Here is a 57138-nt window from a genome sequence, read left to right as displayed (position 1 = left end):
TTCGACGCTGCCTTGTTGCGTCATTTCGCGCAGTTCGCGCCTCGCTAGACATACGGAGATTTGATGGAAATTACTGGCAAGCAAACGATCGCAGCGCCCCGGACCGCGGTCTGGGACGCACTCAACGATCCTGCAATACTGAAGAACTGCCTGCCCGGCTGCGAGTCGGTCGAGCGGGTCACCCCGGATGAATTCAAGGTGGTGCTGGCCGCTGCCATCGGTCCGCTGCGGGCGAAGTTCAGCGGCAAGCTGCGCATCGCCGACGCCAACCCGCCCAGCACCTGCACCATGGTGTTCGAGGGCCAGGGCGGCGCCGTCGGATTCGGCAAGGGCAGCTCGACCGTGACCCTGGAAGAAGTCGCGGACGGCACCGAGCTGTCCTATTCGGCCAAGGCGCAGGTGGGCGGCAAGCTGGCGCAAGTCGGCTCGCGCCTGATCGACAGCGTCGCCAAGAAGATGTCGGACGATTTTTTCAATGCGTTCAAGAAGCAACTGCAAGCTGTTGCCCCGGCCGAGGCTGCCGCCGGTGATGTCCCGGCTCCCGCCGCTGTTCCGGTTTCTGGTTCTGCTACGGCTGCGATCGTGGCACCGGCACAAGCCGTCGCAGTGCCGGCGACGAGCGTGGCAGGCGCTTCTGTTCCTGTTGTGACGCCAGCATCAACGCCGTCTGCAATCCCCAACCAAGCCATGACTGTTCCTGCATGGTGGCTGCTGGTGGCTGCCTTTGTCGGGGCAGCTTCTGCAATTGCGGGCGCCGTACTGGTCCGCTGATTTCCCTGCTGTTCCAACCGAGACCATAAAGAGACCATAAATGAATAAAATTGATCAACGTCGCCGCTCCCTCATGGTGGCAGGCATGGCCGGTGCGGCCAGTGCCGCAATCGGCTTCCCCGGCATCGCGTCGGCCCAGGGCAAGACCATCAAGATCATCGTCGGCTTCCCGGCCGGCCAGGCGACCGACAGCGTCGCACGCCTGCTGGCCGAGAAGCTGCGCCCCGCAACCGGCGACAACTACATCGTCGAGAACAGGCCGGGCCAGGGCGGCAGCATTGCGCTCGGCGCGCTGGCAAAAGCGCCCAACGATGGCACCACCTGGATGCTGGCCCACATGTCGGCCGTGGCCGCCACGCCGCATTTGTACAAGAGCGTCCCCTACGACACGCTGAAGGATTTCGAAGGTGCCGGGCTGGTCGGCGACCTGCCTTTCATGCTGGTCTGCAATCCTTCGCTGCCGATCAACAACGTGCAAGAACTGGTGCAGTACGCCAAGGCCAATCCGGACAAGCTGACCAATGCCTCGTCGGGCAACGGCACCGTGTCGCACCTGGCGATGGAAGAGCTGAAGCGTCGCGCCGGCATCAAGATCGTCCATGTGCCCTACAAGGGCAGCTCGCAGGGCCTGACCGACGTCGTCTCCGGCAACGTGTCATGCGCGCTTGAAACGGCTGCTGCGGTACGGCCTTTCGTCCAGTCCGGCAAGCTGCGCCTGCTGGCTGCCGGCACGCGCAAGCGCCTGGCTGCCCCGCTCAACGCACCGACGCTGGCTGAACAGGGTTTCACCGACTTCAATGCGGCGACCTGGTTGATGGCGCTCTATCCCGCCGGCACCCCCAAGCCTGTCCTCAAGTCGACCTTCGACGCCATCGGCAAGATCGTGCGCGATCCTGAGACCGAGCAGCGCCTGGTCCAGATGGGCCTGCTGCCGCGCCTGTCGGCCAGCCCGGAAGAATCCCAGGCTTACGTCAAGTCTGAGTTCAAGTTCTGGGGCGATGTCGTCAAGCGCAGCGGTGCCTCGCTCGACTGAGTCCGCGATGCATAAGCATGGCCGCCCTCCCCGGGCGGCTTTCTCGCACCACCCCGCGGCGGCCTGTATTTTGCCCCGCGGGCAATGCGAATGGCATAATGAGGCGCCGCGTTTGCCGGCTTCTCGTCATGCCGCAGGCATTCGATGAAGGCCGGGCGCCCCGACCGGGCAGCACGACGGCATTCCGAAGCCAAGATGATCCGAAAACTTCCTCCACTCAACGCCGTTCGCGCCTTCGAAGTCGCTGCCCGCCATGTGAGCTTCACGCGGGCCGCCGAGGAATTGAGCGTCACCCATGGCGCAGTGAGCCGGCAGGTGGCATTGCTGGAAGAATGGCTGGGCAAGGAATTGTTCCGCCGCTCCGCCTCCCAACTTTCCCTGACCGAAGCCGGCAGGACCTATCTGGCCGAGGTGAGCGCGGTGCTGGACCGGCTGGCGGTTGCCTCCATGTATGTGAAGGAACAGGCCGGGCCGACCGCATTCCACATCAATGCGCCGCCGACCTTCACCATGCGCTGGCTGATTGCGCGCATGGCCAGCTTCCAGCGCCGCCATCCCGAAGTCGAAATCAGGCTGACCACATCGCTGGCTCCCGTCAATTTCCAGGAGCACGGCTACGACGTCGCGATCCGCGGCGCCCACGCGCCGCTGGAGGGCTGCAGTTCGCTGCCTTTCATGACCGAGATCACCGCCGCCGTCTGTCACCCGGACCTGCTGGGCGGGGTCAAGCTGATGCGTCCCGCGGACCTGGAACGACAGGCGCTGATCAGCTACGCTACCGAGCCCTTTTCCTGGCGCGACTGGCTGACCGAAGTCGGGCAGCCCGATCTGCGCCCGGCCAGCACGCTGAAGTTCGAGCAGATGTACTTCGCGCTGCAGGCGGCACAGGAAGGCCTCGGTTTCGTGCTGGTGCCGCTGTTCCTCGCGATCGATGACATCCTGGCCGGACGCCTGTGCGCGCCGTTTGGCATGCTGGGCGCCAGCCGCCGCAACTATTACGCGAACTTCTCCACCAGTTCGGCCAATTATCCCGTGGTGCGCGGATTCTACGAGTGGCTGGTGCGTGAAGGTCACGACACCGAGGAATCGATCCTCGCGTGGGCCCAGTCCATGGGCTGGCGGGTGTAAATAATTTCCGGAAATCCAGCGCACGAGGCTGCGCAAAAAAAGAATATAGACTATATTCTTTCCTGATATTGTCCGGTGAGCGCTTGCGGCTGCGCGTGAACCGCCCTCGTGTCGTCCAACTTTCGAGCCTGCCAAACATGTCCGAACCTATCCCTGCCGCCACCGTCACCTGGCCGACCAAAGACTCGTCCCGCGTCCCTTTCCAGGTCTTCGTCGACCAGGACCTGTACGAGCGCGAGCAGACCACGCTGTTTCGCGGGCCGGTATGGAATTTCGTCGGCGTCGACATCGAGATCCCGAACGCCGGCGACTACAAGACCACCTTCGTCGGCGATACGCCGGTGGTGGTGGTGCGCGACCATGATGGCAAGATAAATTGCGTGGTCAACCGCTGCGCGCACCGCGGTGCGACACTGTGCTTCGATTCCGGCGGCAACAAGGAAGACTTCACCTGCGCGTATCACAACTGGCGCTACGACCTGTCCGGCACCCTGAAAAGCGTGGCCTTCCAGCAGGGGGTGCGCCGGGTCGGCGGCATGCCACCGGACTTCGACATGTGCAAGCACAACCTGACGAAGCTTCGGGTTGAAACCATCTGCGGCATCGTTTTCGCGACTTTCTCCGACGACACGCCGCCACTCGAAACCTACCTCGGGCCGCGCATGGTGCACCACATACGCCGCACCTTCTCGCGCCCGATCGAGATCCTCGGCACCAGTTCGCAGGTCCTGCACAGCAACTGGAAGCTGTACATCGAGAACGTCAAGGATTCGTACCACGCCAGCCTGCTGCACACATTCTTCACCACCTTCAAGCTGAACCGGCTGACGATGGAAGGCGGCGTGCTCACCGAGAGCAACGGCGGCAACCACATCAGCTGGTCCAAGCGCGACACCGACAAGGCCGAAGGCACGTCCTACGAAAAGTCCGGCGAACTGCGCGCGATGATGGACGACTTCAGCCTGGCCGACCCGAGCCTGCTGAAGGTATGGGGCGAGTTCGACGATGGCATCACCCATGCGATCCAGGCGATCTTCCCCACTTTCGTGGTGCAGCAGGTGCAGAACTCGCTGGCCCTGCGGCTGCTGGTGCCGCGCGGCGTCGACAAGTCGGAACTGTTCTGGATCATGATCGGCTACGCGGACGACACGCCGGAGCAGCGCGACATGCGCCTGCGGCAAAGCAACCTGGTGGGGCCGGCCGGGCTGGTGTCGATGGAAGACGGCATCATTGGCGAATTCGTGCAGCGCGCGATCAAGCGCGACACCGACAAGAACGCGGTGCTGGAAATGGGCGGCCGCGATGTGGAAGACCAGCAGTCGCGCGTGAGCGAGGCAGCGGTGCGCGGCTTCTGGCAAGCCTATCGCGGCGTGATGGGCCTGTGAGCGGAAAGGGACAACAATGAATGACGTGAACAATTCCGAACTGCTGCAGCGCGTGGAACGGCTGCAGACCGACTATGTCAACACGATCGACGAGGAACGCTACCGCGACCTGCCCGACTTCTTCACCGAGCGCGGCCGCTATCGCATCATCTCGAAGGAAAACCACCAGCGCGGCCGGCCTTTCGGGCTGGTGTTCTGCGACAGCCGCGCCATGTTTCGCGACCGCATCGTGTCGATGTTCAAGGCCAACATCTTCGAGCCGCATACCTACCGCCACCTGACCGGCCGTACCACGCTCGGCCGCGGCGCCGACGGTGTGCTGGAAGCCCGCACCAGTTACATGGTCGCCCGCATCATGCATGACGGCGCCCAGGAATTGTTCAGCACCGGCGTCTATCTTGACCGCATGGTCGAAGAAGATGGCAAACTGCTGTTTTGTGAAAAAATTGTCGTCACTGACTCCAGTCGCGTCGATGCGCTGCTGGTAATACCCCTCTAGGAGTTTGAATGGCCTGGCAAAAAGTCGCCCGCGAAGATGCAATCGATGCGGATATTCCCACTGCCGTTTCGGTCGGCGAGCAGCTGATCGCACTGTACAAGGTGGACGGACAGGTATACGGCACCAGCAATGTGTGCACCCACCAGTTTGCATTGCTGTCGGATGGTTATATCGACGGCGACTGCATCGAATGCCCCTTGCACCAGGCCTTGTTCCATATTCCGACCGGGAAGCTGCGCTCGGGACCGACTTGCGATGATCTGAAGACCTTTCCGATCAAGATCGAGGACGGCGAGGTTTTTGTTGATTGCTAGTGAAGCGGAGACGGGTCCCGGCCCGGATGGCATTCCCGCCGGACGCTGCCCGGCCTGAGCCGGCCTGCATGTCCCGAACTGACCAATGACTACGAAGTCACAGGCACCGCTGTCGATCGTGCGCGTGAAAATCGCGCCGCAGATCGTCGAACGGCTGCGTGAAGAGATCGTGACCGGCGTCTGGACGCCAGGCGCGACCTTGCCCGCCAATGTGCTGTCGGCCCGCTTCGGGGTGTCGCACATTCCGATCCGCGAAGCCTTGCTGGTGCTGGAATCCGAAGGCTTCCTGAGCCTGGCGCCGAACCGGGTGGCGATCGTCACCGAACCCACCATTGCGGCTACCAGCGACAAGCTGATCGTGCTGCGCAATCTCGAAGGCCTGGCTGCCGAACTGGCGTGCGCGCAGGCGACCGACGCTGACATGGAGGACCTGCTGCGCCTGCAGCGCGATCTGGAACACTGTTTCGAGTCGCATGACCTGGCCGGCTATCACCAGGCCAACCAGGCCTTCCACCGGCGGCTGGTGGACGCTGCCGACAACCAGACCCTGTCCGATTTCCACCAGGCGTTGACGCGGCATCTGGAATGGGCACGGGTGCGCTCGAAGATCCGGGCTGAATTCCTGGCCGATGCGCCGCAGCAGCACAGGCAGATCATCGATTGCCTGCGCAAGCGGGACGGGGTGTCAGCGCGGCGGATGGCGGAGGAGCATTTTGCGCTGGTGAGCGAGGTGATATTGAGGGGTTTGCGGGAACAGGGGTGACAGCGTTGACCTGCCCGCGCCAGGAACACTCCCTGGCTTTCAGGGCTGTTCATTACCGATATCCGTGCGTGAGTGGTTTGGTGATTTGGTGGCTCGGCGGCTTTTGGCTTGCGGGTCGTGTGGCTGGATTTGATGGCTGTGGCTGTGAAGCCGCACCAACCGCAAGCCACAAACCGAAAAGCCTAAAGCACATCGCGGTAATAAGGCTGCTGGACCCCATCCCCACCCCAACCCTCCCCTTGAAAGGGAGGGAGCATTCATGGCGCGCGCCGGCCTACGCCATGAACACAGGCCAGTGGCAATGACCAGCCCTTGAAAAGCAGGGAACTACCGCGGGATCGACCTTCTGCGCCATTCCCGCAGCGCTATGCACTACTCCGCCGTAGCACCCGACGAAGCAATCACCTTCGCCCACTGCTCCAGATCCTTCTTCACGAACGACCCCAGCTGCGCCGAACTGCTGCCGATCGGCGTGGCACCCAGCGACATCAGGCTCTCGCGGAACTGTGGAAAGTTGACCGCGACGTTGACCTCTTTTGCCAGCTTGTCGACGATCGCTTGCGGCGTCTTGGCCGGGGCGAACAGCGCGTACCACGCGGTCACTTCAAACCCGTTCATGCCCTGCTCCGCATAAGTCGGCACATCCAGCCCCGGGATGCGCTTGTCGGACGCAATCGCGATCGCCTTCAGCTTGCCGGCCTTGATGTTGGTCGCTGCAGCCGTGTACTCGATCGACATGAAGCCAATCTGTCCGCCCATCAGGTCGGTCATGGCGGCGCCCGATCCCTTGTACGGCGCATGGATGACGTCAATGCCAACCCGCGATTTCAGCATTTCGCCGGCAAGGTGGTGCGGCGAGCCAATCCCGGCCGAACCGAATGCCAGGCCCGGCTTGGACTTCGCATAGCGGATGAATTCCTGCAGGTTGTTGGCCGGCGTGGACGGATGCACGATCAGTACGTGCGGAATGGTAGCGATCAGCGAGACCGGTTCGAAATCCTTGACCGCGTCATACGGCTTGGTCTTGTACAGCGTCGGGTTGATGCCGTGGGTGGTGGTGGCCCCGAGCAGCAGCGTGTAGCCGTCTGCCGGCGAACGCATCACCGCCTGGGTGCCGATGATGCCAGCGGCGCCGGGCCGGTTTTCGACCACGAACGACTGGTTCAACTGGGCGTTCAGACGGGTGGCCACGCTACGGGCAATGAAATCAAGCGCGCCGCCCGGCGTGAACGGGGCAACGATCTTGACCGGCTTGTCGGGGTAGGCCGACACAGCCTGGGATTGCGCTACCGCATGGCCGGCAGTAGCGGCAAGGGCGAGTAGCGCGATGCTGCGGGTAAACGCTTTGAGTCCTTTGAAGCAGTAATGCATTGCAGTCTCCGATCACAAGGGGGTGTGTATTATTTTTATGGAGCAAGACCTGTTCCATCCGGTCCGTAGCCAGTTTATCCACTTTTGGTGCAAATTGCTTTCTGGTAAGTAGTACCATTACCATTACGGTAAGGCACCCGATCCATACCTGTGCGTTTCTCTCACACTGTCACGTAAGGACACCATCAGCATGACCGCTTTCAGCACCCGGGCCGGAGTCTCCCTCGCCCTCGCCCTCGCCTTCGCCGCATCGGCCGCCCATGCCGTCGACTCGGCTGCCATCGAATACGGCACCGGCAACAGGACCGACATCACGCGCGTGAGCGCCCAGTGGAACTGGAAAAAGCCGCTATGGACATCGAGCCAGACCGAGCTCACGGGGCACTGGGACGCGAACGCCACCTACTGGCACGGCTCGCGTTTCAACAACGTCCCGGGCAGCGAGCAGAATTTCTACTCGCTCGGGATCACGCCGGTACTGCGCCTGCAGGGACTGAACTCGAAGACTGGCCCTTATGGCGAGGCCGGACTGGGCGTGCATTACTTCTCCGATCTCTACAATAACAACGGCAGCCAGCTGTCGACCCATTACCAGTTCGGCACCTTGTTGGGGGCCGGCTACCGGTTCTCGAACAAGCTCGACCTTGGCCTGCGCATCCAGCATTTCTCCAACGGCGGATTCAAGCAGCCCAATACCGGCGTCAACCTCGCCATCGTGCGCGCCGCTTACCGCTTCTGATCCGGGGCACCAGACCCCGCTCCAGACCCGGCTCCGGCGCCGGGCAGTGAACCTTCGGCCCTGCGCTGGCTCAAATCCAGCGCCCGGGCCAACGCCGCCGGGCGCGCGGACGGCGTATAAGTTCATCATGAATGGCCGTGATCCAGCCAAGGACCATGCAGGTCGTCGCGTCCAGCACCGACTGGACGCGATGGAGGCTTTGCACGACCTCGGCACCGGCCTTCTGTTCAGGAAAGACCTGCAGGGCGCGCTGGAAAAGGTGCTGGAGTCATCGATCGAACTGCTGGATGCCGAAAGTGGCAGGATCGAGTTGCTCGCCCCGGATCTCGACCGCCTGTGCGTGGTCGCGCAATACGGCTCGCCAGATGGCCTGCCGATGTCCAGGCAGCAATTGAAAGATGCATTTGCACCGGGCCCCGCGCCTGCCGGCAATGCAGCCTTGCCTGCCTCCACCATGCACGCGGTTCCGCTGCGCAGCAGGCGCGACGAGTTGCTCGGCGCCATCACCACCTGTTTCGCCCGTCCGCGGCAGCTTTCGCGCCATGAAGTGCGCATGCTGGACCTGTATGCCCAGCAGGCAAGTGCCTACATCGAGCACATGCGAATGCAGCAAGCCCTGCGTGACAGCGAAGCCTATCTCTCGACCCTGTTCACCAACGCACCGGTCGGCTTGTCGGAAATTTCCCTGGAGGGCCGATTCCGGAAAGTCAACCGGGCACTGTGCCAGATGCTGTGCAGAAGCGAGGAAGAGATGCTGCGCGCCTCAGTGATGGACGTCACCGCACCGGACGACCTGCCAGCAAGCCTGGATGCCATGAAGCGCGTGCTGGACACCGGCGAAGTGGCATCGATCGACAAGGAATACCTTCGTCCGGATGGCAGCAAAGTGCCGGCGAACAGCATCTTCAACCGGCTTCTGGACCAATGGGGTCAACCGCGCGCCATCCTGGCCGTGACAGTCGACATGTCCGGACGCAAGCTGGCCGAAGCAGCGCTGCGAAAAAGCGAAGAGCGCTATCGCACCCTGTTTGAAACGATCGATGAAGGATTCGGCCTGTTCGATCCGATGCCTGGCGAAACCGGTGCTCCAGTCGACTTCAGGATCGTCGAAGTGAATCCCGCTTTCGAACGGGAGACCGGGATGAGCAATGTCACCGGCAAGACCATACGCGAGGTTGCCGCCGGCAATGAGCAGTTCTGGCTGGACTATTTCGGCCGGGTGTTCCGCACTGGCGGGTCGGAACGCGCCTTGTTCTTCTCGCGCATCCTGCAACGCTGGCTGAGCGTCAACGCGTTTGCGATCGGGCGCACCGACCGGCGCCGGATCGCCGTCCTTCTCAGCAACATCACCGAACAGAAGCGCGTCCAGGATGAACTGGCGATCAGCAACGAACGACTGCACCTGGCGGTCGAAGGCGCAGGAGATGGCGTCTGGGACTGGAACATCGAGGACGACACGGTCGCCCTGACCGGGCGCTGGATCGGCATACTGGGATACCAGCCAGCGGACCAGGGCACCCCCGTGGGCGAGTGGCGGGAGCGCATCCACCCGGACGATGTCGCCCGGGTCGCGGCAGAAGTGCAAGCCTGCCTGGACGCAAGCGTTGCGACTTTCGTCAGCGAGTTCCGGATGCGCTGCAAGGACGGCAGCTACAAGTGGGTGCTGGCCCGCGGCATCGTCGTCAAGCGCGATGCCGATGGCCGGCCGCTGCGCATGACCGGCATGATGAGCGACATCTCGGAACGCAAGCAATCCGAAGAACTGATCTGGCGGCATGCGAATTTCGATGCCCTGACCGGGCTGCCTAACCGGCGCCTGTTCAGGGACCGACTGGAGCAGGAAGTGCGCAAAGCCCAGGGTGCGCACTCGCAACTGGCCTTGCTGTTCATCGACCTCGACCGTTTCAAGCAGGTCAACGACCTGCTCGGGCACGACGCCGGCGATCACTTGCTGCTACAGGCGGCGCAACGCTTGCGATCTTGCGTGCGCGACGCCGATACCGTGGCGCGGCTTGGTGGCGACGAATTCACCGTCATCCTGAGCCAGCTGAACGGCTCCGGCCAGGTCGAACAGGCGGCGCAAAAATTACTGGACACACTGGCCAAGCCATTTTCCATCGGCAGCGAAGTCAGTTACCTGTCGGGAAGCATCGGCATTACGCTGTACCCGGCCGATGCGACCACTACCGAGGAATTGATACGCAAGGCAGACCAGGCGATGTATGCCGCCAAGTCCGGCGGCAAGAACCGCTTCAGCTATTTCACGCAGGCCATGGACCAGCGCGCGCACATGCGGCTGACGCTGTCGAACGAACTCCGGAATGCGCTCGGCCAACACGAACTGGAGGTCTATTACCAGCCAGTGGTGGACCTGAGCGCTGGCAATATCGTCAAGGCCGAGGCGCTGCTGCGCTGGCATCACCCGCGGCTGGGCATGGTGCAGCCGTCCGAATTCATTCCGGTGGCCGAGGAGTCCGGAACCATCAATGCCATCGGCGACTGGGTGTTCCGGCAGGCGGCGCAGTGCTCGCAAAGATGGGGGCGCCGCACCGGCCGCCCGTTCCAGATCGGGGTCAACCGCTCGCCGGCGCAATTCCTGTCGCGTGGCGGCGAAGACCCGATCGACTACCTGCGCCAACTCGGCCTGGCAGGCAACAGCATGTCGGTCGAGATCACCGAGGGACTGCTGCTGAATGCGTCTGAAAGTGTCAGCGACCGCCTGCTCGAATTCCGCGAGGCCGGGGTGCAGGTTGCGATCGACGATTTCGGCACCGGCTATTCCTCGATGGCCTACCTGAGACGCTTCAATATCGACTATCTGAAAATCGACCAGTCCTTTGTGCATGACATGGAGATTGACGATGGCAACCGCGCCATCGCCGAGTCGATCATCGTGATGGCGCACCGGCTGGGATTGAAAGTGATTGCCGAAGGCATCGAAACCGCCGGGCAACGCGATCTGCTGCGAGCGGCAGGCTGCGACTTCGGACAAGGTTTTTTCTTTTCGGAAGCGGTGCCGCCGGCGGCATTCGAGCAATTGCTGGAACGGGAACTGCATTGACGGCAATGGCTTGCAGGTGGGGGGGCTAGCGCAGACCGGCGCAGAACGGCGCACGCCACGAACGCTCCCTCCCGTTCAAGGGCTGATCATTACCCATAACCGTGGGTGAGTGGTTTGGTGGTTCTGCGGCTTTTGACTTGCGGGTCGTGTGGCTTGGTTTGATGGCTGTGGTTGTGAAGCCGGGAGACACCCCGGCGGGTGTGTTCCTTTCTTTTAGAAAAAGAAAGGAACCAAAGAAAAGACGTCAAAACCCACTTGGCCAACGGCGGGCCCGATTGCCAACCAGACTCGGATGTCTGGGCTAATCCAGTGCGACGTTCGCGAGTGATGATCCCTCGGCTGTGTCCCCCTTACCTAATCAGCCAACCCCATGAAGTGTCTTATACCGATGCCCAGCGCACCGTTGACTCTTAATGTTTTTCGAAGCTTCAAACAGGCCACGGAGGGGATCTGTTCAAGATAGGCAGCGTCGTACTGGAGAAAATCGCCTGAATTGTTCGTCCCCTGAAAACCCGACCTCAAGAGCCAATTAGCGACTTCGAAAATAATTGGGAGTCAACGAGCGGTAGTGTGCGGTCGGCGGCATTGAAGCGGGTTGGCTGATCCCGGTCAGAGGCGAACGTGTGGCAGGACCTTCCTCGCGAAGGTCGCACTGGTTCGGCCCAGACATCCGAGTCTGGTTGGCTACCGAGGCGGGCGTTGGCCAAGTGGGTTTTGACGGTGTTTTCTTTGGTTCCTTTCTTTTTGAAAAGAAAGGGACACACCCGCCGGGGTGTCTCCCGGCTTCACAACCACAGCCATCAAACCCAGCCACACCACCCGCAAGCCAGAGAACCACCAAACCACAAAACCACTCACCTACGGTTATGAGTAATATTCAGCTTTCAAGGGGAGGGAGCTACAAAGTCAGTCGGCCGCTGACGCGCTTGCTACGGCCGAAAAGCAATCACGACGGCCGTAGCAAGAGGAAGGTTACCCCCCAAACGCATACGTAAACTTGTTCCCCGTAATCCGCCCCATGACCCGCGAACGCTGATCCAGGCCGACGTGATCTTTCGGCGTCATGTTGATCACACCCTGCGGAACCGTCAGGTTGGTCGTGTTCTCGATCGCCGTGCGCAGCGCCGCGCGGAATTCTCTAGTGCCGGGCTTGGCGGTCTTCAGCGCCTGCGGCACCGCATTCGCGATCAGCATGTACGCACCCCAAGCGTCGCCCGCGAACTGGGTCGTGGTGCCGGCGCCATAGGCGGCTTCATACTTGCGGGTGAACTCCAGCGCGACCTTCTTCACCGGGTTGTTGTCGGGCAGGCCCCTCGCCACCACTGCGGGTCCGGTCGGGAACAGGGTGCCCTCCACATCCTTGCCGCCCACTTTCAGGAAATCGAGCGTACCGATGCCGTGAGTCTGGTAAATTTTTCCCTTGTAGCCGCGCTCGACCAGGGTCTTTTGCGGCAGTACCGCAGGCGTTGCAGAAGCGGCGATCAGCACGGCGTCCGGCTTGGCCGACATGATCTTCAGGATCTGGCCGGTCACGCTGGTGTCGTTGCGCGCATAGCGTTCGCTGGCAACGATGCGCAGCTTGCGCAGTTCAGCCAGTTTGGAAAACTCGCGCCACCAGCCTTCACCATAGGCGTCGGCAAAGCCGATGAAGCCAACCGTCTTGATGCCGGAATCGGCCATGGACTGCGTCAGGATGGTGGACATGTGGGTATCGTTCTGCGGCATCTTGAACGCCCATGCCCGCTTGGCGTCGACCGGTTCGACGATCGATGCGGAAGCTGCCAGCGTCACCATCGGCGTCTGTGCCTCGGCAATCACGTCGAGCATGGCCAGCGCATTGGGCGTGGTATTGGGACCGACCACTACGTCGACATGCTGTTCGGTGGTCAGCTTGCGCACATTGCGCACTGCATTGGTCACGTCGGAGGCATCGTCGAGCAATATGTACTCGACCTTCTGACCGGCAATTTCCTTGGGCCACAGCAGCACCGCATTTTTCGTCGACGCCCCGATCGAGGCGGCCGGACCGGTGGTGGAAATGCTGATGCCGATCTTGATCTGCGCCGCTGCAGGGGCGGCGGCAAGGACAGCGGCGAGCGAGATGGCAGAGGCGCCGGCAATGCGGCAGAGGTGCTTCGGTAGCATGGCTTTCCTGACTAGGATGAATGGTAAAAAAATCGGGTGAAAATCAGTGGCGCTTATGGACGAGCTTCTGGACGTGTTTCTGCACCACCTTCTGGCTGATCGCCCCAAACAAGGATTTGCCGTTGGCGTCCAGCATCTCGATGCGTATCGTGTCGCCGAACTTCATGAACGGGGTCTTCGGCTCGCCATCGGCGATCATTTCAAGCGCCCGCTTCTCGGCGATGCAGGTATAGCCACGTGCCGATTCCTTGTTCGACACGGTGCCTGAACCGATCACGGAACCGGCGCGGACATTGCGCGTTTTCGCAAGATGGGCAATCAGTTGCGGAAAGCTGAACACCATGTCGGCGCCCGCATCGGGCTTGCCGACCAGCACGCCATTCCAGGTGGCGCGCAGCGGCAGGTGCACCCTGCCGTCCTGCCATGCGCCGCCCAGTTCATCCGGCGTGATGGCGACCGGCGAAAAACTGGTCGCGGGCTTGGACTGCAGGAAGCCGAACCCCTTGGCCAGTTCGGCCGGAATCAGGTTGCGCAGCGAGACGTCGTTGACCAGCATCAGCAGGCGAACCTCGTCTTCTGCGGCATCGGGCCCGACGCCCATGCCGACATCGCCCGTGATGACGGCAACCTCGCCTTCGAAATCAATGCCCCAGTCCTCGGAAATGCATTCGATGTCGTCGGTCGGACCCAGGAAATCGTCGGAGCCGCCCTGGTACATCAGGGGATCGTGCCAGAACGAATCCGGCATGTCGGCATTGCGCGCGCGACGCACCAGTTCGACATGGTTGACATAGGAGGAACCGTCGGCCCACTGATAGGCACGCGGCAGCGGCGCCATGCAACGCGCCGGGTCGAAATCGAAACTGTGGCCGGCGCGGCCCCCGTTCAGATCTTCGTACAACTGCTCCAGCTGGGGGCCGATGAATTTCCAGTCATCCAGCGCGCGTTGCAAGGTCGGCGCGATACCGTCGGCAATCACCGCCTGCTTCAGGTCGCGGGAGACGACAGCCAGCTGGCCGTCGCGGGTGCCGTCTTTCAGTGTCGCAAGTTTCATCGGGATAGTAATAGGTGAAGAAACATGATTATAACGACCGATGGCACCGGCATATCGACCGGACAGGCAGGCGCGACGCCGGAGCCGATCGAAATTCTGGCCCGGTCAGCGCATTCGCCATGCCGGAACCAGGATTTCGAGCGGTCGATGAATGCTCATTTCATCCGTAGTTGCACAATTCCGGCAATGCTTCGGAACGCATCCATGAACGCCCTGCCCGATCAGCGGTCTACCAGACAAACCCGGCAGGCCTCATCTTGCGTACTCCTTCGCATGCAGCCAAAACACCTCATCCGCTACGCGCCCCATCCGGTTCATTCGCACCCGGTGCCGATCCAGGCGGGGATTTCGGCGCTGTTCTATATCGAACATCGCTCGGATGTATTCGGCTGGTATGCGCAGGCGAAACGTGCACGGTATGGCGCTGCATTTTTCATGATCGAGAATTTTTACTCGGATCACGCGACATCCCTGTTTTGCAGCGTGGAAGATGACGTATATGGCCAGTGGCGGCGTGAAATGCCGCCGTCGGAGCAGGAAATCCGCTGCCCGGTACCCGAACTGCTACGGCACGAACTTGAGCGGCTGCAATCGGCATTCATCGACGAATGGCTATTCTTCACCAGCGATCCCATGCATCCGGAACAGAGCGGACACTACCGGGCTTGCCGCTTGCCGCTGCAGGCGTTCAACGTCCAGTCGCGCCGACTGGGCCACCTCGACCGCAGCCAGCCGGTCTGGAGTCACCAGTCGGCTGGAAGCAATCCTGACATTCTTGATTTTCTGCAAAAGTGTTGGCGGTTTTACCGCAAGGCCTTGATTTTGTCTTTCGAACCGGCACCATTTCAGGCAATTAGACGCTATGATGAAGTTGACACTTCGTCTACAAAAAAGGGGCGCAATTGACTGATGGCACAGCAAGGGCCAGCTCGGGGCCTTCAACCAACGAAAACGACCGGCTGAGCGAGCTGCTTGCCACCTTCGGCCCGCGCCTCTCTGCCATCGCCAATGAGTACCGCTCCTCGCTCCCCGGTCGGATGGCGGCGATGAAGGAGGCGGCATTGATGGGTGGGCACGTCATGCTGGCCGGCGCCGCCCACAGGCTGGCCGGTTCCAGCGCATCGCTTGGCGCCGCCGAGGCAGCGGCGCTGTGCCGGGCACTGGAAACCGCCTGCGCTTGCGACGAACTGGTTCCGGCGGACTGGCAACAGCGCCTGGCCGAGATCGAGCGGGCCTGCGGCGAATTCAGCGACCGGCTCGGCGCGCTCGATCAGGTGCTGCCATCGGCTACGGCCAAGAGACGCGACATCCAGGTCGGATAGCGCAGGAGAATCGGTGGTGGCAAAAGCATCTGCGCCGGCCATGGGCACGCCGGATCAGGCTTCGCCTCAGAACAGCGGGTGGCGCAGCCGCTCCGCCACCTCCAGCAGCCGCGGCCGCACTTCGTCGAGCAGGAACGATGGCGTCAGCGTGTACGACGGACCGCCACAGTTGAGCGACAGCACCGCACCTTTGGCCGGGCGGAAAGCGACTGCGATCGCATTGACGTCGGGCTGCCAGTCGCCGAAGGATGTGCAGCAGCCGAGCGTACGCATTTCCTCCATCGATTGCTGGACCCGTTCCAGTGCGGCCGGATAGGACGCCGGTTCCTGCTCGCGCACCCGCTCCAGTATTTCATTGCGTTCGCTGGCCGACACCTCGGCCAGGTAGGACCGGCCCATCGCGGTCTGGGTGATGGAAATACGGGCGCCGACATCGAGCCGCAGCGTCAGTGCCGACTGGCTGCGGCAGTTTTCCACATAAATCATGTTGAGCCGGTCGCGTATGCCGAGCGATACCGTGGCTCGCGAAAAATCCGCGATTTCCTGCATCATCGGCCGCGCGAACTGCCGTATGTCGAGCCTGGACAACATCGCGCTGCCCAGCGACAGCGCCGCGGTGCCCAGCCGGTATTTGCCGATCAGTTCGTCGTACTGCAGGTAGCCAAGCTTGGTCAGGGTGTAAGTCATGCGCGACACGGTGGACTTCGGCAGGCGGGTGCGCTCGGCCAGCTCCTGGTTGCCGAGCAGCCGCTCGCCCGAGCGGAACGAGGAAAGCAGTTCGAGACCGCGCGCCAGCGCGGTGACGAAATGCCGGTCTTCCTTGGCGTTCGAAGCGCCGGCTGGCGCGCCTGGCCCCTGGCTCCCGCCGGGCAGCAATGGTCCGGTCATGACACCGCCCTGCTGGCATCGGCCGCAATATGTGCTGGCGCCAGCAGCGCCCGGCGCATGCATGATTGGTCCATGCGGCCGGACAAGCCGGTAGCCGCGTGTTGTGTCATGGTGTTCCTCTCAGGTAGAAGGCGAGGATACTGGCACAGGCGCTTGCGGAAATCAATCTTTCAGTTCTGCATTGCAGAACATGGTTTGTCAATTTCTTGACACTGCGCAATGAAAGAACTACAGTGCCACCGTCAATTTCAGGTTCCGCAGTGCAGAACATTCGCTTGCGATTCAGAGCCGTCGCCGGGCCGCACGAATCGGCATCCGACCAGTCCAAAGCAGAATCAGGAGTCAAACGCAATGCAAGCATCTTTCCTTCCCGCGGTAACGTCGCCTGACCTGGTAGTCGGCGTAGTCGGTTGTGGCGTCATGGGACGCGGCATCGTACAAATCGCCGCGCTCGCCGGCGCGCAGGTGCGCATGTTCGATGCCCGCCCCGGCGCCGCATCGGCCGCGCGTGACGGCTTGCTGGAAACCTTCACGATGCTGCTGCAAAAAGGACGGCTGGATCAGGCCCGGGCCGACAGTACTGCGGCCCGCATCCTCACCTGCGATCGGATTGAAGACCTGTCCGGCTGCCATGTGGTGATCGAGGCGATCGTCGAAGACCTGGCCATCAAGAGAGCGCTGTTCGCACAACTGGAAGGCATCGCCGGCCCGGACGCCATCCTCGCCTCCAATACGTCTTCGCTGCAGGTGACCTCGATCGCCGCCGGGCTGACGCGACCGGAACGGGTGGGTGGCTTCCACTTCTTCAATCCGGTGCCACTGATGAAGCTGGTGGAAGTCATCGGCGGCCTGCGCACCGATCCGGCCGTGGTCGACTACCTGCTGGCACTCGGCCGCCACTGGGGCCACACGGCAGTGCGCGCCAAGGACACCCCGGGCTTCATCGTCAACCATGCCGGCCGCGGCTTCAGCACCGAAGGCATGCGCGTGCTGTATGCCAATGTCACCGACGTGCAGAACCTGGACAACATCCTGCGCGACTGCGCCGGCTTCAAGCTCGGCCCTTGCGAACTGATGGACCTGACCGGCGTCGACGTCTCGCATCCGGTGATGGAGTCGATCTACCACCAATACTACGAGGAGCCGCGCTACCGCCCGCAGCCGCTGACGCGTTCGATGCTCAGCGCCGGCATGCTGGGCCGCAAGACGGGCCAGGGTTTCTATCGCTACGACAGCGACAACAAGAAGCAAACCGTAGCGGAAGCCGCGCCCTCCGCCCTGCTGCCGCCGTCGGTCTGGCTGTCGCGTGCGCGGCCGGAACTGGCAGAGCGCATCGCGACCCTGGTCAGCGCTGCCGGCGTGCTGCTGGAAGACAGCGAACGGCCGAGCGCCAATGCGCTGTGCATCGTGACGCCGCTCGGTGACGACGCCACGCAATGCTGCGCGCGCGAAGGCCTGGACGGCAGCCGCACCGTTGGCGTGGACGCGCTGTTCGACATGAGCCGCCGCCGGGTCGTGATGACGACGCCGGCAACCAGCGAGGAATACCGGGAAATGGCACGCGGCCTGTTCGGCCTGAACGGCTGCCTGGTCAGCGTGATCCGCGACAGCACCGGCCTGGTATGCCAGCGGGTGGTCGCGCACATCGTCAATATCGCCTGCGAAATCGCGCAGCAGGGCATTGCGGAACCGCAGGATATCGACAATGCGGTGAAGCTGGGCCTGGGCTATCCGCATGGGCCGCTCGCCTGGGGCGACCTGCTGGGCGCCAATACCGTAGTGACCATACTGAACAATCTCGACCAGCTCAATGGCGACGGGCGCTATCGCCCCAGCGCCTGGCTGCAGCGGCGCGCCATGCTCGGACTGTCGTTGCTCAAGCAGGAAGCCTGAGAGGAAGCCTGAGCCAGGCCAACAAGACCAAGCGGTGCAATTGCTGCAAAATCGGCACAATCTGCACAATCGCCAAACCAACCGACACACCACCAGCACAACCTGATCCGGAGCCAACATGAAACAGAAAGCACAATTCCACTGGGACGATCCACTGCTGCTCGACGAGCAGTTGACCGCCGACGAACGCATGGTCAAGGAAGCTGCCCGCGCCTATTGCCAGGACAAGCTGCAGCCCCGCGTGCTGGAAGCCTTCCGTCATGAAAAAACCGACCCCGCGATCTTCCGCGAAATGGGTGACCTGGGATTGCTGGGACCGACCATTCCGGAACAGTACGGCGGCCCTGGGCTGAACTATGTCTGCTACGGCCTGATCGCGCGCGAAGTGGAACGGGTCGACTCCGGCTACCGCTCGATGATGAGCGTGCAGTCCTCGCTGGTGATGGTGCCGATCTACGAGTTCGGCACCGAAGAGCAGCGCCGCAAGTTCCTGCCCAAGCTGGCCACCGGCGAGTGGATCGGCTGCTTCGGACTGACCGAGCCGAACCATGGTTCCGACCCGGCGTCGATGCTGACCCGCGCAAAGAAAGTCGCCGGCGGCTACTCGCTCTCCGGCAACAAGATGTGGATTTCCAATTCCCCTATCGCTGACGTGTTCGTGGTCTGGGCCAAGGATGACGAAGGCGCGATCCGCGGCTTCATCCTGGAAAAAGGCATGAAAGGCCTGACCGCTCCCGCCATCCACGGCAAGTTCGGCTTGCGCGCCTCGATCACTGGCGAAATCGTGATGGACGAGGTGTTCTGCCCTGAAGAAAACGCATTCCCGGAAGTGCGCGGACTGAAGGGCCCGTTCACCTGCCTCAACTCGGCCCGCTTCGGCATCGCCTGGGGCGCGTTGGGTGCGGCGGAATCGTGCTGGCATATCGCGCGCCAGTACGTGGTGGATCGCAAGCAGTTCGGCAAGCCGCTGGCTGCCAACCAGCTGATCCAGAAGAAACTGGCCGACATGCAGACCGAAATCACGCTCGGGCTGCAAGGCTGCCTGCGCCTGGGCCGGATGAAGGACGAGGGCAGCGCCCATCCTTCCATTACCTCGATCATGAAGCGCAATTCCTGCGGCAAGGCGCTCGACGTAGCCCGCATGGCGCGCGACATGCTGGGCGGGAACGGCATCTCCGACGAGTTCGGCGTGATCCGCCACATGGTCAACCTGGAAGTCGTCAACACCTATGAAGGCACGCACGACATCCACGCGCTGATCCTGGGCCGCGAGCAGACCGGCATCGCTGCGTTCTGACGGTAAAGCAAGCTAAAGCACGAAATAACGGGCAATCATGGATCTCAATTTCACCGCTGAAGAAAACGCGTTCCGGCGCGAAGTGCGCGAGTTCCTCGCCGCTTCGCTACCGGAAGACATCAGCCGCAAGGTGCATGACGGGCTGATCATCACACGCGACGACTACGTGCGCTGGCAGCGCATCCTGCATGCGCGCGGCTGGGGCGGTTCCTCATGGCCGGCCCAATTCGGCGGGACCGGCTGGAACGCCGTGCAGCAATATATCTTCGAGGAAGAATCAGCCGCCGCCGGCGCGCCGCGCATGGTGCCGTTCGGCCTGAAGATGGTCGCGCCGGTGATCATGGCCTTCGGCTCGCCGGCGCAGCAACAGCGCTTCCTGCCGCGCATCCTGGCGATGGAAGACTGGTGGTGCCAGGGTTATTCGGAGCCAGGCGCCGGCTCCGACCTGGCCTCGCTGAAGACGCGGGCAGAATTCGTCAAGAGCAGCGATGGCGACCATTACATTGTCAACGGCCAGAAGACCTGGACCACGCTGGGCCAGTACGCGGACTGGATCTTCTGCCTGGTGCGCACCGACACCGAGGTCAAGCCGCAGGCCGGCATATCGTTCCTGCTGATCGACATGAAAACGCCCGGCATTACCGTGCGGCCGATCATCACGATGGATGGCGCGCACGAGGTCAACGAAGTCTGGTTCGAGAACGTGCGCGTGCCGGCGGAAAACATCGTCGGCGAAGAAAACAAGGGCTGGACCTATGCCAAGTTCCTGCTCGGCCACGAGCGCACCAATATTGCCGGCATCGGCGCCGGCAAGCGCGAACTGGGACGCCTGAAGCGCATTGCAGCCAGCGAGACCAAGAACGGCCGTCCGCTATTGAAAGACCCGCTGTTTGCCGCCCGCGTGGCGCAGATCGAAGTCGACCTGGCTGCGCTTGAAATCACCAACCTGCGTGTGCTGTCGGCAGAGGCGCAGAAGCGCTCGCCGGGACCGGAGGCGTCGATCCTGAAGATCAAGGGCACCGAAATCCAGCAAGCTATCACCGAGACGCTGGTGCAGGCGGTGGGAAGCTATGCGCTGCCGCTGCGGCGCGAGGCAATGGAAGCCGGCTATCAGGGCGAGTCTGTCGGACCGGCTTATGCCGCGTCGCTGTCCGCGCAATACCTGAACATGCGCAAGGTTTCGATCTACGGCGGATCGAACGAGATCCAGAAAAACATCATCGCCCAGATGATCCTCGGAATATAGGGAGCACGCGATGGATTTCACTTTCACTGAAGAGCAGCAGATGCTGCTCGAAACCAGCCGCCGCTTCATCCAGAAGGATTATGGTTTTGAAGCGCGGCGCAAGATCCTGCGCGACACGCCACACGGGCATGACCCGGAAATCTGGCAGGGACTGGCCGACATCGGCCTGCTGGCGCTGAACGTGCCGGAGCAGCATGGCGGCATGGGTGGCAACGCGCTCGACACCATGCTGGCGATGCAGGCAATGGGCGAAGGGCTGGTGCTGGAACCTTACCTGGCGAGCGCCGTGCTGGCGACGCACCTGCTGGCGACGCTGGCCACCCGGGAACAACAAGCCGCGCTGTTGCCCGGCATGGCAGCCGGCGAAAAAATTGCCGTGCTGGCACATGACGAGCCGTCGACGCGCTTCGACTGGCAAGCTGTGAAGACCAGCGCCACCAAAAATGGCAGCGGCTACGTGCTGTCGGGCCACAAGAGCGTGGTGTCGCATGCCGCGAATGCGGATGTGCTGCTGGTCAGCGCGCGGCTTGAAGGAAGCGGCACGCTTGGCGTTTTCGCCGTGCCGTCGGACGCCGCCGGCTTGCGCCAGCTGCCCTACCGAACGGTGGATGGCAGCAGCGCCAGCGAGGTATGGCTGGAGCAGGTCGCGGTGGATGCCGATGCACGCATCGGTGGCGGTGGCAGTGGCGATGCCGATGCCGAATCAGCGCTGGGCGAGACGCTGGATTGGGGCTTGATGGCGGTCAGCGCCGAAGCCATCGGCGCGCTCGACAAGATCCTGGCAGCGACGGTTGAATACGGCCGCACCCGCAAGCAGTTCGGCCAGCCGATCGCGCGCTTCCAGGCCCTGCAGCACAAGATGGCGGACATGGTGCTGCATATCGAGCAGGCGCGTTCAATGAGTTACCTGGCAGCCGTGCGCTGCACCGATGCCGATCTGAACCTGCGCCGCCATGCCCTGTCGAGCGCGAAAGTGGTGATCGGGCAGGCCTGCCGGTTTGCCGGCCAGCAGGCGGTGCAACTGCATGGCGGCATGGGGGTGACGGACGAACTCGACGTCAGCCATTACTTCAAGCGGCTGATGGCGATCGAACTGCAGTTCGGGTCGACCGACACCCATCTGGAGCGGGTGGCGGCTGCGCTCTGATGAAGGGGGCACGCCGGCTGTTTGCGAGCCGGGTGCCCATCCTCCATTTCCGCCGTCAGTCCCCGGTCCGCTTGTCGGCAAGCCTGGCTGACGCCTCCCTGCGGCGGGTCAGTTCGTCCAGTACTTCAGCGAGGAAGCTGCGAACCTGATCGCCAAGCTCCTTGTCTGGCCATTCACCGACGGATTTCATTTTTTCCAGGGCCGAACGCAGGCTGCGCTCGGCCTGCTGGTCGATGGAGGCGAAGGGCACGAACTGGGGTATTGCAAACGCATGGTTCCGGTCCAGCAGACTCTCGCTGACGCGCGTCAGGACCGCGCTTTCCTGCCGGCTCAGCCCGGTGAAATAGCCGTTGGCATCCGATGTAACTTTACCGATGTGGGCCTTGAGCACATCCTGGGTGGGCCACTGCCTGGCCACCTTGACCTGCGGGAGTCCGCTATCGCCACCGGCAGGCGTGGTCACCTCCTGCGTGCGGCTACGTGTGCTTCCGCGCTGGAGCGGCCGCCGCGGGGTGTTGCCCGGTGGCGTGCCACCCTTGCCCTTGTCGCTTTCGGAAATGGCCGCATCGCTGTTGGAAGCCGTATCGGCCTGAGACGGCGCATCGGCCGGCTTGCGCGGAGTGGTTGCGGTTGAACTGCTCATGCTGCTCCTGTCTTGCACCGCCAGGGAAAGCGCTGCTGCAGCGCCCAAGACATGTCCCGTGCCTTGTTCCATCGAAGCGTACAAGCGAGATAGATCGCGGGTGTTGAACACCGGCGCCGATGACCTCTTGCTGCCACCTGCGCCCTTGGTCGAACCCTTGCGGGATTCCATTTCCCGCAACAGCTTTTTCAGTTCCTTGATGTTGTCGGCGCGGTTCATCTCTTCAGCATCAAGAGTGCTCGCAAAGTGCAGCAGCCTCGAAAACAGGACATCTTCACCACCGATATCAAACGCGGCCTGCCGCAGGTTGGCGGCATTGTCATCGGCTCGCGCGTAATCACCCAGCTTGTCGAGCAAGGCTCCCGTGGAGCGCCCCTCTCCCTTGGCGAGGATGGATTTCAGCTTGCGCAATGCCTCGAATGAGCCGGCCGTGTCGAAGATAGTCCTTCGCGCGATCACCGCATCGGCGAACAAGGCGATGCGGTCCGGCGTCCAGTTCGACTTCTCGCCCTTGTCGTTCACTCCCTTGAGGCTTTCCCGCATCTGCTGCACCCCGAGCTTGCCGATGCTGGAATAGCGACCCGCATACTCCCTGACGAAATTTTCGTGTCCCTGGAGCCAGCTATCGTCATCGCCGTGTGCCTTTAGCCACTTCTTCCAGCCCTGCTCGTCGCGCTGTTGTTCTAGCAGAGCGTGATACCTGTCCTTGAGATTCTGGCGTGCTGGCGCACCGAGTGCCGGCGCCTTGGGTGGAGCCTTGTCTTCCCGGCTCGCTACCGCCCGCTTTTTTTGTGGTGTATCAGTTCTCGATGCCGACTCATATTTCTTCGACCTTACTTGCGCCATGCCGTGCTCCTTTTATTCGCAATGGGATCCGGTCTGCCTTGCCTGCAACGCTGCATGCAAGCTGCTTCCCGCCTTTACGCTGGGTATCCGAAACAGATTCCCGGTTCCTTCGGCATGCAAGTGTTAAAACTGGCCTTGGCTTGTGTTCGAAAGCCGCCGCATTGTTCGGCGGCTTTCGCTCAGGATCTCGCTCAATCCTTGGGATGGCGGGCAGGTCCTGGCTTGTAACTTACCGGACATTTGTGCAGTAAGAGTCAAGACCTGACCCCGGGGCGTGACCGTCGGCGTGGCGGGGCCAGCACCCGAGGTGCTGGGCGCTTGTGGATTGGTGCTTGCGGTAGTGGTGCTTGCGGTAGTCGATGTGCCGACTGGACGGTACGGGCTGGCCGTTGTGGTGGTTGTCGTGGTGGTTGTGGCCGTGGTGAGCGGCATGGTCCGGGTACTTGAAAGTGTCGTGCTTGTCATCGGCATTCCCTTGGAAGTTGAATGAGTTTCGTGACTGCATGGCAGTGGCGACTCTGTGCCGGCACTGGCGAAACAGTTCCATTCAGGAAAGGAGCCACTTTTTCCAAACTTCCGGAGCGATCGCCTGCCGTCACCAAACCCGCCCCCGGACTATTGCCGGCAGGTATAATCCAGCGTCATTCGTCGCCGGCCGCCGGCCGGCACATGCTGGTCCACGCACTTCGTATCTAATGTCCAAGAAACAAGCCGGCAAAGCGCTGGAAGCAAAGATCGCGACGGTTGTCGCGGTGACCATCATCCTGCACACCGCAGACCTGGGGCAGGCCGACCAGCAGTTGGCGCAGCTCACGGGCGGCCAGCAGGACTATTTCGACCATGAACTGGCGGTCATCGAGCTGGCGCTGGATGAAGCCGGCATCGCTTCGATCGACTGGGCCGGCTTGCTGGCGCTGCTTCGTCGCTGGAACCTGAACCCGGTGGCCGTGCGCCATGCACCGTCTGCGCTGCAACCGGCCCTGCATCAGCTTGGCCTGTCGCTGGACGAAGTCGGTAGCCGTACGCCAGTACCGGATGCGGAACCGGCGCAAACAGCACCGGCGCCGGCCCGGCCCGCTCCCGCTTTTGCTTCGGTTCCTGCTTCCGCCGCTGCGTCCTCCCCTGCTCCATCCCGGCCGGCCTGCATGATCGTCGACACGCCGGTGCGTGGCGGCCAGCGTATCTATGCGCGCGATGCCGACCTGGTGGTCACCGCCGCCGTCAATGCCGGCGCCGAACTGATCGCCGATGGCAGCATTCACGTCTACGCGCCCTTGCGCGGTCGGGCGCTGGCGGGTGCCAGCGGCAATGCCGGCGCCCGCATCTTCGCACTATCGATGGAAGCGGAACTGGTTTCGATCGCCGGCATTTACCGCACCTTCGAGGACGGCCAGCAGAAAGAAATGGCGCGTAAGCCGGCCGAAGTACGGCTGGAAGGCGACCGCCTGGAAATGCGGCCGATCAGCAGCGAACGCAGCACATGAACATGAACATCAATATCAACATCACCGTTATCCCAGCAGGAGGAGTGTCGTTGTGGCAAAAATCATCGTCGTAACATCGGGCAAGGGGGGCGTCGGCAAGACCACGTCCAGCGCCAGCTTCGCATCGGGCCTGGCACTGCGCGGCCACAAGACCGTCGTGATCGATTTCGACGTCGGTCTGCGCAATCTCGACCTGATCATGGGTTGCGAGCGGCGCGTCGTGTATGACCTGATCAACGTGGTCAACAAGGAAGCCACGCTGAACCAGGCGCTGATCAAGGACAAGCATTGCGAGAACCTGTTCGTGCTGCCGGCCTCGCAGACGCGCGACAAGGACGCGCTGTCGGAAGAAGGCGTGGAGCGGGTGCTGACCGACCTGGCTGCGATGGATTTCGAGTTCATCATCTGCGACTCGCCGGCCGGCATCGAGCATGGCGCGGTGATGGCGCTGACCTTCGCCGACGAAGCGATCGTGGTCACCAATCCGGAAGTGTCTTCGGTGCGCGACTCGGACCGCATCCTCGGCATCATCCAGGCCAAGTCACGGCGCGCGCTGAACGGCGCGGAGCCGGTCAAGGAACACCTGCTGCTGACCCGTTACGTGCCCAAGCGCGTGGAAGCCGGCGAGATGCTGTCCTATACCGACGTCCAGGAAATCCTGCGCATTCCGCTGATCGGCATCATCCCCGAATCGGAAAATGTGCTGCATGCATCCAACTCCGGACAGCCGGCAATCCACCTTGAAGGCAGCGACGTTGCCGAAGCGTACAAGGACGTGGTCGCGCGCTTCCTCGGCGAGGACAAGCCGCTACGATTCACCGAATACCAGAAGCCTGGCCTGTTCCAGCGCATTTTCGGAGGCAAGTGATGGCCCTGCTTTCATTCCTGTTCAACAGCAAGCCAAAATCGGCCGTCACCGCCAAGGAACGGCTGCAGATCATCATTGCGCGCGAGCGCGGCAGCCAGGGCGGACCGGATTTCCTGCCGGCGCTGCACAAGGAGCTGATCGAAGTCATTTCGAAGTACACGCGGGTGAATCCGGACGACATCAAGATTTCGCTCGACCGCCAGGGCAACCTGGAAGTGCTCGATGTGAACGTGGTGCTGCCGGATGTGGCCACACAGATCCGGGCCTGAAGTCCGGGTCCTGGCCAGGGGTGGCCGGCAGGCTGGCCGCTGCGCCCTGGCCACCCTGTTTCCCTTGGCCACCCTCCCCGCCGGGCCGGCGGACCGCGCCGCTGCCGGGGGCTGATCCTGCGCCATGCAGCTCTACGGCATCGACTTTACCTCTGCGCCCTCGCGCCGCAAGGCGATCACCATCGCCGGCGGCCACCTGGAAGGCGAGCTGTTGGTGCTGGACCAGCTGATCTCGCTGCATGATTTCCCTTCTTTCGAAAGCTGGCTGCAACGGCCCGGGCCGTGGCTGGGCGCTTTCGATTTTCCGTTTTCACTGCCGCGCGAACTGGTCGTCCACCTTGGCTGGCCGCTCGAGTGGCCGGCGCTGATCCGCCACCTGCGCAGCCACACCCGGCAGGAATTGCGGACCTTGTTCAAGGCATTCTGCGACAGCCGTGAGCCCGGCAACAAGTTCGCCCACAGGGCGACCGACCTGCCGGCCGGATCTTCTTCCCCGATGAAATGGGTCAACCCGCCGGTGGCTTACATGCTGCATGCCGGCGCGCCGCGGCTGCTCGAGGCAGGCGTCTCCGTGCACGGCTTGCATGCCGGCGACCCGCAGCGGATCGCGCTGGAAGGCTATCCCGGACTGGTGGCGCGCTCGATCACACGGCAGTCGTACAAGAACGACGATCCGCGCAAGCAGAGCGAAGAGCGGCGCCGCGCCCGTATGCTGATCCTGGATGCCGTGACCGACGGCGCCTATCCGCTGGCCGTCAAGCTGGATGTGGGGGCACATCGGTCGGCGCTGGTGGACGATCCCGGCGCAGACTTGCTGGACGCAGTGTTGTGCCTGCTCGCTGCCGCATGGAGCTGGCAGCGGCGCGGACAGAATTTCGGGACGCCAGCCTGCGATCCGCTCGAAGGCTGGATCGCCGGAGCCTGATCCGGAGCCCTCGACGCAAAAACCTAGCCGGTGTGGCGCCCCGCATAGTGCTGGTACCAAGTCAGGCAGCCGGGATTGCTCATTGCGTCCGGATTGGCGATTTCTTCGATGGGCATGCCGAGCAATAGCTTCCGGATCGGCAGCTCCATTTTCTTGCCTGTCAGCGTGCGCGGAATCTCGGGTACGACGACGATCTGGTCGGGTACGTGGCGCGCGGAGAGCTGGCTGCGGATGCGCTCGCGGATCGCCTGCTCCAGGTTCAGGTCCATCTTCACACCATCGCGCAGGACCACGAACAGCGGCATGAACGAGGGCTTGCCCAGGTATTCCAGGTCCACCACCAGGCTGTCGAGCACTTCGGAAAATTCTTCCACGACGCGATAGATCTCGGCGGTGCCCATGCGTATGCCGTGGCGGTTGATGGTGGTGTCGGAGCGGCCGTAGATCACCGCACCGCCGCGCGCAGTGATGCGGATCCAGTCGCCATGCCGCCACAGGCCGGGGTAGGTGTCGAAATAACTTTCGAGATAGCGCTGGTTGCCGGGGTCGTTCCAGAAGTACAGCGGCATTGATGGCATCGGCTCGGTGACTACCAGCTCGCCGACCGCATCGATCACGGACTCGCCGCGCTCGTCCAGTGCATGCACCGCGACACCGAGGCAGCGGCACTGCATCTCGCCGGAGTACACCGGCAGGTTGGGACAGGCGCCGACAAATGCTGCTGCAATGTCGGTTCCGCCGCTGATGCAAGCCAGCAGCAAGTCCTGGCCGACCTCGCGATAGATCCAGTCGTAGCACTCGGCCGACAGCGGGGAACCGGTGGAGCCGACCGAACGCAGGCGGGACAAGTCAGCCAGCCGGGCCGGCTGGATGCCTGCCTTCAGGCAGTTGGCGAAATAGGCCGCGCCGGCACCGAAGAAAGTGATCTCCGCGTCTTCGGCAAACTTCCACAGCGTGCCAAGGTCGGGGTAGCCCGGGTTGCCATCGTAGATGCAAATGGTGGCGCCGACCAGCAAGCCGGTGACCTGCGAATTCCACATGATCCAGCCGGTCGTGGAAAACCACAGGAAGCGGTCGCGCGGGCCGAGGTCCAGTTGCAGGGCATGCCCTTTCAGGCTCTCCAGCAAGGCGCCGCCGTGGCCGTGCACGATGGGCTTGGGCATGCCGGTGGTGCCGGATGAATACAGTACCCACAGCGGATGGTCGAACGGCAGCTGTTCGAAGCGGATCGCTTGATTGGCTGTATCCGCGGACGGCGCGCACAGTTGCTCCCAGCTGTGCGCGCCGTCGAGGCCGGCCTGCGGGTCCAGATAGGGAAGCAGCACGGTGTGCTGCAGCGTGGGCAGCGCAGCGCGCAGCGCCTGCACCACCGGCAGCCGTTCGAAGTCGCGGCCGCCGTAGCGGTAGCCGTCGACTGCAATCAGCACCTTGGGATCGATCTGTCGGAAACGGTCGAGCACGCTGGCGGTGCCCATGTCGGGCGAGCAGCTGGACCAGATCGCGCCGATGCTGGCGCAGGCAAAGAATGCGACTGCCGCCTCGGGAACATTCGGCATGAATGCGGCCACACGGTCGCCGGGACCGACGCCCATCGCGCGCAGGCCGGCAGCGGCGCGCGTGACCTGTCCGCGCAACTCATCCCACGACACGGTCTGCGTGCCGCGCAACTCCGAACGGGAAATGATGGCCGGGCGGCTGCCGTCCTGTCCGGTGTGAAAGCGGAACAGTTGCTCGGCAAAATTCAGGCGCGCGCCTTCGAACCACTTGGCGCCGGGCATCTTGTGCGTGTCGAGCACATTCGTCCACGGCGCGGAACTCTGCACGTCGAAGTACTGCCAAACCGATTCCCAGAACGATTCCAGATGCGTGACTGACCAGTGCCAGAGGGCATCGTAGCTGTCGAACTCCAGTCCTTTCTCGCGCGCAAGCCAGCGCAGGTAGTCGGTCAGGCGGCTTTGCTCGATTCGCTCGCTGGAAGGGCTCCACAAAAGTGGCTGCGCGCTGGACATTGGCGGGTCTCCTGATTTTTTATCCATGCACCCAATACTAATTGAAACGGGATGCTCACAGCCAACAGGAAAGGAAACAGATATGGAAACGCCGCAATCACGGACTACCGGACTTGAGGCCAAGGCACGGCAGGCCATGCAGGAAACGCGCGAGATGGCGCAGGAAGGGATGGACAAGATGGAGCAGGCTGCAACGTCGGCAAGCAGCCGCCTGTCGAGCACGGCCCACGGCGCCGTCGACAAGCTGTCGGGCTTCGCCTCGCAGGCCAAGGCCACGCTCTCGGACAAGGCAGCGAAGCTGAAGGATGTGCAGTCCCATGTGGTGGCGGATACGCGCCAGCGCATACGCGAAAAGCCGATGGCGGCGCTGGCGATTGCAGCGGCGGCCGGCTTCCTGGTGAGGCAGTTGTTCAGGATGGGACGGCGGCACGACTGAACGGCACTCATCCAGCCATCCATCCATTCACCGATGACCCTTGGCGACACGAACGGGCTGCGGCAAGCCGTGGCCCGTTCGGCCGCACCCGCGCTGCGGGTTCAAGCTTCAATGCAGCTGATGCTTCAACTGCGACAGTTCGTCATGTGCCTGCATGACCGCCTGCCGCAGGTCGTCGTTCACCCTGCCGGCGCGCTCGCAGGCGTCTTTCGCGCGGTCGCCCATTTCCTCCATTTCATCCACGCATTGCGTGATGCGCGATTGATCCGCCGACTGCATCTCCTGCCTGATCTGCTGGCTGCGCTGATCCATTTTCTGGACGCAGTCCTTCAGGTCCATCGGCACGCCATCCGCATGATTACAGGCGTCGGCCGCGTGATGAATCGTCTGCTCGATGTGACTCCAGCGTTGCCGGATTTCATTTGATTGCAACATGATCCACTCCTCTTTATCGATGAACCGGGCAAGCCCGGATTCATTGGATACGAGTGGCGGCACGTGGTTCCGGCAGGAGACCTGCTTCAGACCGGGGTCAATGCAGCACCTGCCCCTTGTTCCAGACATCGAACACATCGTCGGGCGCAGGCTTGATGTCGATGGTGCGCTCTGTCACCGCCGGCTCGTTCTCGCTCGCAGCCTTGGCCGCCCCGCTCTCCCCGGCTGCGCCGAACAGGCGCATCAGTTCGAATCCGCGGACGTTGCGTGACAGCCAGTTGAGACCGGCGCCAATGGTGGCGATGCCACTGCCGCCGCGCCGGGTGAGTCCGTAGTAGCCGAGCAGCACACCGCCGGCCAGCGCCAGCAGCGAAACGCCGCTCCATTGGGTTTGCATGCGCCCGCCGTCGTCCAGGCTTGCCCGCACCGATTCAACGCCGGGGATGGCCTGCACCAGTTCCAGCACGGCATCGCGCTCCTGTTCCACCACCGGACCGCTCAGCGTGACCCGGCCCTGGTCGGCAACGATATCGATGGCGTTGGCGTTGGTGACCAGACGGTTGAGCTTGGAGCGCACGCGCGCTTCAAGCACATGATCATCGATCGGCTTTACGCTGCGCGCCCCGGTCAGGCGGGTCGCGCCTTCCTGCCACCCGAAAAGTCGGCTGGACGCCTCGCTCCACACGGCACTAACGGCGTCGCCGGTTCGTTCGCTCATGTTGCGCATTGCCTCTGCTGCCAGCACCCGCCGCCTGCGGCCCTGCTCGGGGTCGGCCAGGTACATGGCTAGCGCGCCAAGCGCCGCCCCGCCCAGCAGCGCAACTGCCAATCTGGCGCCCTTTTCACTCTTGTTGCCTGCTTCATGACTTTCGTATCGATCCACTATTGCCCTCCTTGCATATCCAGTGTCCAGTCGGGCTTGGATTGCCCGCCGGACAACAGGTTCCGCTGGAGCCGGCACAGGACCGGGAAGACCAGGCAACAACCGGCAACAACAGGCATCAGCAGCAGCAGGCTACTGCCCTGCGAAAAGTGAGATGCCATTACGCCAGGCAATTTTTTCGGCGACGTCGGGTGGCAGTGCGGCAAGCAAGCGGCGGTAGGTGGCCAGGATATCGGGCACCTGCGACCAGCGCGAGGTGACCCAGGTGTCGGTTCCGATGACGAAACGGTCCGGATATTTCATCAGCAGCGCGCGCCAGCGCGGACTGAGCGTGCCGTTCTCTTCCATGTCGGAACGGTAGGACAGTTCCCCGACCAGCGATGGATGGCGGGTAAACATCAAATCGACCTGGTCGAGTCCGGTGCTCATGCCGGTGTGCGCCCAGATCATGCGCACCCCAGGCGCGTGGCGCAGGATGCGTTCCACCGCATCTTCATCGGCATGCGCATGCAGCCACAGTCCGCGTTGCTTCGCCATGCGTGCCATGCGCGCGACATAGGGTGCGTCTGCATCCTTGCCGAAAATATGGAACTCGCCGATGCCGCGGTAGAAGCCGCGCTTGAGTTCAGTTTCGACCAGCTTCTCGATGTCTGGATTGGCGAACCAGTCGTGGCGGTCGGGCTGCACCCGGTACGGCCGCACGAAGGGCGCGATGACGATATCCTTGCCACCGTCGCGCGCCAGGGTCGCCATCAGGTCGAGCGTGCCCTGGTTGGGCCGGCTGGTCGCCAGCACGCCCTTGACGCCCTGGTGGCGCCAAAGCGCGATCACCTGCTCCGGAGTCAGCACGCTGCGCGCTTCGACGTTGTAGTGCATGTGGGCGTCGAACAGCGGCAGCCCGGCGCTGGCTGCCGCAAGCGGCGGCAGCAGCGACAGTGCCAGTGCGGGGCCAATAGCCAGGCGCCATGCGCGCTTCATTGCACCGCTCCCGCCTGGGCGTGATCCGATGGTATTTCCATTGTCGCCTCCTGAAGTTTGACAGTCCTTGCTGAACCAGCCGCCAGCATAGACCAAGGGGCTCAGGGCTGCTCGGTGCCCAGCATCGCGTTCACCACCCGCCGGGCGCTCGGCAGGAATCGCGCAATCGTCGCCAGCAATTCGTTTTCCTCGACCGGCTTGCCAAGGTAAGCGTCGCAACCGGACCAGTTGCCACGCAACTTGTCCAACGGCGAAGACTTGCTGCTCAACATGACGACCGCGGTCGCCTGGGTCTTCGGTTCGGATTTGAGACGCTTGCAGACCTCGTAGCCGTCGATGCCCGGCATCAGCACATCAAGGAAAATGCAGGTGTAGGATTTTGCGCGCGCCATGTCGATCGCGGTCTCGCCGTTGGCGGCGTAGTCCACATCGAAGCGGAACGGCGTCAGCCGGGACCGCATGAAGGCGCGTACCGTGGTGCTGTCATCCACCACCAGCACCGATTCGCGCCTGACAGGGCGCGCCGGCGCGACGGGCGCCAGCCTTGGCAGGTCGGTGCGCCGGCGCGCCATGCTGCTATCCGACGATTCGGATTTGCGGCTGGCGCGACGATCAAGCGCAACCAGCATCACCTTGTCCAGCGTGTCGAACAGGCGCGACCAATGGATCGGCCGATCCACGACCGGCCACGGCTGGCCATCGTCGCCGCCGATCAGCACCGCCGGACAGTAAAGATTCGGGCCGCGCAGCCGTAGTTCGGCCATCGCCTGCGCATGATCGGCATTGACCAGGTAGAGGTCGGTGCGACCGGCCTCGTCTTCCGCATACGAGAATGGCGAGTGCGGCCGCCGCCCGGTCAGCCTGAAGGTAGAGGCCAGCAGGGACTTTTCGCCATCATTGAACCCCAGCAGTTCAACCACAAACTGCTGCGGTCCGGATTCTGCACTGCTTGCATTCATGGCTGACTGAAGAAGGAAGACGACGAAAAGACCCGTCCGCATGGGACGCGGCGGGAGTCAGGTGGTGCCTTGAGGAAATAAGGATTCTAGCGTAATTTCCCTCAGGGAAACTATTCCTCGCCGGGCGCCGGACGGGGCTTCGGCAAAGCTGTCATACTGTCGGCTTCTCCCCTTGCTGTCATTGTCGCGGGCACCGGCTTCGGTCGCCCGCTGTTGCTTATGGAATCTCCGAAAAACATCCGTTCCTACCCGCCTTACCGCGGACGCACCGCTGCGCGCGCCCCCTTCCTTCCGATGAGCCGGGAGGAGATGCAGCGGCTGGGCTGGGACAGTTGCGACGTGATCCTGGTTACCGGAGATGCCTACATCGACCATCCCAGCTTCGGCATGGCGCTGATCGGGCGGCTGCTGGAGGCGCAGGGGTTCCGGGTGGGCATCATCAGCCAGCCGGACTGGCATTCGGCGGAGCCGTTCCGCGCACTGGGCAAACCGAACCTGTATTTCGGCATCACGGCCGGCAACATGGATTCGATGGTGAACCGCTATACCTCGGACCGCAAGATCCGCTCCGACGATGCCTACACCCCGGACGGCGCGGCCAACCGCCGGCCGGACCGCGCGGTGGTGGTCTATGCCCAGCGTGCGCGCGAGGCGTATCCCGGCGTCAACGTGGTGCTCGGCAGCATTGAAGCCAGCCTGCGCCGCATCGCCCATTACGATTACTGGTCGGACAACGTGCGGCGCTCGGTCATGCCGGACTCCAAGGCTGACATCCTGTTGTTCGGCAATGCCGAACGGGCGCTGCTGGCGCTGACCCACCGCTTGGCCGCTGGCGAAGCCATCAGTGAAATCCGCGATCTGCGCGGCACCGTCTTCATGGCGCCGCGCGGATGGAAGCCGGCGCCGGACTGGTCGGAAGTGGATTCGACCCGGATCGACAAGCCGGGCCGGGTGGAGCCGCATCCCGATCCCTACGAGATCAAGGCAAAGAACGACGACAGCTGCGCCACCCCGGCTGACGGACAGGCGGCTGCGACACAGCCGCTGCAAGCTGCAGTACAGCCCATCAGGATCATGTCGCGCGACGAACGCCTGGCGCAGATGAAGGAAGTGCGATCGAAGAGCGTGGTTCGGCTGCCGTCCTATGAATCGGTCAAGGACGATCCGGTGCTGTACGCGCATGCTTCGCGGGTGTTCCACCTCGAATCCAATCCCGGCAATGCGCGCGCGCTGGTGCAGGCGCATGGAGAACGCGACGTCTGGCTGAATCCACCGCCACTGCCGCTGGAAATGGACGAGATGGATTACGTGTTCGACCAGCCCTATGCGCGCGCGCCCCATCCGTCGTATGGCAAGTCAAAGATTCCCGCATGGGACATGATCCGCTTCTCGGTCAACATCATGCGCGGCTGCTTTGGCGGCTGCACTTTCTGCTCGATCACGGAGCACGAAGGGAGAATCATCCAGAGCCGTTCGGAAAAATCGATCCTGAACGAGATCGAGCTGATCCGTGACAAGACAAAAGGTTTCACCGGCGTCATTTCCGACCTCGGCGGGCCGACCGCGAACATGTACCGGCTGGCTTGCAAGGACAAGGAAACCGAAGAATCCTGCCGCCGCCTGTCCTGCGTATTCCCGTCGATCTGCTCGAACCTGAACACCGACCACGGCAAGCTGGTGCAGTTGTACCGCAAGGCGCGCGCGCTGCCCGGCATCAAGAAGATCCTGATCAGTTCGGGCCTGCGCTACGACCTCGCGGTGCGCTCGCCCGAGTATGTGAAAGAGCTTGTGACGCACCATGTCGGCGGCCTGCTGAAAATCGCACCCGAACATTCGGAAGAAGGCCCGCTGTCGAAGATGATGAAGCCCGGCATGGGCGCCTATGAAGAATTCCGCAGCATGTTCGAGCGCTTCTCGCGCGAGGCGGGCAAAGAGCAGTACCTGATCCCCTACTTCATCGCCGCCCATCCGGGAACGACCGACCAGGACATGCTGAACCTGGCGCTGTGGCTGAAAAAGTACAACTTCCGGCTGGACCAGGTGCAGACCTTCCTGCCCACGCCGATGGCGCTGGCAACCGCGATGTACCACTCGCGGCGCAATCCGCTGAAGCCGTTGACCGGTGCCTCCGCCGAAGCGGTCGAGACGGTTCGCACCGGCCGCAACCGCAAGCTGCACAAGGCTTTCCTGCGCTATCACGATCCGCAGAACTGGGAGATCATCCGGGAAGCCCTGGTGCGAATGGGTCGTGGTGACCTGATCGGCAATACCGACCGTCATCTGGTTCCCCGTGCCGGCAGCGAGGCGATTCGCAAACCGGCCGGCGCAAGGCCTGGCAGCGCCACCCCGCGCGTGGAGCGGGTGGAACAGATCGCCCGCAAGCATGGACAAGTGAAGCCAAGGGCAGGCGGTGCGATCCAGATAAAAGCGGCCCCGCCACGAAGCCGGGGCAGATAGCAGGTAGCAGGTCCGATCACCGGACATGGGGATCGCGACCCGAGCGAACCAGCATGTAGAGTATTGTTGTCCTTGTATCAATCAGTAACAACTCCTCCCGCTCATGCAAACGGCGGACTAAACTTGAATTTGTTGATCCTTGGTGGTCTTGCGTCCGGAGTGTCGGTCATGAAAAAAAGAAATATCCTGGTAGCAGGCTCGCTGCTGCTGGCGATGCTGTCCGCGCTGCCGGCCAGTGCAATCGCACGCCCTCATCACGGTCACGGGCATGGCGGCGCACGATTCGGGCTGTATATCGGCGTGCCGCTGGCGATCGGGGCAGCCGCCTATTACGGATCGCATCCCTACTACCCGCCTTCCTATTACTACCCGCCGGCACCCTATTACTACGCGCCAGTCGCGCCGGTGGTGGTCGCGCCGGCACCGGTGACCTATATCGAGCAAGCGCCACAGGTTGCTGCGGCACCGCAATCCAGCCCTACCTGGTACTACTGCGACGACGCCAAGGCGTACTATCCGTACGTCAAGGAATGCCCGGCTGGCTGGCTGCAGGTGCCGGCAACACCCCTCCGCTAATTGAATGAACATGCGCATGTCCAACAAGACCCTGATCCTGCCGCTGCTGGCCTCTGCACTGCTGCTGGCAGGCTGTACCGCCTCGATGCCCTCCGGACCGAGCGTGATGGTGCTGCCCGGCACCAGCAAGAACTTCGACCAGTTCCGGCTGGACGACATGGATTGCCGCAATTTCGCGCAGGCGAACCTGGGCAGCACGACCACCGATACGGCAACCGTTGACAGTGGCGTGCGCAGCGCCGCGTTGGGCACCGTGCTCGGTGCCGTGGCAGGTGCAGCGGCCAACGGTAGCCGCGGCGCCGGCGTCGGTGCGGGCGCAGGCATGGCCATGGGCGGCCTGGCGGGTGTCGGTGCCGGGCAAAGCTCGGCTGGCGGCATCCAGCGCCGCTATGACATCGCTTACCAGCAATGTATGTACGCCAAAGGGCACAAGATCCCGGGATCGGCGAGCATGATGAGCACGCCGCGTTACAGCGCGCCGGCATCGTCTTATGTGACGCCGCCCCCGCCTCCACCCGGCATGCCGCCAGCGCCACCGCCGCGCTGATCCGCGGCTTGTGTCCTTAGCCAGCCAGCGGCATGTGCGCACTGGCGACTGGTGAATGGATCGGGACTGACACCGTCAGCACCGTTCCTTCCCCCGGTACGCTGTCCACGGTAAAACTCCCCCCCAGCGAGCTTATGCGCTCGCCTATACCGAGCAGGCCGAACGAATTCGGCTTGCGCCGGCATCCCGGAAAGATTCCCACGCCGTTATCCGCGACCGTCATCACGACACGCTCTCCTTCGGGCCGTACGGTGATGGACACCATGCTTGCCTGCGCGTGGCGGGCGACATTGGTCAGCGACTCCTGCAGCACCCGAAACAATGCAGTGGCAAGCTGATCGTCCAGGTCGCCGCTCGGATCCGGCCCTTCCATCGACAGCTCGCAACTGATTCCGGTGCGTCGCTGGAACTGTCCGACCTGCCACTCCAGCGCCGCATGCAGGCCCAGGTCAAGTACCGACGGACGCAGGTTGTTGATGATAGAGCGCACCGACTTGATTGCAGCGTCGATGTGGCGCAGGACCTGGCCGGCTTTCTGGTTCAGCAATGGGTGAGAATGCGCTGTGCGTGCTTCCAGCATCGAGATATCGATACGCAGCGCCATCAGGCTCTGCCCCAGGTCATCGTGAATTTCGCGGGCAATGCGCTTGCGCTCATCTTCCTTGACCTGCTCCTGGTAAGCGGACAGCTGGCGCAACAGCTCTCGCGATTTCTGCAGTTCCTGTTCCGCGCGCTTGCGCTCGACCACTTCGTGCTCCAGCTGGCGGACCGCATCGCGCAGTTGCTGCAGCGCGCGCTGCGGCTCGCTGCGCGCACGCCATGCAAGCGGCCACAAGGCGACGGATACCAGCAATGCCGCAAGGGCAAGCACCAGCGCCAGCCCAAGCGATTGCGGGCCCGGCCCCGATCCGATCGGCAGCATCGCCAGCACGCCAAGCCCCACCAGCAGGACAGCCAGCGCGCTCGCCACCAGCAAGCGGCGTTTGCAAGGACCCAGGCGGCTGCCGGAGAATCCGAGCAATGCAAATGCTGTCGAAAAACAGGAAGCAGCGAACAGCAGGCCGGGCAAGGCATCGCGCCAGGAAAAAGAAGTGTTTGCAAGAAAGTTCGTCATCAATCGTTCCTCATGGTCCCCCATCGCAACCGATCCCGGATTCTCCCGTGCGCATGCGCAAGCGGGCCTGAGGATAGCAAGTGGCTCTATTTCTGATTCTGGATTGCGGGAATGATTCAACCGGCAGCGCAATGCGTGCGGAATTTTCCTGAAGATGCAGCCGGGACCCGGGACAGGCCCGGAAAAAGAGGGAAAAAAGAGGAAAAAAAGCGCGAAAAAAAGCCTGCACCGGTGGTGCAGGCTTTTTTTCGGATTCGGTGGTGGGAAGTGCTGGTTTCGAACCAGCGACCTATCGCGTGTGAGGCGATCGCTCTACCCCTGAGCTAACCTCCCGAAAACAGAAGCGGAATTATTACACAGTGCGGCCAATCAATCAACGTGCAGGTGCAGCCGCCCGCCAGACGCAGGTTCCGCGCACTTCCTTGTCGAGCGAATTGAGCACCTGTTCGTGGGCGGCCAGTTCGCTTTCGCCAGCACGCAGCACCAGGACATCGCCCAAGGGCAGTACCGGCAGGTGGGCTTCGCCGGCCCGCCCCTCGTCGGCATGCAAGTCGATCGTGAAGCTGTTCTGGCCGCGGGTCATTGCCAGGTACACCTCGGCCAGCAACTCGGCATCGAGCAGCGCGCCGTGCAAGGTGCGGTGGGCATTGGAGACGCCGTAACGGTCGCACAGCGCGTCCAGTGAATTGCGCTTGCCGGGGTACAGCGCCTTGGCCTCGACCAGGGTGTCGATCACGCCGGCCACATGCCGGTTGAATGGCGGCACCTGCAGCCGCTCGAATTCGGCGTCGAGGAAGCCGATGTCGAAGGGAGCATTGTGGATGATCACCTCGGCGCCTTGCAGATAGTCGCGCAATTCGCTGGCGATATCGGCAAATTTTGGCTTGTCGGCCAGGAATTCGGTGGTCAGGCCGTGGACCGCCAGCGCGCCCTCTTCCGAGTCGCGCTCCGGATTGACGTAGTAATGCAGGTTGTTGCCGGTGAGCCGGCGGTTGAACAGTTCGACGCAGCCGATCTCGATGATGCGGTCGCCCGAGCGCGGGTTCAGTCCGGTAGTTTCAGTGTCCAGTACGATTTGTCGCATGCGGTTCTTGTCTGTTAAATCCCCGAGTGATCGGATATCACATCGGATCTCATATCGGATGTCATGCCTGGTGCGGCGCGGCTGGCGCCAGCGGCGCAGCGGGTGCCTCTGCCGGGTGCGGCAGCTTGCGGCGCGCGAAGAATGTGTAGAAGGTGGGCACGATGAACAGGGTGAGCAAGGTTCCCACCGTCATTCCGCCGACGATCACCCAGCCGATCTGCTGCCGCGATTCTGCACCGGCGCCGTGGGCCAGCGCAAGCGGCAAGGATCCCAGCACCATGGCGCCGGTAGTCATCAGGATCGGGCGCAGCCGCAGCACGGTCGCCTGCACCAGCGCCTCGGCGGTTTCCATGCCCTGCTCGCGCAACTGGTTGGTGAATTCGACAATCAGGATGCCGTGCTTGGTAATCAGCCCGACCAGGGTGATCAGGCCGATCTGGCTGAACACGTTCAGCGTTCCGCCCGCCAGTTGCAGCGCCGCCAGCGCCCCCGCCATCGACAGCGGCACCGTCAGCATGATGATGAACGGATCGACGAAGCTCTCGAACTGCGCCGCCAGCACCAGGTAGATGAAGGCCAGCGCCAGCACGAAAGTCAGCGCCAGGCTGCCGCTGGATTGCTTGTATTCGCGCGCCGAGCCCTGGAAGTCGATGGCGTCGCCGGCTTTGATGTGCTTCCGGGCCACGCCCTCCAGGAAGTCGAGCGCCTCGCCCTGCGAATAGCCGGGCGCAAGATTGCCCGAAATCAGCACGGCGCGGCGCTGGGCGAAATGGTTCAATTCGCGCGGTGCAACGGTTTCGCGCAGCTTGAGCAGGCTCGACAGCGGAATCATCTGATCCGGCGCGCCATTCTTGCCGGTGCCACGCACGAAGATGTTGCTGATGTCGTCCGGCGATTCGCGCTGCACATTCTCGATCTGCACGATCACGTCGTACTGGTCGCCGTTCTTCTTGAAGCGCGTCACCTGGCGTCCGCCGAGCATGGTCTCCAGCGTGCGGCCAACGGTCTCGATCGGCACGCCGGCATCGGCCGCCTTGTCGCGGTCGACCTGCACGCTTACCTGTGGCTTGTTCAGCCGAAGGTCGGTGTCGATATTGACCAGGCCGGGATTTTCCCTGGCTTCGTCGACGATCTTTTGCACCGTCTTCTGCAGGTTGGGATAGGTGTCGCTGGTCATCACCACCAGTCCGATCGGCCGCTCACGGATGGACTGTCCAAGCGAAGGCGGCAGGTTCGGAAACGCCAGCAACCCGGGGATGGCCTGCATCTTCGGCTGTATCTCTTTCAGGATGTCCTGGATCTTGCGATCGCGCTCATCCCAGTCGGTCACGCGAATGACGGCAATGCCGCGCTCCACGGTCGGATTGCCGGCAACGATGAACACGCGGTTGATTTCCGGCACGCCGGCCACGATCCCCTCCACGCGCCGTGCAAATTTCTCGGTGTAGGCGAGCGAGGCGCCATCCGGCCCGGAGAGAGAGGTGAAAATGGTGCCGCGATCCTCGATCGGCGACAGTTCCTTTTTCATGCCGGTCCCCAGCCAGGCCAGCAGCGCGATCACGAGCAGGTAGACCAGCACCACCGCCCAGCGCGCCTTCAGGGTCGCAGTAACCGCGCGCTGGTAAGCATTGGTCAGTCCAACCAGTGCGTTCTCGACCAGCTGGTACATCCGCCCATGTTTTTCCTGATGGCGCAGCATGACCGAGCACATCATTGGCGACAGGGTCAGCGCCACGAAGCCGGACACGATCACGGCGCCGGCCAGCGTCAGCGCAAACTCGATGAACAAGCGGCCGGTGCGGCCAGGCGTGAAAGCGACCGGTGCATATACCGCAGCCAGTGTCAGCGTCATGGCGACCACGGCAAAGCCGATTTCCTTGGCCCCCTTCAGGGCGGCAGCCACCGGCGCCATGCCGTCTTCTATATGCCGGTAGATGTTTTCGAGGACGACGATGGCGTCATCCACCACCAGCCCGATCGCCAGCACCAGCGACAGCAGGGTCAGCGTATTGATCGAAAACCCCGCCATCGACATCAGCGCGAAGGAACCGATCAGCGAGACCGGTATCGTCACCAGCGGAATGATGGCCGCACGCAGCGAGCGCAGGAACACGAAAATGACCAGTGCCACCAGGACCACGGCTTCGGCGATCGTGGTGTACACCGAACGGATCGAGCGGTCGATGAACTCGGTGTAGTCAACCGAAATATTCACCTGCACGCCCTGCGGCTTGAGTTCTTCATTCAGGCGCGGCAACTCGGCCCGCACATATTTCGCCAGTTCGAGCGGGTTGGCAGTGGCCTGGCGGATGATGCCCAGCGACACCGCATTGCGGCCGTTGAAGCGAACCGATGAGCGCTCCGCCGCCGGTGCCAGGGCGACGGTGGCGACATCCTTCACCCGCACCGGAAAGCCGTTGACGGTGCGCACGATGATGTCCTCGAATTGCGACACCTGCGTCAGGTCGGTCTGGGACACCACCGAGAATTCGCGCTGACTCGATTCGATGCGGCCGGCGGGCACCTCGATGTTTTGCTTGCGCAGCGCGTCTTCGACATCGGCCGTGGTCAGCCGGTAGGCCGCCAGTTTTTCACGGCTGAGCCAGAGCCGCATGGAGTACTTGCGCTCGCCATTGATCCGTACGTCGGCCGCACCCGGCAGCAGTTGCAGCCGCGGCTTGACGATGCGGTTGGCAATGTCGGTCAGGTCGAGCTGTTTCATCGTCTCGCTCGAGAACGACAGCCAGATGATGGGGTTGGCGTCGGCCTCGACCTTGGCAATCACCGGCTCTTCGATCGTGAGCGGCAATTTGGCGCGCACCCGGGAAACCCGGTCGCGCACATCGTTGCCGCCGGAATCGGGGTCTTTCTCCAGCCTGAAACGCACCGTGATCTGGCTCTGCTCGTCGCGCGAGATCGAGGTCAGCACGTCGATGCCGTCGATGCCCGCGATCGAGTCTTCAAGAACCTTGGTGATCTGGGTTTCGACGATATCCGAGCTGGCGCCCGGATACCTGGTGTCGACGGTGACCACCGGTTCATCGATCTTCGGGTATTCGCGTACTGACAGGCGGTTGTAGGACACCAGTCCCACCAGCACGATGATGAGCGACATGACGGTCGCAAAGACCGGGCGTCGTATGCAGATTTCGGAGATGACCATGCGCTGCCTTTGTTATTGTCGTGCCGCCACTGCCTGGCCGTCCGGCTTGCCCGCAGCCTGGCCGCCGCCGATCCTGACCGCCATGCCGTCGCGCGACAAGCGGATCTGGCCGGCCGTGACTACCACGTCGCCTTTCTCCAAGCCTTCGACAATCTCGGCTTTGGCATTGCGCCGCAGGCCGATTTTCACCTCAGTCCTTAGCGCCTTGCCATCGACCACTTTCCACACCGTCTGCTTCTGTCCCTGCGGAACAATCGCCTCTTCCGGAACCACCAGCGCCTGGTCGCGCTGGGCCAGGATCAGGCGCACGCGGGCAAACATGCCGGGCTTGAGCCGGCCTTGCGGATTCTCGATACGCCCGCGCAGCAGCGCCGAGCGGCCGGTGCTGTCGACCTGGGGATCGATCGCATCGACCCGGGCCTTGAACGTTTGCCCGGGCAGCGCGTCGAGCATGACTTCGATGCCCTGGCCCGGCCGCACCAGGTCGGCATATTTTTCAGGAATGCGGAAGTCGACCTTGACGCTGGAAAGGTCTTCCAGGTTAACCAGGTCGGCCCCGTCTTTCACATAGTCGCCGACGCTGACGGTGCGGATGCCGACCACACCGGAAAATGGCGCGCGTATCTCCAGCTTGGAGAGCCTGGCCTGGGCCAGTGCGAGTTTTGCTTCCAGCACCTGGACATTGGCCTGGGACTCGTCCTTGGCGCGTTCGGAAATGAATTTCCTGCTGGCGAGGTCTTCGTTGCGGCGATAGTTGGATTGCGCGATATTCAGTTCTGCGCGCGCCTGCCCGACTTCGGCCTGGTTGACGCTGCTGTCGAAAGCCACCAGTTGCTGGCCCTTCTTCACCATCTGGCCATCGCGGAAATTCAGCTTGACGATGCGGCCCGCGACTTCCGGCCGCAGGATCACTGATTCATTGGAACGCAGCGTACCGACCGAGTTGAGTTCGTCCACCATCCGCATGGTGTCGACCCGCACCACCTCGACCGCGACTGGTCCGGCCGCGGCACGCTGGCCGCCGGCGCCCGGCGCCGCTGTGGCGGACTGCTCTTTCGGCTTCTGCGGCGCGCGTTGGGAATAGTAGGCATATCCTCCAAGCAGCGCGATGCCAACCACGGCCACGGCGCTGTAACTGATACTCCGGAAGTTCATTTTTTCTGGTTATCCTGAAATTGCCCTATCGCGTCGCGATATCCGCGCAAGTGTGCGACAAGCATAATGCAAATTGCCATTCGCGACAGGCCGGTGCCGCCCGGGCGGCTAGGAGACCGGGCTGGCCGCCTCGACGCCGCGGTTTGCCAGTTCGTCGGCGCGCTCGTTGCCGTCGTGCCCGGCATGGCCTTTCACCCAGCGCCATTCAATCTGGTGCCGGGCCTGGGCCTGGTCCAGCGCTTGCCACAGGTCGACGTTCTTGACCGGCTCGCGGTTCGCGGTTTTCCAGCCGCGCGCTTTCCAGCCGTGTATCCACTCGCTGATACCCTTTTGCACATACTGGCTGTCGGTATGGACAATGACCTTGCAGGGGCGCTTGAGCAGGTTGAGCGCCTCGATCACGGCGCGCAATTCCATGCGGTTGTTGGTGGTATTGAGCTCGCCGCCAAAAATCTCTTTCTCATGCCCGCCGGCGCAAAGCCAGGCGCCCCAGCCGCCGCGGCCGGGATTGCCCTTGCAGGCGCCATCGGTATAGATCTCTACTTGTTCCATTGCTCTTTCTGCTGTGCGCTGTTTTCATGTTGCGGGGTTTTGCTTGCCTGGTTCGCGACCGGCACTGCCGAGCGGGCGGGCGCCCTGTTCTTGTTCCATACCGGCCCCACCATCCGCATCCCCTTGACACGCTTGATGGCCTGCACGACATAGACCGCGCCCAGATAGGGCCACCAGCGGTCGCCGGCTTTTTCCATGAAGGAAAAGCGATTGAGCCACTTGTCGGTACGGCAAGGCGGCGCATAACAGCCGAAATGTCCGCGATTGACTTCCATGTTGAGCAGCTTGAGCCAGTCCTTCAGCCGCGGCACGCTGATGAATTCGCCATCCAGCGGCAGGAAATGGGCGCCGCTCACGCGTCCGGCCAGCTGGCGCAGGCCCCACATGCTGGCCGGATTGAAGCCGGTGATGATCAGTTGTCCTTCCGGTATCAGCACGCGCTCGACTTCACGCAACACCTGGTGCGGCTCGGCGGCGAATTCGAGCACATGCGGCAGCAGCACCAGGTCCAGGCTCTGCGTGGCGAAGGGCAACTCGGTGAAATCATGCACGACCACGACCGGCACCTTGCGGCCTTCCGGCACATGGGTGTCGGTCAGCCATTTGGACGGCATGCGGTTGGCGGCCAGCCCCTGAACCTCCGGCAACCCGATCTGGATCGCATTGAACCCGAAGATGTCGGCAGTCAGCGCATCGAGCCGCGCCTGCTCCCACGCCTTCACATAGGCACCCGCCGGACTGTCGAGCCAGGAGCCTAGGGCTATAATGGGTTTTTCTGATGTCTGGTGGTCCATGCCTATGTCGATCAAGAGTGCCGTGAGTGTTTTGCCCGTCCCCGCCTTTGCAGATAACTATCTGTGGCTGATTCACAATGGCGTGCACGCGGTGGTGGTGGACCCGGGCGACGCGGCGCCCATTCTTGCAGCACTGGATCAGCGTCAACTGACGCTGGCAGCTATTCTACTGACACATCACCATGCTGACCATGCCGGCGGCGTGCCGGCATTGCTGGAACGCTTCGATGTGCCGGTGTACGGCCCGGCGCGCGAAGCAATCCCGACCATCACCCGCCGCCTGGCCGAAGGCGACAGCGTCCTGATTCCGGAACTGGAGATGGAATTCTCGGTGCTCGACGTGCCTGGCCATACCGCCGGCCATATTGCCTATCATGCAGCGCGACAGGACTGGCTGTTCTGCGGCGACACCTTGTTCGCGGGCGGCTGCGGCCGGCTGTTTGAAGGGACCCCGGCGCAGATGGTCGAATCGCTAGCCAAGCTCACCGCCCTGCCGGACCGTACCCAGGTCTATTGCGCACACGAATACACGCTGTCCAATCTTCGATTTGCACAAGCCGTTGACGAAAACAACACGGCATTGACCCTGCGCGTCGCCGACGAAGAGGCAAAGCGCGCCCGCAACCAGCCAACCGTACCGTCCACCATCGGAATCGAAAAGGCAACCAATCCTTTTCTGCGCTACCAGGAACCCGGCATTCTGGATAAACTGGCGGCCGAAGGCAGAATTTCCTCCAGGGAACCTATTGCTGCCTTTGCTGCCTTACGGGAGTGGAAGAATTCCTTCCGGTAATTCCTGATGTCCTGGCAAGCGGTTGAAAATCGCAGCGCGCGGGGCGGGATCGGGGCTGGGGAACACAATCGTACGGATACGTGCGATGAACGTGCGATGAGCACCGGCAGCCCTCCCCGGATTGGTCCGCGCCGTAATTTTTTACCAAGCTGCCAACGCGCCAGAAGCCTTGCGCCGCATCACTGCTGCGCGGCTTTTTCTTGACTCGACGAAACACCGTTACTTACACTGCCGGCACAGATGACTCGTGCCGACCGTCTGGGTCGGACCAGCAAGCCAGGCCCATGAATCGAAAAAGAATAATTCTCCTGATCAGCGCAGCGCTTGCCACGGCAAGCGTGCCGCTTGCCGCCCAGGCGTCGGATATCACCCTGTTCCCGCTGTCCCCGCTGCTCGCCCTCGAGCAGGATCCGGCGGCGGTGCAGGTGCTGGGCATGGAGGAAGTCGATGTATGGGGCCGCATTCGCAAGGGCTTCGGGATTCCCGACATCGACAACCAGCTGGTCACCAACCATCTCAACTGGTACTCGTCCCGCCCCGATTACATACAGCGCACCACCACGCGCGCCTCGCGCTACCTGTTCCATGTCGTGCAGGAGCTCGAAAAGCGCAACATGCCGACTGAACTGGCGCTGCTGCCCTTCATCGAATCGGCGTTCAACCCGCAAGCGATGTCGACCGCAAAAGCGGCCGGCATGTGGCAATTCATTCCGTCGACCGGCCGCGACTTCAACCTGAAGCAGAATTTCTTCAAGGATGAGCGGCGCGATGTGCTGGCTTCGACCGATGCTGCGCTGAGCTACCTGCAAAAGCTGTACGGCATGTTCGGCGACTGGCAGCTGGCGCTGGCTGCCTATAACTGGGGCGAAGGCTCGGTACAACGCGCGATCAACAAGGCCAAGGCCGCCGGACGCGACACCGATTTCAACGGCCTGGCCCCCTACATGCCGGCCGAGACGCGCAACTACGTGCCCAAGCTGCAGGCGGTCAAGAACATCGTCGCCAATCCGGCGCAATACAACCTGACCCTGCCCAAGGTCGACAACCAGCCCTACTTCGTCACGATCGGCAAGACGCGCGACATCGACATCAAGGTGGCGGCGCAGCTGGCCGAGCTGTCGGTGGACGAGTTCAAGGCGCTCAATCCGCAATTCAATCGCCCGGTCATCACCGGCGGCAACACGCGCATCCTGTTACCGCAGTTGAATGCTGAAAAATTCCGCACCAACCTGTCCAAATGGGGGCGCGCACTCTCCTCCTGGACCGCGCACCGGGTGACCGGCGCGCGCGAACGGATCGAATCGATCGCGAAGAAATTCCGCACCACCCCGGAAATCATCCGCGAGGTCAACCATATCCCGCCGCGCATGGTGCTGAAGGAAGGCTCGACCATCCTGGTGCCGAAGACCGAAGAATCGATCGAAAAGGACATCTCGCCCGACATCGCTGAAAACGCGAAGATGTCGATGGAACCGGACGCGCCGCCAACGCGCAAGATAAGCGTCACGGTCGGCAAGAAAGACACGCTGGCATCCATCGCCCGCCGCCATGGCGTGACCACGGCGCAGATAAAGTCATGGAACGAGTTGTCGAAGGACACCGTGGCAAAAGGCCAGAAGCTGGAGCTTCAGGTTGCCAACAAGCGGGCCGTGGCGAGCAAGGGCGACGGCACGTCGAAAAAAGCGACAAAGACCGCAGCCAAGGGCGGCAAACCAGTGAAGAAGTCCGGCAAGCACACTTCCGTGGCGAAAAAGCCGGTAAAGACCAAGACGGCAAAGGCAAAGGCGGCGGACAAGGCGGTCTGAGGTCGCAAGCATTCCCGGCCATCATTTGCCCGGGGCACTCAAAAAACAGGATCGCCCATCGATTGCCGACCGGAACATTGAGCGACCGGCAACAGAGCAGAGCCGGCGATCAATCGTCCCCAAGCTTCAACTTGCTTGGCATCCGCTTCTCGATTGCCCACTTCAGCAAGGCTGCGCTCCGATAAACCCCATGCGCGAACTTTCCGTATGGCAGCGTCAGGAACAAGGCCATCACGGTCCCCAGGTGGATCGCCAGCAACAGCGCCATCGCCCGCGTATCCCGCAGTACCAGCAATGCCAGCCCGGTCGCACTGACCAGCAACAACAGCAGGATGAACCCACGATCCATGGGCCGCTGCTGCACATCGCCATGCAGGGGATGCCGGCGCAGGTTGAGCCACAACAGACCGGCCGGACCCACCAGCAAACCGATGCCGCCCAGCGTACCCAGCACCACCGGCAAGCTCGTTACCGGGTACGGCGCAGGCCAGCCCAGCAGGTAGTGATACAGCGTGGCCACGCCAGTGGACGCGAAACACAGCATGAAGCCATAGAAGGTCGCATGGTGGAAGCGTCGCCGCGCCAGTGTGAAACGGTCGCTCTCCTCGTTGCATCCTTCGCCATGACCGCCATCCAGGTACTTCAGCCGCAGCGCATCATGGGCCGCCTCGCCTACCGCCGCGCCCGACGCATTGTCGAGGAACTGCGGCTCGGTCACGTTGCGCCAGAAACTGCGCACGCCGATCGCCAGCGCCAGCACCGCAAAGCCGAATACCGCGCCAAACATCAGCACCAGCGTGTTGTGCGGGAAGATCGCATAGAAATTACCAGCCAGCGGCGCATGCACCAGCGAGCCCGAGATCAACACCGCCAGTACCAGGAACAGCGCCAGGCCGCCGGCCAGCGCCAGTGCGACCGTGATCCCGTTGCGCTTGTACAGCGCGCCCAGCGAGGCCGGCCAGGCATATTCGGCATAGGTCTGGACCCTCACCTTCGCCATCGACTGAGGAATATTGACCGCGAACTCATGCGGCGGCGCGTATTGGCAGGCATGCAGGCAGGCGCCGCAGTTGTGGCAGAGGTTGGCCAGGTAATGGATGTCGGCCTTGGCGAACTCAAGACGGCGCGTCATGGCCGGGAATACCGCGCAAAAACCCTCGCAATAGCGGCAGGCGTTGCAGATGGTCAGCTGGCGGCTGACCTCGTCTTCGGCCGCGGTGGCGGACATGTCGATCAACCGCGCATTGCCACGGGCGTCCTCAAGCAAGGCTTCAAGCTGCTGCACGTTCTGCTCCCGCATGTTTTGTATTTCCGCGGGCAGCGCCGGCAGCACCAGCAGCCCCGGCCGCACGCGCCGCTTCGGTGCCGGCAATCCGGCCGAATGCGGTGCCGATCGCCATGCCGACGCCAGCGGTGTATCCCTTGCCAAGCACATTACCGGCCATCATTTCGCCGGCGACAAACAGGTTGTCGCTAGGTGCGCCGCCGAAATGCACGCGCGAGCGCTCGTCGATTTTCAGGCCAAGATAGGTAAAGGTTATGCCGGGCCGCAGCGCATAGGCATAAAACGGCGCCTTCTCCAGCGGCAGCGCCCAGTGCGTCTTGGCCGGCGTCAGTCCTTCGGTATGACAGTCGTCCATCACCGCATGGTCGAAAGTGCCGACCCGGCAGGCGTCATTGAATTCCTGCACGGTGCGCATGAACACTTGCTCATCCAGTCCGAGCTTGCGCGCCAGTTCGGGCAGGGTCGATGCCGTCACGCCGGGAAATACTGGCGGCATGAAACGCCCGATCGCGCGACTGTCGATGATGGAATAGCCGATCTGCCCCGGCTGCTGGGCCACCAGCCGACCCCAGATCGCATAGCGCTTGGGCCAGAAATCTTCGCCTTCGTCATAGAAGCGCACCGCGTTGCGGTTGACCATGATGCCGAGCGACACGCAGTCGACGCGGGTGCAGATGCCGCCGTCATACAGCGGCGCGCGCGCATCGATCGCTACGCAATGACTCTGCGTCGGGTCGCCGATGATGTCGGCGTTGGTGCCCATCATGAACTTGAGCAGCACGCCCATGTTGTAGCGGGTGCCGCGGATCAGGAAATTGTCGGCCGGCCATTCGCCGTTGACCTCGCCCCAGGCCTCGCGCTGCCATTCGAGGTTGGATTCAAAGCCGCCGCAGGCCAGCACGCAGGTCTTCGCTTCGATCCGCTCGTTCCCGATGAAGGCTGCAACGAAGCGGCCATTGTCCAGTTCAAGCGCGTCGACCGCCGCGTCGTAGCGGATCTGCACGCCAAGCGCTTCGGCGCTGCGGTAATAGGCGTTGATCAATGCCTTGCCGCCCCCCATGAAGAAGGCATTGGTGCGCGCCACGTGCAGCGTTCCCGACAGCGAGGGCTGGAAGCGCACGCCGTGCTTGCGCATCCAGTCGCGGCAGGTGGACGATGCCCGGATTGCCATGCGCGCCAGCTTTTCATTGGTCTGGCCGCCGGTCACTTTCAGCAGGTCCTGCCAGTACTCCTCTTCGGGATAGGCATCGACCAGCACGTCCTGCGGCGCGTCGTGCATGCAGCGGATGTTGCGGGTGTGGGTCGAATTCCCGCCGCGCCATTCACGCGGCGATGCTTCCAGCAGCATGACGGTCGCGCCCGCCTCGCGCGCCATCAGCGCAGCACAAAGGGCGGCATTGCCGCCGCCAATTACCAGTACATCAGGCTTCAAGCGGGTACTCCTGTTTGATGATTGCCGATTCAATGAGCGCGCCGGTCGCGACGCCTTGTCATTCCGGCTTTTTCTGTGCTTCCGGCGCTGGCGCGGTGATGTAACTGCCGCGTCCGCTGGCAATCAGGGCTCCCGCTTCGTCGTAGATCTGGGCTTCGCAAACTGAAAACTGCTTGCCGAACTTTATCACTTTGCCCTTGACGATCAAATCGCCCGGCTTGGCCAGGCGGTGATAGTCGACCCGCATGTCGATGGTCGGGACCGGCCGTCCGATGTTCTTCACCAGCGCAAAGTCGGCTGCGAAATCGATCAGCGCGGCAAGGATGCCGCCATGGGTCTGCATCAGTTTCGGATTGGCGACCCACTCGGGCCGCCAGGTGGCTTTCACTTCTATCGAATCATCGCCAAGGTCGAGCACCTTGAGGCCAAGCCAGCTCAGGTAGGGACCGCGGTTGATCAGCTCCTGTACGTCGTCGAGTGTCATTTCTGCTCCAGTGTTGTCATGGTGGCGGCCTGCATATTGGTGGCTGCCTGCATATTGGTGGCTGCCTGCGGCCGGGCGATCATGCGATCACGCATCGACCGCTTTCACGCCTTCGCGCAATTGCTGCGCGCGCGCCTCCAGCGTGCGGCGGTCGATCTTGCCGACCGTGTTGGTCGGCAGCGAATCGACGAAATGCACTTGGCGCGGATACTGGTAGGGCGGCGCATTTTTCAGCGAATGCTGCTTCACGTCTTCTTCGCTCAGGCTCGATCCGCGGCGCCTGACAATGAACGCGACCGGGATCCGGTGCTTGATCTCGTCCGGCACCGGCACCACCACTGCCTGCTCGATATCGTCGTGGCGCTCGAGCATCAGCTCGACCTCCAGCGGATAGATGTTGTGCCCGCTGGAGACGAACATGTCGTCCGAGCGGCCGATGAAATACCACCAGCCATCTTCGTCGCGGCGCAGTATGTCGCCGGTGTTGTACCAGCCATCCTGGATCCGCTTGGCGGTCTCTTCCGGATTGTTGACGTAGCCGTTCATCATGCCTGGCCCGCGCACATGCAGCGTGCCAAAATTGTCATCGCTGCCGCCGACCAGCCGGAACTCGTTGCCCGCAACCGGCCAGCCGATCGAGTGGCGCGGCCGCAGCTTGCGCTCCGGATGCGGACCGAACAGCGCGGCGCTGACTTCGGTGATGCCGAAGATCTGCACGATTTCGGCGTTGGGAAACAGTCCGGCAACTGCATCGATCAGCACATCGGAAGCGGGGGCGCCGCCCATCGTCGCCAGGCGCACGAAGGAATAGTCGTGACCGGCCAGCAGGTCGCGCTGCTGCATCATCATGGCGAAAATGGTCGGCACGCCGGAGACCACGGTCAGGCGATAGCGGGTGATGTTCTCGACGTACTTGCGGGCGTCGAACTTGCGCATCAGCACCACCGTCGAGCCGCCGACCAGCACGCACTTGATCGAGTTCATGCCGTGCTTGTGGTACAGCGGCGCGGCGACGATCATGCGATCGTCCGGGCAGAAGTCGCGGTCGCCGGAAATCGTCTCGGCCACCCAGGTGTGGGCCCGGTGCGACAGCATCGCGCCCTTCGGCCGGCCGGTCGAGCCGGAGGTGTAAGCGTGGAAGGCAACGTCGTCGTATTCCGGCACGCGCGCGGTGAATTCGCCCGGATCCTGAAACGCCTTGTAGCCCTGTGCACTGGCATCGTCGAATTCGATCGCCGGCACGTCATCCGGACACAGCGCCCGCAAGCCGGCCTCCGTGAACACCAGCTTCACGCCGGAATTGCGGATCACCCAGTCGATCGTGTCCTTTGGCTGCAGGATGTTGATCAGAACCGGCACCACGCCGGCGCGCATGGCGCCGTAAAACACTTCCAGGAATTCGGCGCGATTGCCCGACAGCACGCCGATGCGCTCGCCCGGCTGGAAACCGCGCTTGAGCAATCCGCGCGCAACCGCATCGCAGGCGTCGTGATATTCCTTGTAGCTGACCTCGCGCGGCGTCTCGCCGGACAGGTCGATGATGGCCGGCCGCGCATCGTTGCGATAGTCGAGCCCGATGCAACCGAGGTTCTTGTAGTGTGTAACCGGCGCCGGCGCCGTGCTGGGTGAGGTATTGGTCATGGCGCTCAGATCTTGATGATCACTTTGCCGAATACACGGCGCTCTTCCAGCATGCGCACGCCCTCGGCGGCCTGCTCCAGCGGCAGCACTTTGTCGATCACCGGTGAAAGCTGCTTGCTGGCGACGAAGTCCAGGCAAGCCTTGATGTCGTCCGGCACATAGGCACGCGAGCCGATGATATCCATCTCGCGGAACCAGACGAAACGGATATCGATCTCGCACATATGGCCCGCGGTCGAGCCGCAGGTCAGGATGCGGCCATTGGTCGCCATGCAGCGCTGGGTCGGGATCCAGGTATCGCCGCCGGTGAAGTTGATCGCGACATCGACGCCCTTCTTGCCGGTGGCGGCCCAAACCGCCTTGGAAAAATCCGGATTGTCTGCGTAGTTGATGACATGGTCCGCGCCCAACTCCTTCAGCCGGCGCGCCTTGTCTTCGCTGCTGGTGCAGGCATACACTTCGGCCCCCGCCATCTTGGCAAACTGCAGGCACGACACGCCCACGCCGCCGCTGGCGCCCAGGATCAGCACCTTCTCGCCTTTCTGCAGGCGGCCGCGCGTGAACAGCATGCGGTGCGAGGTGCCATAGGCGATCGGCAGCGCAGCCGCATCCTCGAAGCTGACGCCGTCCGGCATTTCGATAAGCTGGCGCTGGTCCACCGCGATGAACTGGCACAGGCCGCCGTTGCCGTTCTCGCCCAGCACGCCGCCTTCGGGAAAGCGCGGGAACAGCACGACCTTCTTGCCAACCCAGTCCTGCGACACCCCCGCGCCCACTTCACGCACGATGCCGGCGACATCGCCGCCCGGAATACGCGGCATCTTGGTCGGCAGGTCCGGCATCCCGTGCAGCACGAACACGTCCATGTAGTTCAGGCCGCAGGCCTTGATTTCGACGAGCGCCTGGTGCGGTTCCGGCACCGGCATTGGCCATTGATCGAGTTTCATGTTCTCGACGCCGCCGTGCTGCTGTATGGCGACTACCTTCATCGTCGTTGTCATAGCTTCCTTCAGTTGGTTATTGTCCCGACCCGGGCTCGCAGGGCTTTTCCTGTCATGCGGCCATGTTAAGAGCCTCGTTTATCGAAAACAAATAATTAGTTTTGCTGGATTATTCGCTGACCGCGATGAATCGCCTGATGCTGGCTTCGAATCGGCGAAAACAGTATCGTGGCGGGGCCGTCCCGCGCCAGACAAACCATCCTGCGCCCGAAGCGCCCGGGACGGCGGCTAGCCCTTGGCCAGGCCGGGGCCGCAGGAAATGCATATCCAGGAGAGGAAAATGACTGGTGACGGCCGCTTGACCATCCCTTCAATGAAGGGGAAATGCACGGATGCGGAGTGGCAGGCGCGGGTGGACCTGGCCGCGTGCTACCGGCTGGTCGACCTGTACGGCATGTCGGACATGATGGCCAACCATATCTCGGCGCGCGTGCCCGGCGAAGAAGGCGTGTACCTGATCAATGCCTACGGGATGATGTACGAGGAAATCACCGCTTCCAGCCTGATCAAGGTGGATTTCGACGGCAACATCCTGACGCAACCAGATTTCGGCGAAATGAACTACGGTATCAACAAGACTGCTGCAGTGATCCACAGCGCGGTCCATGAAGCCCGGCCGGAAGTGGCCTGCGTGATCCATTGCCACACCTGGGCGACGATGGCCCTGTCCTCGCTCGAATGCGGGCTGCTGCCGATCACGCAAACCGCGATGCGCTTCCTGAAAGCCGGATACCACGACTATCAGGGCGTGGCGCTGGATCCGCAGGAGAAGGCGTCACTGATCGCGGACCTGGGGCAATCGGAGGCACTGATCCTGCGTAACCACGGTGTGCTGACCGTGGGAAAAAGCACAGGCGAGGCATTCAACTGGATGCATCGGCTCGAACTTGCCAGCCGCGCCCAACTGGCCGCGATGGCCTGCAATTCGCCGCTGCAAAAGGTGCCGCAGGCTGTGCTGGAGGAGACCTGGAACAATTACCAGCCGACTACGCGGCGGCCGTACGGCTTGATGGAATGGCCGGCGCTGAAGCGGAAGCTGGACCGGCTCGATCCGTCGTACAGGGATTGAAGGCGGGATTGAAGGAGGAATTGAAGGCGGGGGATTGAAGCGCGGTCTATCCCCTAAGCCAGCGCCAGGCGCGCCATCTGCAAGGCCCCTTCATACGACTTGGCCGCCGCGATGAAGCGCCCGTTATGGCAGAACTGCGCATCCGGCACGCCGGTCACGGCTGCCAACTCGGCGTCGCGCAAGCCGGCCCACGCTGCCGGCAGGTCGCGGCGCGCCTCGAAGGTGTCGGGATTGGCGGGAACCGTATGCAGCATGTGCCGCTGCTCGATGCTGTTGTAACTGATCACGAACAGGACCGCCGGCATTTCATTGCGCACCACCGACGCCCACGGCAGCGAAGCATTGTCCAGGTACAGCAGCCGGCCCTGCTCCAGCACCGTTGCCCGCCGCACCCGCTGCACCGCCATCAGGCCGCCAATGCGATATTTCACCGCGTTGACGATTATTTCCTTCATGAATTCCAGCGCGATCCGGAAGCGCCCCATGCGCAAGGCCTCGACCGCAGCGCCGTTGCCGGCCTGCTGCTCGTCGATCCAGCTGGTGTTGAAACCGGAGATCACCGCCGACAAACCGTAGCCGCCCGGCGCATTCCTGGCGGCGCCGGTGTCGGACATGTCGAGGTATTGCACCAGGTCGCCATCGATCGCTTCGGCAATCTGCCGCGCCTGCTCCGGCGCAACGACAAAGCCGGGCATTCCCGCTGCAACGCAAGCCACGCACGCCGGCCCGTGCTGCTTCCAGACCAGTCCGGCGCTGGCATACACGACGCCGGAAGGCCGCGCACCGCGAAAGCCCTTCTGATGATGATCGAAGCGGCCCGCCTGGGGGTCCCACTCGCCGCCGACGTCGACCGCAAAATCAGCGCCCTCAATCAAAGCCTGGTCGCGGGTACGCACCAGTTCGCTGAAAGGAAACAAAAGGTCCAGCACGGCGACGCCCCAGACGTCGTCAGCGTGGAATTTTCCGGAATGGGTGACAATGATCATTGATATGGGTGCTGGATGCTGGAGGAAAGTGCAGGCAGGCGATGGAGCGGCGGCGCAAAAGCCGGGCCAGCCGCGCCTGCCCCACCCCGCTGGATCAGCCGTCTTCGGGCACCGGTTCGTCCGGCTTGGCGATCCGGGTTACGAGCAGCCGGTCGATCCGGTTGCGGTCCATGTCCACCACTTCGAAGCGGTAATCGTCCCACTCGAAATGCTCGGAAACGTTCGGGATGCGGCGCAGTTGCGTCAGCACGAATCCGGCCAGCGTGTGATAGGCCCCGGACGACTCGTCAGGAAAGCGGACTTCGGTCTCGAGCAGGTCGCGGAAGCGGTCGAGCGAGACGCCGCCATCGATCAGCCAGGAACCGTCTTCGCGCTTCACCGCATCCGCTTCCTGCCCCTCGTCCACAACCGAAACATCGCCGACCAGAGCGCTCATGACGTCGGACAAGGTAACCATGCCCTCGATATCGCCGTACTCGTCGACCACCAGCGCCAGTTCGCTGCGGTGCTTCTTCAGCGTTTCCAGCAAGTCCATGCCGGACAGCGACTCCGGCACGTACATCGGCGGCCGCGTCACGGCTGCGATGTCGATGGCGGAAAGGGAATTGTTGCGGATCGCCTGCTCGAACAAGTCGCCCGCATGCACGATGCCGATCAGGTTGGACATGTCGCCGCGATAGACCGGAAAGCGGTTGTAGGGACTCTCGGCAATCTTCGCAAGGACATCGGCAAGCGGCTCGTCGAGGTCGATGAATTCGACGTCCGCGCGCGGCGTCATCAGCGCGCCCAGGCGCAGGTCATCCAGCCGCAATGCGCGGGTGACCATGTCGTGTTCGGTCTTTTCGAAAAGCCCGGCATTCGTGCCCTCGCGCAGCATGCCGGCGATTTCTTCCTCGGTGACCTGGTTGTCCCTGGCCTTGTGCAGGCCGAGGACACGCATGACGAATTCGGTGGTGACCGACAGGACCTTGACGAACGGCGCCATGATGCGCGACAACCATTGCATCGGACCGGAGACCACCATCGCCACCGTCTCGGGGTACAGCAGCGCGATCCGCTTCGGGACGAGTTCGCCGAAGATGATGGAAGCGAAGGTGATGCCCAGCACCACAACGCCGAGGGAAATCTCACGGGAGTACGGACCGATGAAAGGCACGCCTGCCAGCTGCGGCGTCAGTTGCGCCACCAGCGAGGCTTCGCCGAATGCACCGTTGAAAATGCCGATCAGCGTGATGCCAACCTGCACCGTGGAGAGGAAATGACTGGGGCTTTCGGCCAACTGCAAGGCAGCCAGGGCGCCGCGGCTGCCGTTCTCGGAGAGTCTTTCCAGGCGGATTCTTCGCGACGAGACAATGGCAAGTTCGGACATGGCAAATACCCCGTTCAGGAGTATCAAGCCAATGATGATCAATATGTCCACAAGGGTGAACTGCCTGGTTTCCCCGCAGTTCATGAGTTTGCTGAAGGGGTATTCTAACCGGTGGCTGGGAAAAATCGGAAAATCGCCTCGTGGATGAGGGGGCGGGGATGGGGTGCATGCTCCCCATCTCCCCTTGCAGGATGCGGCGCTCCTGCCTGCCCGCAACCTATTCCGGCTTGATCCCGGCCCGCTTGATCACCTCGGACCATTTCTTCGTTTCCGCTGCCTGGAAGGCTGCCAGTTCATCCGGCGTGGTGACCGCCACTTCGGCGCCGAAACCGGCCAGGCGGTTGACGACCTCCGGGTTGGAGAAAATTTTCACCACTTCGCCGTGCAGCTTCTGCACGATCGGCGCCGGAGTGCCGGCCGGTGCGTACAGGGCAAACCAGGTAAAGGCGTCAAAGCCAGGAACGCCGCTTTCGGCAATCGTAGGCACGTCGGGCATGGCCGCGGAACGGGTTGCGGTCGACACCCCCAGCACCCGCAAGCGGCCGGCTTTCACGAAGGGCAAGGCTTGCGGGCCGAGCTCTATCATCATGTTCACCTGGCCACTCAGCAGGTCGATGTTGGCCGGACCGCTGCCCTTGTAGGTCACGGTCAGGATGTCGGTATTGGTCATGAACTTGAACAGCTCCACGTTCGTGTGCTGCGACAGCCCGTTGCCCGACGACGCGTAGGTCAGCTTGCCCGGCTGCGACCTGGCGAGCTGTATCAGTTCCTGCACGGTCTTGGCCGGCACGCTCGGATGGACCACCAGGTAGCTCGGGATGCGGACGATACGCGCGATCGGCACGAAATCCTTGACCGGGTCATAGCGCAACTTTGCGTAGAGGCTGGGCGTCACCGAGAACGGGCCGGTAGAGCCGACCATCAGCGTGTAGCCGTCGGGAGCCGACCTGGCCGCCGCCTCGGTACCGATCATGCCGCCGGCACCCGGCTTGTTTTCGACCACGCCCGGCTGGCCGGTCGAAACCCGCAAGCCTTCCGCC

At 62.7% G+C, this 57138-nt stretch carries 52 protein-coding genes and 1 tRNA gene (2 of these 53 cut by a window edge); 28 read left to right on the top strand and 25 right to left on the bottom strand.

The genetic code is table 11. The annotated features are described in order from the left end of the window. The 8 genes from FVE66_RS02320 to FVE66_RS02285 form a co-directional block, all read left to right on the top strand. Positions 1-48: the end of an alpha/beta fold hydrolase gene (locus FVE66_RS02320; protein WP_161993160.1), read on the top strand. It extends 786 nt beyond the left edge of the window; the window shows 48 of its 834 coding nt (coding positions 787-834); the start codon falls outside the window, past its left edge; it ends in the stop codon at positions 46-48. A 15-nt stretch (positions 49-63) separates the two neighbouring features. Beyond that, entirely contained in the window at positions 64-771 is a 708-nt protein-coding gene (locus FVE66_RS02315) for an SRPBCC family protein (RefSeq protein WP_151445764.1), read from the top strand. A gap of 40 nt (positions 772-811) precedes the next feature. Continuing rightward, positions 812-1804 (top strand): Bug family tripartite tricarboxylate transporter substrate binding protein, encoded by a 993-nt coding sequence (locus FVE66_RS02310; protein ID WP_151445763.1) that lies wholly within the window; start codon positions 812-814, stop codon positions 1802-1804. 195 nt (positions 1805-1999) lie between these two features. Beyond that, positions 2000-2932 carry a transcriptional regulator GcvA gene (gcvA, locus tag FVE66_RS02305; protein WP_161993159.1) on the top strand — a complete coding sequence of 311 codons (933 nt, stop codon included), beginning with the start codon at positions 2000-2002 and terminating at the stop codon, positions 2930-2932. Between the two features lie 137 nt (positions 2933-3069). Beyond that, the gene (locus FVE66_RS02300; RefSeq protein WP_151445761.1) at positions 3070-4317 is read left to right on the top strand and encodes an aromatic ring-hydroxylating oxygenase subunit alpha; all 1248 of its coding nucleotides are present in this window, start codon (positions 3070-3072) and stop codon (positions 4315-4317) included. A gap of 16 nt (positions 4318-4333) precedes the next feature. Continuing rightward, complete coding sequence (locus FVE66_RS02295) at positions 4334-4816, top strand: aromatic-ring-hydroxylating dioxygenase subunit beta (protein WP_151445760.1); 483 nt, start codon at positions 4334-4336, stop codon at positions 4814-4816. An 8-nt stretch (positions 4817-4824) separates the two neighbouring features. Further along, on the top strand, positions 4825-5130 hold the full coding sequence (locus tag FVE66_RS02290) for a non-heme iron oxygenase ferredoxin subunit (RefSeq protein WP_151445759.1): 306 nt from the start codon (positions 4825-4827) through the stop codon (positions 5128-5130). Between the two features lie 85 nt (positions 5131-5215). Beyond that, positions 5216-5893 carry a GntR family transcriptional regulator gene (locus tag FVE66_RS02285; protein ID WP_151445758.1) on the top strand — a complete coding sequence of 226 codons (678 nt, stop codon included), beginning with the start codon at positions 5216-5218 and terminating at the stop codon, positions 5891-5893. Positions 5894-6265: 372 nt separating this feature from the next. Here the strand turns inward: FVE66_RS02285 and FVE66_RS02280 are convergent, their stop codons facing one another. After that, the gene (locus FVE66_RS02280; RefSeq protein ID WP_151445757.1) at positions 6266-7264 is read right to left on the bottom strand and encodes a Bug family tripartite tricarboxylate transporter substrate binding protein; all 999 of its coding nucleotides are present in this window, start codon (positions 7262-7264) and stop codon (positions 6266-6268) included. Between the two features lie 190 nt (positions 7265-7454). On the opposite strand from FVE66_RS02280, the gene FVE66_RS02275 reads away from it, so the two are divergent. Together FVE66_RS02275 and FVE66_RS02270 are read left to right on the top strand one after the other, a co-directional pair. Continuing rightward, the gene (locus FVE66_RS02275) at positions 7455-8003 is read left to right on the top strand and encodes an acyloxyacyl hydrolase (RefSeq protein WP_151445756.1); all 549 of its coding nucleotides are present in this window, start codon (positions 7455-7457) and stop codon (positions 8001-8003) included. A gap of 127 nt (positions 8004-8130) precedes the next feature. Further along, positions 8131-11064, top strand: a complete 2934-nt coding sequence (locus FVE66_RS02270) for an EAL domain-containing protein (RefSeq protein ID WP_151445755.1) — start codon at positions 8131-8133, stop codon at positions 11062-11064. A 972-nt stretch (positions 11065-12036) separates the two neighbouring features. Here the strand turns inward: FVE66_RS02270 and FVE66_RS02265 are convergent. Both FVE66_RS02265 and FVE66_RS02260 read right to left on the bottom strand, forming a co-directional pair. Beyond that, positions 12037-13209 carry an ABC transporter substrate-binding protein gene (locus FVE66_RS02265; RefSeq protein WP_151445754.1) on the bottom strand — a complete coding sequence of 391 codons (1173 nt, stop codon included), beginning with the start codon at positions 13207-13209 and terminating at the stop codon, positions 12037-12039. Between the two features lie 43 nt (positions 13210-13252). After that, complete coding sequence (locus FVE66_RS02260) at positions 13253-14263, bottom strand: fumarylacetoacetate hydrolase family protein (protein WP_151445753.1); 1011 nt, start codon at positions 14261-14263, stop codon at positions 13253-13255. 204 nt (positions 14264-14467) lie between these two features. Here FVE66_RS02260 and FVE66_RS02255 point away from each other — a divergent pair, with 204 nt between their 5' ends. Together FVE66_RS02255 and FVE66_RS02250 are read left to right on the top strand one after the other, a co-directional pair. After that, positions 14468-15169, top strand: a complete 702-nt coding sequence (locus FVE66_RS02255) for a hypothetical protein (RefSeq protein WP_161993158.1) — start codon at positions 14468-14470, stop codon at positions 15167-15169. Next, positions 15166-15585: an Hpt domain-containing protein gene (locus FVE66_RS02250; RefSeq protein ID WP_151445751.1), complete on the top strand. Its 420-nt coding sequence runs from the start codon at positions 15166-15168 to the stop codon at positions 15583-15585. The genes FVE66_RS02255 and FVE66_RS02250 overlap by 4 nt, the downstream gene beginning before the upstream one ends. A 66-nt stretch (positions 15586-15651) precedes the next feature. On the opposite strand, the gene FVE66_RS02245 is transcribed toward FVE66_RS02250, so the two are convergent. Then, positions 15652-16473, bottom strand: a complete 822-nt coding sequence (locus tag FVE66_RS02245) for an IclR family transcriptional regulator (protein WP_151445750.1) — start codon at positions 16471-16473, stop codon at positions 15652-15654. A 351-nt stretch (positions 16474-16824) separates the two neighbouring features. On the opposite strand from FVE66_RS02245, the gene FVE66_RS02240 reads away from it, so the two are divergent. The 4 genes from FVE66_RS02240 (at position 16825) to FVE66_RS02225 (ending at position 22056) form a co-directional block, all read left to right on the top strand. Continuing rightward, positions 16825-18366 (top strand): 3-hydroxyacyl-CoA dehydrogenase, encoded by a 1542-nt coding sequence (locus FVE66_RS02240; RefSeq protein ID WP_151445749.1) that lies wholly within the window; start codon positions 16825-16827, stop codon positions 18364-18366. 118 nt (positions 18367-18484) lie between these two features. Next, positions 18485-19663: an acyl-CoA dehydrogenase gene (locus FVE66_RS02235; protein WP_151445748.1), complete on the top strand. Its 1179-nt coding sequence runs from the start codon at positions 18485-18487 to the stop codon at positions 19661-19663. Between the two features lie 37 nt (positions 19664-19700). Continuing rightward, entirely contained in the window at positions 19701-20909 is a 1209-nt protein-coding gene (locus tag FVE66_RS02230) for an acyl-CoA dehydrogenase family protein (RefSeq protein ID WP_151445747.1), read from the top strand. A 10-nt stretch (positions 20910-20919) separates the two neighbouring features. Further along, complete coding sequence (locus FVE66_RS02225; protein WP_151445746.1) at positions 20920-22056, top strand: acyl-CoA dehydrogenase family protein; 1137 nt, start codon at positions 20920-20922, stop codon at positions 22054-22056. Between the two features lie 55 nt (positions 22057-22111). Here the strand turns inward: FVE66_RS02225 and FVE66_RS02220 are convergent, their stop codons facing one another. Continuing rightward, positions 22112-23545, bottom strand: coding sequence for a hypothetical protein (locus FVE66_RS02220; protein ID WP_151445745.1), 1434 nt, complete (start codon positions 23543-23545; stop codon positions 22112-22114). Between the two features lie 286 nt (positions 23546-23831). Here FVE66_RS02220 and FVE66_RS02215 point away from each other — a divergent pair, with 286 nt between their 5' ends. The 5 genes from FVE66_RS02215 to FVE66_RS02195 all read left to right on the top strand — a co-directional run bounded on the left by FVE66_RS02215 (position 23832) and on the right by FVE66_RS02195 (position 27091). Beyond that, positions 23832-24035 (top strand): hypothetical protein, encoded by a 204-nt coding sequence (locus FVE66_RS02215; RefSeq protein ID WP_151445744.1) that lies wholly within the window; start codon positions 23832-23834, stop codon positions 24033-24035. A 205-nt stretch (positions 24036-24240) separates the two neighbouring features. Beyond that, complete coding sequence (gene minC / locus FVE66_RS02210; protein WP_151445743.1) at positions 24241-25029, top strand: septum site-determining protein MinC; 789 nt, start codon at positions 24241-24243, stop codon at positions 25027-25029. A gap of 52 nt (positions 25030-25081) precedes the next feature. Further along, the gene (gene minD / locus FVE66_RS02205; RefSeq protein ID WP_151445742.1) at positions 25082-25897 is read left to right on the top strand and encodes a septum site-determining protein MinD; all 816 of its coding nucleotides are present in this window, start codon (positions 25082-25084) and stop codon (positions 25895-25897) included. Beyond that, complete coding sequence (gene minE / locus FVE66_RS02200) at positions 25897-26166, top strand: cell division topological specificity factor MinE (RefSeq protein WP_151445741.1); 270 nt, start codon at positions 25897-25899, stop codon at positions 26164-26166. Before minD ends, minE begins: the two co-directional genes overlap by 1 nt. 124 nt (positions 26167-26290) lie before the next feature. Next, entirely contained in the window at positions 26291-27091 is an 801-nt protein-coding gene (locus FVE66_RS02195) for a DUF429 domain-containing protein (RefSeq protein WP_151445740.1), read from the top strand. Positions 27092-27114: 23 nt separating this feature from the next. On the opposite strand, the gene FVE66_RS02190 is transcribed toward FVE66_RS02195, so the two are convergent. Continuing rightward, complete coding sequence (locus FVE66_RS02190; RefSeq protein WP_151445739.1) at positions 27115-29100, bottom strand: acetoacetate--CoA ligase; 1986 nt, start codon at positions 29098-29100, stop codon at positions 27115-27117. A gap of 82 nt (positions 29101-29182) precedes the next feature. Between FVE66_RS02190 and FVE66_RS02185 the strand changes: the two genes are divergently transcribed. Beyond that, positions 29183-29536, top strand: coding sequence for a hypothetical protein (locus tag FVE66_RS02185; protein ID WP_151445738.1), 354 nt, complete (start codon positions 29183-29185; stop codon positions 29534-29536). A gap of 108 nt (positions 29537-29644) precedes the next feature. Here FVE66_RS02185 and FVE66_RS02180 read toward each other — a convergent pair whose 3' ends face one another. The 4 genes from FVE66_RS02180 to FVE66_RS02165 all read right to left on the bottom strand — a co-directional run bounded on the left by FVE66_RS02180 (position 29645) and on the right by FVE66_RS02165 (position 32791). Further along, positions 29645-29971 carry a hypothetical protein gene (locus tag FVE66_RS02180; RefSeq protein WP_151445737.1) on the bottom strand — a complete coding sequence of 109 codons (327 nt, stop codon included), beginning with the start codon at positions 29969-29971 and terminating at the stop codon, positions 29645-29647. Between the two features lie 97 nt (positions 29972-30068). Beyond that, a complete protein-coding gene (locus FVE66_RS02175) occupies positions 30069-30854 on the bottom strand; it encodes a BON domain-containing protein (RefSeq protein ID WP_151445736.1) in 786 nt (261 codons plus the stop codon). 132 nt (positions 30855-30986) lie between these two features. Next, a complete protein-coding gene (locus tag FVE66_RS02170; protein ID WP_151445735.1) occupies positions 30987-31832 on the bottom strand; it encodes an amidohydrolase family protein in 846 nt (281 codons plus the stop codon). A gap of 101 nt (positions 31833-31933) precedes the next feature. Continuing rightward, positions 31934-32791, bottom strand: a complete 858-nt coding sequence (locus FVE66_RS02165) for a response regulator (protein ID WP_161993157.1) — start codon at positions 32789-32791, stop codon at positions 31934-31936. Between the two features lie 219 nt (positions 32792-33010). On the opposite strand from FVE66_RS02165, the gene FVE66_RS02160 reads away from it, so the two are divergent. The 3 genes from FVE66_RS02160 (at position 33011) to FVE66_RS02150 (ending at position 36371) form a co-directional block, all read left to right on the top strand. Continuing rightward, positions 33011-35248, top strand: a complete 2238-nt coding sequence (locus FVE66_RS02160; protein ID WP_151445733.1) for a YgiQ family radical SAM protein — start codon at positions 33011-33013, stop codon at positions 35246-35248. Positions 35249-35416: 168 nt separating this feature from the next. After that, positions 35417-35824, top strand: a complete 408-nt coding sequence (locus FVE66_RS02155) for a hypothetical protein (RefSeq protein ID WP_151445732.1) — start codon at positions 35417-35419, stop codon at positions 35822-35824. 16 nt (positions 35825-35840) lie between these two features. Beyond that, the gene (locus tag FVE66_RS02150) at positions 35841-36371 is read left to right on the top strand and encodes a hypothetical protein (RefSeq protein WP_241672974.1); all 531 of its coding nucleotides are present in this window, start codon (positions 35841-35843) and stop codon (positions 36369-36371) included. 16 nt (positions 36372-36387) lie between these two features. Here the strand turns inward: FVE66_RS02150 and FVE66_RS02145 are convergent, their stop codons facing one another. The 7 genes from FVE66_RS02145 to FVE66_RS02115 all read right to left on the bottom strand — a co-directional run bounded on the left by FVE66_RS02145 (position 36388) and on the right by FVE66_RS02115 (position 44233). After that, on the bottom strand, positions 36388-37485 hold the full coding sequence (locus FVE66_RS02145; RefSeq protein ID WP_241672973.1) for a sensor histidine kinase: 1098 nt from the start codon (positions 37483-37485) through the stop codon (positions 36388-36390). A gap of 258 nt (positions 37486-37743) precedes the next feature. Further along, a tRNA-Val gene (locus FVE66_RS02140) sits at positions 37744-37818 on the bottom strand. Between the two features lie 40 nt (positions 37819-37858). Continuing rightward, on the bottom strand, positions 37859-38569 hold the full coding sequence (gene dnaQ, locus FVE66_RS02135) for a DNA polymerase III subunit epsilon (RefSeq protein WP_151445729.1): 711 nt from the start codon (positions 38567-38569) through the stop codon (positions 37859-37861). Positions 38570-38630: 61 nt separating this feature from the next. Beyond that, positions 38631-41732: an efflux RND transporter permease subunit gene (locus FVE66_RS02130; RefSeq protein WP_151445728.1), complete on the bottom strand. Its 3102-nt coding sequence runs from the start codon at positions 41730-41732 to the stop codon at positions 38631-38633. 12 nt (positions 41733-41744) lie between these two features. Continuing rightward, entirely contained in the window at positions 41745-42887 is a 1143-nt protein-coding gene (locus tag FVE66_RS02125; RefSeq protein ID WP_151445727.1) for an efflux RND transporter periplasmic adaptor subunit, read from the bottom strand. 108 nt (positions 42888-42995) lie between these two features. After that, entirely contained in the window at positions 42996-43439 is a 444-nt protein-coding gene (gene rnhA, locus FVE66_RS02120) for a ribonuclease HI (protein WP_151445726.1), read from the bottom strand. Then, positions 43427-44233: a class I SAM-dependent methyltransferase gene (locus tag FVE66_RS02115; RefSeq protein ID WP_151445725.1), complete on the bottom strand. Its 807-nt coding sequence runs from the start codon at positions 44231-44233 to the stop codon at positions 43427-43429. The genes rnhA and FVE66_RS02115 overlap by 13 nt, the downstream gene beginning before the upstream one ends. Here FVE66_RS02115 and gloB point away from each other — a divergent pair. After that, positions 44205-45026, top strand: a complete 822-nt coding sequence (gene gloB, locus FVE66_RS02110; protein WP_241672972.1) for a hydroxyacylglutathione hydrolase — start codon at positions 44205-44207, stop codon at positions 45024-45026. The genes FVE66_RS02115 and gloB overlap by 29 nt on opposite strands. Positions 45027-45310: 284 nt before the next feature. Continuing rightward, the gene (locus tag FVE66_RS02105; protein ID WP_151445724.1) at positions 45311-46831 is read left to right on the top strand and encodes a transglycosylase SLT domain-containing protein; all 1521 of its coding nucleotides are present in this window, start codon (positions 45311-45313) and stop codon (positions 46829-46831) included. Between the two features lie 109 nt (positions 46832-46940). Here FVE66_RS02105 and tcuB read toward each other — a convergent pair whose 3' ends face one another. The 5 genes from tcuB to FVE66_RS02080 all read right to left on the bottom strand — a co-directional run bounded on the left by tcuB (position 46941) and on the right by FVE66_RS02080 (position 52674). Further along, the gene (gene tcuB, locus FVE66_RS02100) at positions 46941-48116 is read right to left on the bottom strand and encodes a tricarballylate utilization 4Fe-4S protein TcuB (protein ID WP_421829126.1); all 1176 of its coding nucleotides are present in this window, start codon (positions 48114-48116) and stop codon (positions 46941-46943) included. Beyond that, on the bottom strand, positions 48103-49491 hold the full coding sequence (tcuA, locus tag FVE66_RS02095; protein WP_241673033.1) for an FAD-dependent tricarballylate dehydrogenase TcuA: 1389 nt from the start codon (positions 49489-49491) through the stop codon (positions 48103-48105). Before tcuA ends, tcuB begins: the two co-directional genes overlap by 14 nt. Before the next feature lie 115 nt (positions 49492-49606). Continuing rightward, positions 49607-50032 carry a PaaI family thioesterase gene (locus FVE66_RS02090; RefSeq protein WP_151445721.1) on the bottom strand — a complete coding sequence of 142 codons (426 nt, stop codon included), beginning with the start codon at positions 50030-50032 and terminating at the stop codon, positions 49607-49609. 87 nt (positions 50033-50119) lie between these two features. Next, entirely contained in the window at positions 50120-51673 is a 1554-nt protein-coding gene (locus FVE66_RS02085; protein ID WP_151445720.1) for a class I adenylate-forming enzyme family protein, read from the bottom strand. A 5-nt stretch (positions 51674-51678) separates the two neighbouring features. After that, positions 51679-52674 carry a quinone oxidoreductase family protein gene (locus tag FVE66_RS02080; RefSeq protein WP_241672971.1) on the bottom strand — a complete coding sequence of 332 codons (996 nt, stop codon included), beginning with the start codon at positions 52672-52674 and terminating at the stop codon, positions 51679-51681. Positions 52675-52954: 280 nt separating this feature from the next. Between FVE66_RS02080 and FVE66_RS02075 the strand changes: the two genes are divergently transcribed. Then, complete coding sequence (locus tag FVE66_RS02075; RefSeq protein WP_151445719.1) at positions 52955-53743, top strand: class II aldolase/adducin family protein; 789 nt, start codon at positions 52955-52957, stop codon at positions 53741-53743. A gap of 53 nt (positions 53744-53796) precedes the next feature. On the opposite strand, the gene FVE66_RS02070 is transcribed toward FVE66_RS02075, so the two are convergent. From FVE66_RS02070 to FVE66_RS02060, 3 genes are all read right to left on the bottom strand, one after another. Beyond that, a complete protein-coding gene (locus FVE66_RS02070) occupies positions 53797-54729 on the bottom strand; it encodes an MYG1 family protein (RefSeq protein WP_151445718.1) in 933 nt (310 codons plus the stop codon). A gap of 94 nt (positions 54730-54823) precedes the next feature. Beyond that, entirely contained in the window at positions 54824-56182 is a 1359-nt protein-coding gene (locus FVE66_RS02065; protein WP_151445717.1) for a hemolysin family protein, read from the bottom strand. Between the two features lie 133 nt (positions 56183-56315). Beyond that, positions 56316-57138: the 3' portion of a Bug family tripartite tricarboxylate transporter substrate binding protein gene (locus FVE66_RS02060; RefSeq protein WP_151445716.1), read on the bottom strand. Its footprint extends 164 nt past the window's final position; only the last 823 of its 987 coding nucleotides appear in the window; its start codon lies beyond the right edge, outside the window — the gene reads right to left on this strand; its stop codon occupies positions 56316-56318.

The organism is Lacisediminimonas profundi, from assembly GCF_008831265.1.
In the GTDB taxonomy this organism is placed as follows: domain Bacteria; phylum Pseudomonadota; class Gammaproteobacteria; order Burkholderiales; family Burkholderiaceae_D; genus Lacisediminimonas; species Lacisediminimonas profundi.
Note: the sequence above shows the minus strand (reverse complement) of the source record. Positions and strands in the feature narration are given on the sequence as shown.

What these genes read in the sequence shown, in the direction of transcription:
- minC (WP_151445743.1), top strand. Translation starts at nt 24,241, where the DNA reads ATGTCCAAGAAACAAGCCGGCAAAGCGCTGGAAGCAAAGATCGCGACG.
- FVE66_RS02295 (WP_151445760.1), top strand. Translation starts at nt 4,334, where the DNA reads ATGAATGACGTGAACAATTCCGAACTGCTGCAGCGCGTGGAACGGCTG.
- FVE66_RS02115 (WP_151445725.1), bottom strand. Translation starts at nt 44,233, where the DNA reads ATGGACCACCAGACATCAGAAAAACCCATTATAGCCCTAGGCTCCTGG.
- rnhA (WP_151445726.1), bottom strand. Translation starts at nt 43,439, where the DNA reads ATGGAACAAGTAGAGATCTATACCGATGGCGCCTGCAAGGGCAATCCC.
- FVE66_RS02235 (WP_151445748.1), top strand. Translation starts at nt 18,485, where the DNA reads ATGAAACAGAAAGCACAATTCCACTGGGACGATCCACTGCTGCTCGAC.
- FVE66_RS02185 (WP_151445738.1), top strand. Translation starts at nt 29,183, where the DNA reads ATGGAAACGCCGCAATCACGGACTACCGGACTTGAGGCCAAGGCACGG.
- FVE66_RS02230 (WP_151445747.1), top strand. Translation starts at nt 19,701, where the DNA reads ATGGATCTCAATTTCACCGCTGAAGAAAACGCGTTCCGGCGCGAAGTG.
- FVE66_RS02130 (WP_151445728.1), bottom strand. Translation starts at nt 41,732, where the DNA reads ATGGTCATCTCCGAAATCTGCATACGACGCCCGGTCTTTGCGACCGTC.
- FVE66_RS02150 (WP_241672974.1), top strand. Translation starts at nt 35,841, where the DNA reads ATGTCCAACAAGACCCTGATCCTGCCGCTGCTGGCCTCTGCACTGCTG.
- FVE66_RS02180 (WP_151445737.1), bottom strand. Translation starts at nt 29,971, where the DNA reads ATGTTGCAATCAAATGAAATCCGGCAACGCTGGAGTCACATCGAGCAG.
- tcuA (WP_241673033.1), bottom strand. Translation starts at nt 49,491, where the DNA reads ATGGCGCGCGAGGCGGGCGCGACCGTCATGCTGCTGGAAGCATCGCCG.
- FVE66_RS02220 (WP_151445745.1), bottom strand. Translation starts at nt 23,545, where the DNA reads ATGGCGCAAGTAAGGTCGAAGAAATATGAGTCGGCATCGAGAACTGAT.
- FVE66_RS02260 (WP_151445753.1), bottom strand. Translation starts at nt 14,263, where the DNA reads ATGAAACTTGCGACACTGAAAGACGGCACCCGCGACGGCCAGCTGGCT.
- FVE66_RS02270 (WP_151445755.1), top strand. Translation starts at nt 8,131, where the DNA reads ATGAATGGCCGTGATCCAGCCAAGGACCATGCAGGTCGTCGCGTCCAG.
- minE (WP_151445741.1), top strand. Translation starts at nt 25,897, where the DNA reads ATGGCCCTGCTTTCATTCCTGTTCAACAGCAAGCCAAAATCGGCCGTC.
- FVE66_RS02190 (WP_151445739.1), bottom strand. Translation starts at nt 29,100, where the DNA reads ATGTCCAGCGCGCAGCCACTTTTGTGGAGCCCTTCCAGCGAGCGAATC.
- FVE66_RS02125 (WP_151445727.1), bottom strand. Translation starts at nt 42,887, where the DNA reads ATGAACTTCCGGAGTATCAGTTACAGCGCCGTGGCCGTGGTTGGCATC.
- FVE66_RS02090 (WP_151445721.1), bottom strand. Translation starts at nt 50,032, where the DNA reads ATGACACTCGACGACGTACAGGAGCTGATCAACCGCGGTCCCTACCTG.
- FVE66_RS02065 (WP_151445717.1), bottom strand. Translation starts at nt 56,182, where the DNA reads ATGAACTGCGGGGAAACCAGGCAGTTCACCCTTGTGGACATATTGATC.
- gloB (WP_241672972.1), top strand. Translation starts at nt 44,205, where the DNA reads ATGGGTTTTTCTGATGTCTGGTGGTCCATGCCTATGTCGATCAAGAGT.
- FVE66_RS02255 (WP_161993158.1), top strand. Translation starts at nt 14,468, where the DNA reads ATGAACGCCCTGCCCGATCAGCGGTCTACCAGACAAACCCGGCAGGCC.
- dnaQ (WP_151445729.1), bottom strand. Translation starts at nt 38,569, where the DNA reads ATGCGACAAATCGTACTGGACACTGAAACTACCGGACTGAACCCGCGC.
- FVE66_RS02160 (WP_151445733.1), top strand. Translation starts at nt 33,011, where the DNA reads ATGGAATCTCCGAAAAACATCCGTTCCTACCCGCCTTACCGCGGACGC.
- FVE66_RS02275 (WP_151445756.1), top strand. Translation starts at nt 7,455, where the DNA reads ATGACCGCTTTCAGCACCCGGGCCGGAGTCTCCCTCGCCCTCGCCCTC.
- FVE66_RS02170 (WP_151445735.1), bottom strand. Translation starts at nt 31,832, where the DNA reads ATGAAGCGCGCATGGCGCCTGGCTATTGGCCCCGCACTGGCACTGTCG.
- gcvA (WP_161993159.1), top strand. Translation starts at nt 2,000, where the DNA reads ATGATCCGAAAACTTCCTCCACTCAACGCCGTTCGCGCCTTCGAAGTC.
- FVE66_RS02315 (WP_151445764.1), top strand. Translation starts at nt 64, where the DNA reads ATGGAAATTACTGGCAAGCAAACGATCGCAGCGCCCCGGACCGCGGTC.
- FVE66_RS02240 (WP_151445749.1), top strand. Translation starts at nt 16,825, where the DNA reads ATGCAAGCATCTTTCCTTCCCGCGGTAACGTCGCCTGACCTGGTAGTC.
- FVE66_RS02195 (WP_151445740.1), top strand. Translation starts at nt 26,291, where the DNA reads ATGCAGCTCTACGGCATCGACTTTACCTCTGCGCCCTCGCGCCGCAAG.
- FVE66_RS02280 (WP_151445757.1), bottom strand. Translation starts at nt 7,264, where the DNA reads ATGCATTACTGCTTCAAAGGACTCAAAGCGTTTACCCGCAGCATCGCG.
- FVE66_RS02085 (WP_151445720.1), bottom strand. Translation starts at nt 51,673, where the DNA reads ATGACCAATACCTCACCCAGCACGGCGCCGGCGCCGGTTACACACTAC.
- FVE66_RS02080 (WP_241672971.1), bottom strand. Translation starts at nt 52,674, where the DNA reads ATGACAACGACGATGAAGGTAGTCGCCATACAGCAGCACGGCGGCGTC.
- FVE66_RS02245 (WP_151445750.1), bottom strand. Translation starts at nt 16,473, where the DNA reads ATGACCGGACCATTGCTGCCCGGCGGGAGCCAGGGGCCAGGCGCGCCA.
- FVE66_RS02070 (WP_151445718.1), bottom strand. Translation starts at nt 54,729, where the DNA reads ATGATCATTGTCACCCATTCCGGAAAATTCCACGCTGACGACGTCTGG.
- FVE66_RS02165 (WP_161993157.1), bottom strand. Translation starts at nt 32,791, where the DNA reads ATGAATGCAAGCAGTGCAGAATCCGGACCGCAGCAGTTTGTGGTTGAA.
- FVE66_RS02310 (WP_151445763.1), top strand. Translation starts at nt 812, where the DNA reads ATGAATAAAATTGATCAACGTCGCCGCTCCCTCATGGTGGCAGGCATG.
- FVE66_RS02285 (WP_151445758.1), top strand. Translation starts at nt 5,216, where the DNA reads ATGACTACGAAGTCACAGGCACCGCTGTCGATCGTGCGCGTGAAAATC.
- FVE66_RS02155 (WP_151445732.1), top strand. Translation starts at nt 35,417, where the DNA reads ATGAAAAAAAGAAATATCCTGGTAGCAGGCTCGCTGCTGCTGGCGATG.
- FVE66_RS02225 (WP_151445746.1), top strand. Translation starts at nt 20,920, where the DNA reads ATGGATTTCACTTTCACTGAAGAGCAGCAGATGCTGCTCGAAACCAGC.
- FVE66_RS02075 (WP_151445719.1), top strand. Translation starts at nt 52,955, where the DNA reads ATGACTGGTGACGGCCGCTTGACCATCCCTTCAATGAAGGGGAAATGC.
- FVE66_RS02105 (WP_151445724.1), top strand. Translation starts at nt 45,311, where the DNA reads ATGAATCGAAAAAGAATAATTCTCCTGATCAGCGCAGCGCTTGCCACG.
- FVE66_RS02265 (WP_151445754.1), bottom strand. Translation starts at nt 13,209, where the DNA reads ATGCTACCGAAGCACCTCTGCCGCATTGCCGGCGCCTCTGCCATCTCG.
- FVE66_RS02145 (WP_241672973.1), bottom strand. Translation starts at nt 37,485, where the DNA reads ATGACGAACTTTCTTGCAAACACTTCTTTTTCCTGGCGCGATGCCTTG.
- FVE66_RS02300 (WP_151445761.1), top strand. Translation starts at nt 3,070, where the DNA reads ATGTCCGAACCTATCCCTGCCGCCACCGTCACCTGGCCGACCAAAGAC.
- FVE66_RS02290 (WP_151445759.1), top strand. Translation starts at nt 4,825, where the DNA reads ATGGCCTGGCAAAAAGTCGCCCGCGAAGATGCAATCGATGCGGATATT.